Source organism: Streptomyces neyagawaensis, from assembly GCF_023516595.1.
GTDB classification, from domain to species: Bacteria; Actinomycetota; Actinomycetes; order Streptomycetales; family Streptomycetaceae; genus Streptomyces; species Streptomyces neyagawaensis.
Genome location: NZ_JAMGBG010000050.1, coordinates 1 through 56,425, shown reverse-complemented (window position 1 = coordinate 56,425; position 56,425 = coordinate 1). Strand labels below are relative to the sequence as shown.

Below are 56,425 nucleotides of genomic sequence, written 5' to 3'. Positions count from 1 at the left end.
TGCGGGCGAGTTCACCGGTGAGGCGGACCGGGCCGAGCGCGGTCTCCGCGTCGGCGACCTCGACGAGCTGGTCCTTGGCCGCCTGGAGCTGGTCGGCCGCCGTGCGCAGGAACGCCGAGCGGACGGTGCGGTCGGCGAGAGCGCCGCGGGCCGCGTGGGCCGCGCGGACGGCGGCGTCCACCTCCTGGGCTGTGGCCTCCACCGCAACCTGCTCGCGCTGCTTCCCGGTTCGGGGGTCGACACTCCAGACTGGTGCTGCTGCCACCGCGGTCCCTCCACGTATTTCTGGGTCATTCCCAGGGGTATTGTCTGGGTCATTCACCAGGGTCGTTCGATATGCTGAACGCCGTCTTCAATGATGAATATGGTGTTGGAGACTATTTCCCGTTGAACGAAGGGGTCAAGGGCGATGTCGGCAGTCGAGACGGGCGGCGGAGCGCAGGTCAAGTCGGCGGTTCGGACCGTTGAACTGCTCGAATACTTCGCCGGGCGCCCCGGAATGCACTCCCTCGCGGCAGTGCAGGAGGCCGTCGGCTATCCCAAGTCCAGCCTTTATATGTTGCTCCGCACCCTGGTGGAGCTCGGCTGGGTCGAGACGGACGCGACGGGCACGCGGTACGGCATCGGCGTACGGGCCCTGCTCGTCGGCACCTCGTACATCGACGGGGACGAGGTGGTGGCGCTGGCCCGCCCCACGCTCGACCGCCTCTCGGACGACACCACGGAGACCATCCACCTGGCCCGCCTCGACGGCACCAATGTGGTCTACCTGGCCACCCGGCAGTCGCAGCACTATCTGCGGCCCTTCACCCGGGTCGGCCGGCGGCTGCCCGCCCACTCCACCTCGCTCGGCAAGGCGCTGCTCGCCACCCACACCGACGAGCAGGTCCGCAAGATGCTCCCGGAGACCCTCCCGGCACTGACCGAGCACACGATCACCGACCGGGAGCAGCTCATCGAGGAGCTCCACCAGGTCCGTGAGCAGGGCTTCGCCGTCGACCGCGAGGAGAACACCCTCGGTCTGCGCTGCTTCGGCGTGGCGATCCCGTACCGCACCCCGGCCCGTGACGCGATCAGCTGCTCCGTGCCGGTGGCCCGGCTCACCCCGGCGCACGAGCAGCTGGTCAAGGACGCCCTGTTCGACGCCCGCGACCGGCTGACGCTGGCGACCCGCAGGCTCTGACCGGCACGCACGGGCACCTCGGCAGACGACGGACGGACCCCCTCCGGGCACATGAAGACCTCATGAGAACCGGGGCGGAAAGGAACGACCGACCGTGTTCCGCTCGTCTGTCCGGGTGCGATGAACAAGACGATCAGGCGCAGCGCCGTCTTCACCCTGCTCCTCGTGCTCGCCCTGCTGGTGCGGGCGACCTGGGTGCAGTTCTACGAGGGCACGGCGCTCGCGGAGGACAAGAACAACCGGCGGAACGCGATCGAGACGTACGCGGCGCCGCTCGGGAACATCATCGTGGGCGGTGACGCGGTCACCGGCTCCGCGCGGACGAAGGGCGGTGACCTCGCCTACATGCGCACCTACAAGGACGGTGAGCTGTACGCGGCGGTGACGGGGTACGCCTCGCAGAGTTACGCGCCCACGCAGCTGGAGGGCATCTACCAGGACCTGCTCAACGGCACGGACCCCCGGCTGAAGACCGTGCTGGACACCCTGACCCGCGAGCGGTCCGACCCGGGCGACGTGATCACGACGATCGACCCGTCCGTGCAGAAGGCGGGGTACGAGGCGCTCGGCGACAAGAAGGGCGCGGCCGTCGCGATCGACCCGGCGACCGGGAAGATCCTGGCGGTGGTGTCGACGCCGTCGTACGACCCCTCGTCGCTCACGGACGCGAACACGGCGGGCACGGCCTGGAAGAAGCTCACCGCGGACCCGGACAAGCCGCTGACCAACCGGGCGCTGCGGCAGCCGCTGCCGCCGGGGTCGACGTTCAAGCTGGTCGTTGCGGCGGCCGCGCTGGAGGACGGGCTGTACCCGTCGGTGGACGTGAAGACGGACAGCCCCGACCCGTACACCCTGCCGGGCACGACGACCGAGTTGAGCAACGAGAACCCGAACGCGCCCTGCGAGAACGCCTCCATCCGTACGGCGCTGCAGTACTCGTGCAACAACGTGTTCGCGCGGATGGCCGTCAAGCTGGGCCAGGACAAGGTCAGGGCGATGGCGGAGAAGTTCGGCTTCGACGACACGGAGCAGGACGTGCCGGTGCGGGCGTACACCAGCGTGTACCCGTCCGACATGGACGAGTCGTCCACCGCGCTGACCGGGATCGGGCAGTACGACGTCACCGCGACGCCGCTGCAGATGGCCATGGTGTCGGCGGCCATCGCCAACGACGGCAAGCTGGTGGCGCCGCACATGGTGTCGCAGATCACCGACGGCGGCGGCGACGTGCTGAAGGACTACGACTCCGAGGCCGGCACCGAGCAGGTGGTGAGCGCCTCCACCGCGAAGCAGCTGCGCTCGGCGATGGAGACGGTCGTCGAGGACGGCACGGGCACGAACGCACGGATCGGCGGGGCGACCGTGGGCGGCAAGACGGGTACCGCCCAGCACGGCGAGAAGAACAGCAAGACGCCGTACGCCTGGTTCACGTCGTATGCGAAGGCCGGCGGCAAGGAGGTCGCCGTCGCGGTGGTCGTGGAGCAGTCGAACGCGGCCCGCTCCGAAGTCAGCGGCAACGGGCTGGCGGCGCCGGTCGCGAAGGCCGTGATGCGGGCGGCGCTGAAGGACTGAGGGCACCGGTCGAGGACCGTCCGCAGACGAAGGGCCGCCCCTTTCCCCCGGGGGGCGGCCCTTCCCTCATGGCGTCCAGGGCCTGTCGCCCTAGCGCACGCCGAACAGCTGCTGGATCGGGTTGATCGCGAAGTACACCAGGAACAGCGCCGAGGTGCCCCACAGCAGCCAGTGGATCTCCTTGGCCCTGCCGAGGACCGTCCTGATGAGGACGTAGGCGAGGAAGCCGGCGCCGATGCCGTTGGTGATGGAGTAGGTGAACGGCATCACGGCGATCGTGAGGAACGCGGGGATGGCGATGTCGTACCTGTCCCAGTCGATGTTCTTGACCTGGGTCATCATCAGGAAACCCACGGCGACCAGTGCGGGGGCGGCGGCCTGCATCGGGACGATGGTCAGTAGCGGGGTGAGGAAGAGGGCGACCGCGAAGAGGCCGCCGGTGATCAGGTTGGAGAAGCCGGTGCGGGCGCCCTCGCCGACACCCGCCGCGGACTCGATGTAGGAGGTCGCGGAGGACGAGGAGGAGGCGCCGCCGGCGACCGCCGCGGCGCCGTCGATGAGCAGGACCCGGCCGAGGTTCGGGACCTTGCCCTCCTCGTCGAGCAGACCCGCCTCGGCGCTGACGCCGACGACGGTGCCCATGGTGTCGAAGAAGTCCGAGAGCAGCAGGGTGAAGACCAGCAGGACGACCGTGATGACGGTGGTCTCGCCGAACGAGCCGAAGAAGCTGAAGTCGCCGATCAGTCCGAACTCGGGGGCGGCCACGACGTCGTCGGGGACCTTCGGGGTGGTCAGGCCCCAGCTCTTGATGTCGGCCACCGAGTTGATCACGATCGCAACGACCGTCATCGTCAGGATGCTGATCAGGATCGCGCCCTTCACCTTGCGGGCGAGCAGGCCGATGGTCAGCAGGACACCGAGGCAGAAGACCAGGATGGGCCAGCCGGACAGCGAACCGGTCGCGCCGAGCTGCACCGGAACCGTGGTGTTCGCGACATCCGGGATGCGGCTGACGAACCCGGCGTCGACGAAGCCGATGAAGGCGATGAACAGGCCTATGCCGACGCTGATCGCCTGCTTGAGCGGCTGCGGTATGGCGTGCATGACGGCCTCGCGCAGGCCCGTGACCACCAGGACGCAGATCAGCAGACCTTCGAGGACGACCAGGCCCATCGCGTCGGGCCAGCTCATCAGCGGGGCTATCTGGAAGGCGACGACCGCGTTGAGTCCGAGGCCCGCGGCGAGCGCGAGCGGCAGGTTGCCTCCGACACCCATGATGATCGTCATCACGGCCGCCACGAGGGCGGTGGCGGTGACGAGTTCGGCGCCGTCGAGGGTGTGGCCGTACTTGTCCTTGGCGCTGCCCAGGATGATGGGATTCAGGACAAGGATGTATGCCATCGTGAAGAACGTGGCGAGGCCGCCGCGGATCTCACGAGCGAAAGTGGATCCCCGGGCGGTGATGGCGAAGAAGCGATCGACGCTGTTCACCCCCTGTGGCGGGGTGCTCGGCCGGTCGGCCACCTTCTGTGCCTCGGACATGGGCGGTGCTCCTAGTGACGTGTGCGTACTACGCGCGGGTGCTGGCTGGATTGTTCCTTCGTTGAACCCGGTTCAGGTTTTCGCCGTGTTACGGAATCGACGTTCGCCCCGTAAGACCGCGTTCGAAGGCTCGTACGAAGTTCGTTCACGATCACTGCTACTCTTCCGGATCTCGTCGGGGGAATCCCCGGACGATCACGTGTCGTTCACGCGACGCGCACAGGCATCCGGTCCCGGTGCCTCCAGCCGAAGCGAGGAGAGAGGTCGCCCGTGGGCACGGTCGTCGACGACGCAGCCTCCGTGGAGTTCCACGACTTCTTCGAACGGCATTACGCCGAACTGTCCCGTCTGGCCCATCTGTTGACCGGCGAGGCGGACGCGGCGGACGATCTGGCCGCGGACGCGCTGCTCGCGATGTGGCACCGCTGGGACCGGGTCCGCGCGGCGGATCACCCGGTGGCGTACGCCCGCGGTGTGGTCGCCAACCTGGCCCGTACCCGGATCCGCAGCGCGGTGCGGGAGCGCCGCCGGATCACGCTGTTCTGGTCGCAGCGCGAGGAGAAGACCGAGAATCCCGATGTGGCCGGGGTGGTCGACGTGCAGTCGGCGCTGCGCCGGCTGCCGTTCCGCAAGCGGGCGTGCGTGGTGCTGCGGCATGCTTTCGACCTCTCGGAGAAGGACACGGCGCTCGCCCTCGGCGTCTCGGTCGGTACGGTGAAGAGCCAGACGTCCAAGGGGATGGCCGAGCTGCAGAAGCTGCTCGGCACCGGGGACGCCCCGAAGCGGATGCCCGCCGGCATCACGGGCGCGGGTGTCAGGGGTGCGAGGGTGACCGGCGCGGGTGCGCCGGGCAGCGGAAGAAGGGACCGATGAGGGACGTGCACAAGGAGCTGCGTGCCCGGCTGCGCGAGTCGGCCGAGGCACACGAGCCCGACCGCGCCCGCATCCTGGCCCGGATCGAGCGCGGGATGGCGGCCCCCGAGGAGCGGCGCCCCAGCCGGAAGGCCACTCGGCCGCCGCTGTGGGGCTGGGTGCGTGTGGTCAGCGCGACCGCCGGTGTCGCGGGGGTGCTCGCGGTGGGCGGTTACGCCGTCGCGTCGGCGGTGAAGGGCGAGGAACGGCCGAACGACCAGAGCGTCGTGGTGTCGCCGACGCCGGTGGAGTCCCCGGCCGCGACGAGCCGGGCCCCGATCCCGCCGGACCCGCAGCCGACCCGCGGCGGGTCGAAGCAGGAGAGCAGGCCCAGCTCCGAGCCGTCGAGCACGCCGTCGGCCAAGAACTCCCCCGTCCCGAAGCTGCCCTCCTCGGGGGACGGGCAGGACGGTCCGCTCTGGTCGGGCGGTTCGGTCGACCCGCACAGCAACGAGTTCTGGGCGCAGAGCAATCTGACCCTGAGGACGAGCGAGCAGCTCACCGGGCTCACCGTCCAGCTGCGGATCGCCGAGACCGGCGGGGTCTCCTCGACCGGCGCCTGGCGCTCACTGCCGGCACAGGACTTCGACCTGACGGTCGCGGAGGACGACGGCTTCCTGGTCTACACCTGGGTGCTCAAGGACGGCCGTACGGTCCCGAAGGGCGAGTCCGTCTTCGCCGGGCAGTACAACCGCGGGCGCGATGACCGGGACGCGAGCGGCGACCGCTACGCGGTGACCGCGACGGCGGGCGGCGAGGAGTTCTCGGTGGCGGGCGGCTTCGAGAGCCCCGACAAGGGCGGCTCGTCGGACGACGGCGACTCGTAGAGAATCCCGCGGAAAAATCTCGCGGGGGCGGCAACCCTTTGGCCGCCGGTGGCGACCGGAAGACGTGAGAGCGGGAAGGGAACCGGCTGCCGGTTCCCGTCATCTGCTCTCACGTACGAGCGATACGGAATCCACCATTCCCGGAGCACGCCCCTTGAGCACGCACAAGAGACGACGCCTGTCCCGCAGACGGCTGCTCGGCGCCACCGCGGTCGGTGTGGCCGCCACCGGCGCCGCCGTCGCGGGTGGCACCGGCCTCCTCTCCACGGCGTCGGCCGCCGGTTTCGGACACTCCGACGACGGCCGCAACCTCGTCGTCGACACGGGCGCCGGCCTGGTCTTCAAGGTCTCCAAGTCCACCGGCGACCTCACCTCCCTGCGCTACCGGGGCAAGGAGTACGAGGGCTACGGCGGCAGGCACTCGCATGTCGAGTCCGGGTTCGGCAGCGCCACCGTCACGCTCCGGCAGTCGGGGCAGACGATCCTGGTGAAGGCCGTGCACGGCGCGATCACCCAGTGGTACGCGGCCCGCAGCGGCCAGAGCACCATCCACCTGTGGACGCACAAGGCGGACGCCTCCTTCACCGCGACCCGCTTCCTGGTCCGCCTCAAGCCGGGCGTGTTCCCGAACGAGGGCCCGGACTCCTGGATCGAGAGCTCCGACCAGGTCATCGAGGCCGGTGACGTGTGGCGGCGCGCGGACGGCACCACCCACTCCAAGCACTACTCGGGCAAGCGGGTCATCGACTACGACCACATCGGGTTCACCACCGGCGAGGTCGGCCTGTGGCTCGTCCGCTCCAACCACGAGAAGGCGTCCGGCGGCCCGTTCTACCGCTCGCTGCTGCGCCACTCCAACGACAAGGGCGCCGGGCTCTACGAGATCCTGCACTACAACCAGGCCCAGACCGAGCCGGAACGTTTCGGCCTCCAGGGCCCGTACGTCCTCGCGTTCACCGACGGCGGCGCCCCCTCCGCCGCCCTGGCCCACGACCGGCTGGACACCTCCTGGGTGGACGGCCTCGGCATCACCGGCTGGGTCGGCAGGGCGGGACGCGGCAAGGTGGCCGGGGTCGGGCTGAAGGGCATGGACCCGAAGCACGCCTACACGGTCGGCTTCGCCAACGCCGACGCGCAGTACTGGACCAAGGCCGCGGCCGGCACCGGCGCCTTCTCCTGCAAGGGCATGCTGCCGGGCACGTACACCCTGACCGTCTACAAGGGCGAGCTGGCCGTGCACACCCGGCAGGTGACGGTGACGGCGGGCGGCTCCACCGCGCTCAACACCCTGACCATCACCGGGGATCCGTCCGCGGCGCGGACCCTGTGGCGGCTCGGCGACTGGGACGGCACGCCGCGCGGGTTCAAGAACGCCGAGCTGATGACGTACGCGCACCCCTCCGACGGCCGTGCCGCGAAGTGGACGGGCGACGTCACCCTCGGCGGCGGCGACCAGACGGCGACGTTCCCGGCGTATGTGTGGCAGGACGTGAACAACGGGGTCCGCGTCCACTTCAAGCTGACCGCCGCGCAGGCCGCCGCCGCGCGCACCCTGAGGATCGGGGTCACGGACGCGTTCTCGAACGGCCGGCCGCGGGTGACGGTCAACGAGTGGGTGTCGCCGGTCCCGGCGCCGCCCGAGCAGCCCTCGACGCGTTCCCTGACCACGGGTTCGTACCGGGGGAACAACCACATGTTCACCTTCCAGGTCCCCGCCCTTGCTTGGAAGTCGAACACCCGTGGGTACAACGTACTGAAGATCGATGTCGTCAGTGGATCGAGCGGCAGGGCCTTCCTGAGCCCGGGCACCTCGTTCGACTGTGTGGACCTGCTGGCCTGAGCCCCCCCTCGGCCGGCAGTGGTGCCGACTTGAGCCCCCCTCGGTCGGCACGACAAGCGCCCCCCGCCGGTGACGACCGGCGGGGGGCGCCCTTCTCGTGGATCAGCGCATCGTCGAGCCGATGGCCGTGGAGCCGGTCGTCAGGAACGCCGTGACCGGCAGCGCACCGCCCCTGCCACGCGGCCCGTCCATCGCGCGGGCGTCCGTGGACCGGAACGGCGGTGTGGCCACCCCGCTGTTCCAGTTGTCGTCCGCCGACACCGTGCGCGGACCCAGCCGGGCCTTCCCCGTGCCGTTGCCCACCGCGAGGTTCCGCGTCAGCCGGGCCTTGCCCGTGGCGAAGTAGAAGCCGTCCGCCCGGTTGGCGTAGGCGGTGTTGCGGTGCAGCCGGATCGCCCCGGTGTTGGAGTTCTCGGTGAAGCCGTGCAGCGTGTTGGCCCAGGCCGCGCTGTCGTGGACGGAGTGGGCGACGGAGGCACCGCCGCCACCCAGCTTGAACCCGTTGCCGTTGCCCTGGAACGCGCTGTCGTTCCAGCGGTTCCTGCCGTTGCCGAAGGCCCAGGAGTGCTCGACGGTGACGGGCGAGGAGAACTGCCAGAGGTCGAGCCCGTCGTCCGCGTTGTCGTAGAGGCGGGCGCCGGTGATCCGGTTGCCGGTGCCGGAGCCGAACTTCACGGCGATGCCGTCGGCGTTCCGGCCGTGGTTCGCGGCGTCGTAGTTGCCGTGGCTGTCCAGGTTCCGCACGAGGTTGCCGGTGGTGCCGTCGCCGCGCAGGGTGAAGCCGGAGTCGCCGTTGTTCGCGGTGACGAGGTTGTCGAAGATCCCGCCGACGGACGACGTGGCGACGAAGCCCTGCGCCGGGGAGTTCTGGAAGGTGATGCCGGAGACGGTCCAGTGGTCGCCGTGGATCGCGGCGAGCCAGGACCCGGCGGGCAGCGCGGAGCCGTCGATCCTGACCTTCCCGTCCCCGTACGCGGTGAGCGTGATCCGGGCGGAGGGGGTGCCGTCGGCCGTGGACTTCAGGGTCCGGGTGGGCTGGTAGGTGCCGGCGCGGACCTTGATGGTCGTACCGGCGGTGGCCCGGGCGAAGGCGGACTCCAGCGACGCGGTGCTGGAGACGGTGACCGTGGTCCCGGCGGCTCTGGCGCCGTCGTTCGAGAGGCCGAGAAGGACGCCGCCCGCCCCCGAGGCGACGGCCACGGCGGCCGCGATCGACAGGGTGCCGGTTCTGCGATGGCGCCCGATGCTCTGACGCACGGGGGTTCCTTTCTCGGGGGACGAGGAGCGAAGCGGGCCGGGGGGCCCGCCCCGGCCCGCTTCTGTCACTGGTCGTCGCCCCGCGGCGAAAGGTTGCCGCGCGATCCCGAAAGATCTCGGGAGTCCGGCTCAGTCCATCGTCGCCCCGATCGTCGTACTCCCCGTGGTCAGGAACGTGGTCGCGGGCAGCGCGCCGTTCGACCGGCGGGCGTTGTACGTCGTCGAGGCGTTGGTGGAGCGGAACGCGGGCGTGGACACGCCGGAGTCCCAGGTGTTGCCGGACGAGACGACCGACGAGCCCTTGGTGACCGAGCCGCCGCCGTTGCCGACGGCCAGGTTCCTGCCGAGGCGGGCCGCGCCGGTCGCGAAGTAGTAGCCCCACTTGGCGTTGGCGTAGGCGGTGGTGCGGTTGATGACGATGGCGCCCTTGTTGCTGTTCTCGGTGAAGCCGTTACCGGCGTTGTCCCAGGCCGCCGAGTTGTTGACGACATGGGCCACGGTCTCGCCGTCGCCGCCCAGCTTGTAGCCGTTGCCGTCACCCGCGAACGCGGAGTCGCCCCAGCGGTTCCTGCCGTTGCCCATCGCCCAGGTGTGCTCGACGGTGACGGGCGAGGAGAACGACCAGAGGTCCAGGCCGTCGTCCGCGTTGTTGTAGAGACGGGCCCCGGTGATGAGGTTGCCGCCACCGGAGCCGAACTTCACGGCGATGCCGTCGGCGTTCTCCCCGTGGTTGGCCCGGTCGTAGTGGCCGTAGGAGTCGATGTTGCGGACGGTGTTGTTGGTGGTGCCGTCGCCGGTGAGCGTGAAGCCGGAGTCACCGCCGTTGATGGTCTTGATGGTGTCCCAGACCGTGGAGGCACAGGACTGGCAGACGACCGCGCTGTCCGGGGAGTTCTGGAAGGTGATCCCGGAGACGGTCCAGTGGTCCGCGGTCAACTTGAAGATCCAGTCGCCGTCGGGGAGGTTCGAACCGTCGATCTTCACCGTCTCCGAGCCGTACGGCTGGAGGTGTATGCGGCTGGAGGAGGTGCCGTTCGCCGTGGACTGGAGGGTGGCCGTCGGATAGTACGTGCCGCCGCGCACCTGGATGACCGTGCCCGGGGTGGCGTTCCTGAGGGCGTTGGACAGGGCGGTCGTGGTGTTGACGACGACGGTCGCGGCGTGCGCCTGGGTGGGCAGCACGGCCGGCCCGGCGCCGAGGGCGAGGACGGTGCCCAGGGCGAGAGTGGTACGACGAGACATGGAGAGCGGTTCCTTTCTCGTGCGGGTGGGGTGGGCGAGGGTCAGGTCGCGCACGGTCAGTCGGCGCACGTCAACGCCCCTTCCAGGGAGCCCAGTCACCGAGGTACGCCTCGCGGGTGTGCTCGGCGGCCTCCTCCGTGGTGAGCTGGGGCCGGTTCTCCGGGACGGTGATCCGGGCGCCGGGGCCGGTGTTGCGGTACTCCGCGAACCGCTGGTCCTGCCAGGGGAAGCCGGCGGACATGGTGGTGTAGGGGGCCACCGCGTCGATGCCCGCCCCGAGCCGGGTCTCGCGGACGGTCAGCATGGGCTTGGCGGTGGTGTCGGAGCTGGGCACCCACGGCCGGGCCAGTTTGTAGTGGGCCTCCGGGGCCCCACTGGTGATCCGGCTCCGGGTCACCAGACAGCCGCGCGGGTTGGCGCCCGCGGTGGACGGCGCGAACACGAACCCGTACGGGGCGGAGGCGGGGTCGGTCCGGGTCAGGGTGTGGAAGCGGCAGCGTTCGAACACCGCGGTGGCCCGGCCGAAGACGAAGTCCACGTCCCCTTCGGCGTAGCAGTCCCGGAAGTACTGGCGGGCGAAGGTGCCGAGCGCCATCGTGTCGGCGTACAGCGTGTCCTGGTGTCCGAGGAACCGGCACCGCACGAACGCCGATCGGTCGCCCTGCACCTTGAGGGCGACGGCCTGGGTGCCGCTGATCTCGGGGTGGTCGGCGCGCAGCCAGTCGTTGGCGAAGGTGATGTCCCGCGCGGTGAACCCGTCGCCCTGGACGAGGGTGGTCGCCGATCCTGTCGTGCCGTAGGTGCCGCCGCCGGGCTTGGGGGTGCCGGCCGCGTTGTCGTGGACGACCGTGACGTCGCGGGCGTCGCCGGAGGCACCGATCCAGGTCATGTCCGTGCGGGCGGTGCTCACGGCGACGGTCTCGCGGTAGACGCCGGGTGCGACGACCAGCGTGTAGCCGGTGCCGGTCGCCGCGTCGACGGCGGCCTGCACGGTGGTGAAGTCCCCGGCGCCCCCGGCGTGCACGTACAGCGTCCGCTCGTCGAGCCGGGCGGCCGGTGAGCCGTACCGTCCGAAGGGCGACCGGCCGCGCGATGCGTGGGCCGGTGCCGCCGTCCCGAGCGCGAGCGTGGCCCCGGCACCCGCGACGACGAACGACCGTCTGCTCAGGGCATTTCCGCGGTCGGTCATCAGCAGACCTTTCCCGCGCCCGCCCCGGCCTTGAGGATCGCGGGCACGGCGCGAGGCGAGTCGACCTTCCCCCGCAGGGCCGGCGTCCAGCCGGCGCCGGACTGGAGGGTCTCGGCCGGGATCTCGGCGTTGTGGACGGCGATGAGGTCGGTGAGCCTGCCGTTGACGTAGTTGTTCTCGGCGGTCAGCGGGGACTCGTTCCACTTCTTCAGGACCTTGCCGGCCATGGCCCCGGCGGGCAGCGTGAGGGCGTTGTCGCTGGCGTGGAGCTGCGAGGAGACGCCGACACCGAAGACGTAGTAGTCGTCCTTCTGCTCCTCGTTCACCACGTAGTGGTTGTTGTAGACGTCGACCTGCCCGAACCGCACACGCGGGGAGCGCTGGAGGATCCCCTCGAAGCGGTTGTGGTGCAGGGTGACCTTGAGCTTTCCGGCGTCCTGGGAGGCGGAGCCGTCGCTGTTGCCGATCAGCATGTTCTTGTCGTGGTTCTCGAAGCGGTTCCAGGACACGGTCACGTGGTTGGCGCCGCGCACGATGTCGGTGAGACCGTCGTGCTGCTGGAAGACCTTGCCGAAGTGGACCGGGCGCTCGCTGTCGGGGTGGCGCCCGTCAGTGAACGTGTTGTGGTCGAGCCACACATGGTGGGTGCCGTGGACCACCACGGCGTCGTACTCGGAGTTCCAGTTGCCGGTGCGGTTGTCGTCGGTGGGGTCCCACTTGGGGAAGCAGTCCAGCGGCGCCTCGATGGTGAGGTTGCGCATGATGACGTTCTGGACGCCCTTGATCTGGAGGCTGCCGCCGAGGATGCCGGAGTTGCTGCCGACGCCGACGATGGTGGTGTTGCTGGGGATGTTGGCCTTGATCTCCGCGTCCTGCCGGGCGGCGGAGGCGACCCGGGCGTCCTCCTGCGGGCCCATGGCGACCTTGTCGTTGCCGTACACGGCCGGGTCGTAGTCCTTCAGGTACTGCTGGAGGTCGTATCCGCCGGTGACGAAGGCGTCGCAGCCCTGGAAGACGGCGTCGATCATCCCCTTGATCTTGATGATCTTCGGCGCGTCACCGCCGTCCCTGAGCGCGGCCTTGAACTCCGCCCAGGTGGTGACGGTGTGGACGTGCTCGGCGTCGGCCGCCGAGCCGCCGGTGGTCCCGCCGTCGGCCGAGCCCCAGCCGTCACCGGAGGGAAGGGTTTGCCGGCCGAGGTCACGCTCGCCCGCCTGGGCGACGCCGGTCCCGGTGACCCCGAGGACGAGGGCGGTGCAGCCGACGAAGGTAGCAATGACATGGGCATGCCAGGCATGAGCACGCATAAGTGCGGGTTCCTTTCACAAGGACAGGTGGAGAAGGGGGCGTCCCCGAGGGGCGCGGAGCGGGCGCTACCCCTGGGGCCGATCACCGGCGATGTACACCGTGGGCTCATGGCGGACCCGACCCGAGGAGACGGCGGCGGAGGCGGGCCCGGTGGTGGCGACGGCGAGCGCAACGGCGGCGAGCGCCGCGGTGGTGACCTGTCTACTGGTGAGGGACACGTGCGGGTGCCTTTCTCAACAGGCTTGCGGGATACGAGCGATGTGCGGTGCCTTTCCTGTGAGGTGGGGTGCCCCCGCGCCCCCTTCTTCCAAGGGCGCGGGGAACCGGAGGCGGCCTGTCAGCCCTGCTGCTCGTTCCATTCGGCCTGCGCCTTGTTCAGCTGGTGGGCCAGCGCGTCGAGGAACTCCTTCGCGCTGGTCTGCCCGTCCATCACCTTCTGGAAGGCCGGCTCGTTGTCGGCCTTCGAGATCGTGTTCCAGTCCGGCAGGTAGTACGGCAGCTGCACGATCGAGGTCGACCCGTCGGTCAGCGCGGCGGCGGCCAGCTTCGTCGGCTCGGCCTGCTGGATCCACTCGTCCTTCGCCGCCTCGTTGTTCGCCGGCACCTGGCCCGCCGACTCGTTGAACTTGGAGTTCTCCTCGTGCGACAGGGCGAACTCGATGAACTTCCAGGTGGCCTCCTTGTTCTTCGAGCTCCTGAACATGCCGAGCCCGTCGACCGGGTTGGAGACCTGGACCCGCTTGCCGCCGGGGCCGGTCGGCTGCGGGATGCCCCGGAACTTGTCGCCGAACGCCTTCACATGGTCCTGGTAGGAGCCCAGGTTGTGGTTGAGCATGCCGATCGTGCCTGAGTCGAACTGCGCGACCATCTTGGTGAAGTCGTTGTTGAGGCCGGCCGCGGGCGTGACCTTCTTGTAGAGGCCGACATACTTCTCCAGCGCCGCCACGTTCTTCGGGTCGTTCACGGTGGTCTTCTCACCGCTGGAGTCCCAGAACGAGGTGATGCCCGACTGCCCGTACATGGCGTCCAGCGCCTGGGCGATGGAACCGGCACCCCCGCGGATGGTGTAGCCGAACTTGTTCTTGTCCTTGTCCGTGAGCTTCTCGGCGGCCTTGTAGAACGTGTCCCAGGTGGTCGGCTCGTCGAGGCCGGCCGCCTTGAACAGGTCGGTGCGGTAGTAGAGGACGCCGTTGTTGGCGGAGGTCGGGATCGAGTACAGGGCCTCGCCGCCGCCCGCCGACTTCAGCGACTCGACCATCGCCTCGTTGAGCTTGCCGTTCAGGGAGGACTTGGAGAGCCGGCCGTCCAGCGGTTCCAGCGCGCCCTGCGCGGCGAACCCGGCGGCCATGGCCGCGCCGACACCGCCGACGTCCGGCAGACCGCCGCCCTGGATGGCGGTGTCGACCTTCGACTGGTACTCGGTGGCCGCGATACCGACGTACTCGACCTCGATGTCCGGGTTGGCCTTCTGGAAGTCGGCGATGATCTCCTTCCAGATGTCGGTGCGGACACCGCCGTTGTTGTCCCAGAAGACGATCTCGCCCTTGCCGCTGCCCTCGGAGCCCTTGTCTCCGCCGGTCCCGCTGCCGTCGTCACCGCAGGCGGTGGCGGTCAGGGCGAGGACAAATCCGAGGGCGACAGCCAGGGCGGCGCGCCTGCTTCTGTGATTGCTGATCTTCTTGTTGCGGAGGTGCGTCATTGCGGCTCCCAACAGGCGTAAGAGTTACGAGGAGGGGGTGATCCGGAAGGTGGTGAAGGTGGCCGCCCCGGCGTGTCCCCCGCCGGTGGGCGCGACCGCGAAGAGGCCGAGCAGAGCGCCGACCCAGCGCCAGGGCGTGGCGGCGAAGACCATGCCGCAGGAGTGCCACCCTTCCCCCACCTCGTAGGAGAAGCGGCAGCGTGCCCCGGCGCGCGTCTCGATGCGCAGCCGGGCCCGCCCGTCGGGCGCCGGGCTCGGAGGTGCCGCGTCCCGCTCCCTCCCCCACTGCCCTGAAGGCGTGGGAGGTGCCCCCACGGCGACGGTCTCGGCGAACCGGTGGACGAGATGCACGCTCCCGTCGGCGTCCCGCTGGAGCCCGGTCCAGCGCAAGGCGTCCCCGAGCACGGCGAGCCCGGCGCGGCGCCCTGGGCGTGCGTGGGTGACGGGGCTGCCGATCGAGACGGGTGCGCCGGTGGTGTTGGTGAGCGAGAAGGTGAAGTCCAACGCCCAGGCGCTGTCGGTCAGTTCGGTGGCCGCGACGGTACGGCGCTCGCGCAGCAGCTCGGTGCCGGACGCCACCCAGCGCAGTTCCTCGACGAAGCCGTCCGGGTCGCGCAGCTGGAAGGCGATGTGACGCTGGGAGCCGTGGTTGTCGAGGTCGGTCGGGCCCCGGTCGCGGACGTAGGTCCGCCCGCCCCAGAAGTTGTGCCCCTCGGCGTCGGGAACGGCGACACCGACGCCGAGGTGGTGGAGGTGGTCGGCGGGGCTCAGCTCGGTGACCGCCGTACCGGAGAGAGTGGTGACGGGGTGGAGGCAGGGGCGGGGCGCGAGGCGGGCCGGCACCTCGGACCGGGCGTGGTACCGGCCCACCGGGCGCCCCGCCACCCGCAGGACGAGGGACTCGTCGGTCGTCATCAGGTACTCACCTCGTTCGCCGGTGGCTCGGGGAGCGCCCAGGGGGCGCCCAGTTCGGAGTAGAGGGCGAGGTCGTCGGCGGCGGCCGTGACCAGGGCGTCGATGCCGTCGACGACCCTGCGGTCCTCCTCGGGCAGCAGGTGCCAGGCGCCGGCCGGGAGCGCACGGGGGTCGGGGGCGGTGCGGATGGCCTCGACGACCTTCATGAACGCGCCGGTGGTGTCCGGCGGGACCAACAGGTCGGCCCCGTCGACGAGATGGTCGACCAGGTTCTCCAGCAGGTCGGTGTGGCCGTACTCGATCTCCTCGGGGCCGTGTCCGGCCCGCTGGACGAGCACGCGGTCCTGCTTGTACCAGAAGGTGATCCGCCCGCTGGTGCCGTGGACCACGTTGTACGGCTCGTCGGGGTGTTCCGCGCACAGCGTGGCCGCGACGGTGATCCGGCCGCCGCGGGCGGTGGTGATCCGCACACAGGAGGTGTCGTCGGACTCGATGTCGTTGGCCCGCAGCAGCTCGGTCTCGATGGCGGCGACGTCCTCGGCGCGGCCCGCGTCACCGAGGGCGAGGCCGGTGGCGACGGCGTGTGCGAGGGGGTTGGTGAGCGCCCCGTCGATCACGTCGACACCGTTCAGGCGGCGCTTGCCCGCCCAGGGCGCCCGCCGGTAGTACGCCTCGGCGCGGGCCCAGGCGCCGGCGCCGCCGATGCCGGTGACCTCGCCGATCAGTCCGTCCGCGATCATCTGGCGGATCGCGGGCACCGCGTGCGAGCCCAGCGACTGGAAGCCGATCTGGCAGACGACTCCGGCGGCGGCCACCCCGTCCGCCATCCTGCGGAACTCGGCGTACGACGGGGCCGGGGGCTTCTCCAGCAGGATGTGCACGCCCCGCTCGGCCGCCGCCAGCGCCAGGTCGGTGTGGGTCGGGATCGGGGTGCAGATCACGGCGATCGCGGCGCCGGTGGAGTCGAGGAGCGCGCCGAAGTCGGCGGACTGCTCGGGGGTGCCGAGGCCGTCCGGGATCTCGTCCGCGGCGAGCGGGGTCAGCTCGCAGACGCCGACGAGGCGGACGATCCCCTTGTCCGCCAGGCGGCGGATGTTCTCCAGGTGCCAGCGTCCGTGGCCGCGGGCGCCCGCGAGGACGAGCGGGATCGGGGTGTCGTAAGCGGTGGTGTGGTTCATGGGATCCTCCCTGCGCCCGCGCCGCGCGCCACCTTTCGGTCGGCCCGCCCGGCGCTGTCGATCTTCTGGTGCAGGGTAGGCGCCCGGCCGACGTCGGCCGTGAGATCGCGCTCGCTGCCGGAGTTGTGCGCGTTGCGCACGGTGAGGACATGGGCGGCGTCGGCGGTGGAACCCCGCATCCCGGCGAGCGCGACGAGGCAGGGACCTCTCCTTCGGTTGCTCATCCCTTCACCGCCCCCGCGCTGAAGCCGGTGATCAGCCACTTCTGGATGAAGGCGAAGACGATGACGACCGGGACCGCGGCGATGATGCCGCCCGCGGCGAGCGCGCCCAGGTCGACGCTGTCGGCGCTGAGCAGGGTGTTCAGGCCGACCGGGATGGTCTGCTTCTCCTGGTTGCTGAGGAACATCAGCGCGAACAGGAAGTGGTTCCAGGAGTGCACGAAGGCGAAGGAGCCGACGGCGATCAGACCGGGCCGCAGCAGCGGCAGCACGACCACCCGGAACGCGGTGAACCGGTCGCAGCCGTCGACCCAGGCCGCCTCCTCCAGCGCATACGGCACGTTCTTGATGAAGGTGCTGATCAGGATGATCGACAGCGGCAGCTGGAACACCGTCTCGGCGAGGATGACACTGCCGAGCGAGTTGATCATCCGCAGCTCGGCGAAGATCTGGAACAGCGGTACGAGGAGCAGTGCGCCCGGGACGAACTGGGAGCACAGCAGCGCCAGCATGAAGCCGCGCTTGATCCTGAAGTCGAAGCGGGCGAGGGCGTAGCCGCCGGCGAGGGCGACGAGCGTGGTCATCAGCAGGGTGACGACCCCGACGAGCACGCTGTTCTGGAAGTAGGTGCCGAAGCTGCGCTCGTTCCACACCTTCTCGAAGTGCTCGAAGGTGAGGGGCCACGGCACGAGCGAGGTCGAGCCGGGCCTGCGGAGCGCGAACAGCAGGATCCAGTAGAACGGGACGAGGGTGAAGACGAGGTAGACCGACAGGGGCAGATAGATCTGCCAGCGGGGCACCTCGTCCCAGGCGCGGTGCTGCCTGCGGGGCCGCCGCGGGGGCACCTCGGCCACCGGCGCGGGTGTCACCGGAGCGACCTTCTCGGCGTCCTTGGTGATCACTTGGACTCGCCTCCGAACTTGCTCAGCCGCAGATGGACCATCGAGCAGAAGAGCAGGATCACGAACGCGACCGTGGTCAGGGCGGACGCGTAGCCGAAGTTGTGGGCGTCGACCGAGGTGTTGGCGATGTACAGCGGGAGGGTGGTGGTCTCCCCCGCAGGGCCGCCGCCGGTCAGGGTGTAGAGGAGGTCGACGTTGTTGAACTCCCACACCGCGCGCAGCAGCGTGGAGAGGATGATCGCGTCCTTCAGGTGCGGCAGCGTGATGTGGAAGAACTGCCGGACGCGGCTCGCGCCGTCGACCTCGGCGGCCTCGTAGAGGTCCTTCGGGATGGACTGGAGGTCGGCGAGGATGAGGATCGCGAAGAAGGGGACACCGCGCCACAGGTCGGCGACGACCGCCGCCGAGAAGACGGTGGAGGTGTCGGAGAGCCAGCTGGTGCCGTACTCGCCGATGCCGATGTCAGCGAGGTAACGGGTGATGCCCGTCTGGGAGTTGTAGAGGAGCACCCAGATCGCGGAGGTGAGGACGCCGGAGACGGCCCACGGCGAGAAGACGAGGGCGCGGCCGAGGGCCCGGCCGACGAACGTCTGGTTGACGATCAGAGCCAGCGCGAGGCCGAACAGCAGCTGGAGCCCGACCTCGACGACGACCCATTGGGCGCTGAAGACGAGGGTGTCCCAGAACAGCGGGTCCTCGGTGAAGGCGTGGACGAAGTTGTCGATGCCGGCGAAGCCGTTCCGCCAGGGCTTGGTGGGGTTGTAGTGCTGGAGGCTGTAGGAGAAGACGCTGACGACCGGGTAGGCGATGAAGCCCAGCATGAGCAGGGCGGCCGGGGTGATCAGCAGGTAGGGCAGCGAGGCACGGCTCCGCCGGGGTGGCGCGGGCGGTTTCGCCACGGCTGCGGCTTGGGCCATGACTGGGGCTCCGTTTCTGGGTGGCGTCGTGGTGCGTTGTCGTACAGGAAGCGCTTTCTCGCTGGCCAGAGGGGGTGGTGCGCGGAACGGGGTGTGCGGCTTGCTGTGGAGTGGCGTCTGCGGGTGCGTGGGGGCTTGTCGCGCAGTTCCCCGCGCCCCTTGCGAAGGCACCCGGCGTCGGAGCGGTCAGCCCGCGTAGGGGTCCGGGACCTTGCCCGGTCTGGCCAGGAACTCGAAGTCGCAGCCGGTGTCGGCCTGGGTGATCTGGTCGTTGTAGAGGGCGCCGTAGCCGCGTTCGTAGCGCGTGGGCGGCTCGGTCCACTCCGCTCGGCGGCGCTCCAACTCCTCGTCGTCCACGTGGAGATGGAGGGTGCGCGCCTCGACGTCGAGGGTGATCGGGTCGCCGGTGCGGACCAGGGCGAGCGGGCCCCCGATGTACGACTCCGGCGCGACGTGCAGCACGCAGGCGCCGTAACTCGTGCCGCTCATCCGGGCGTCGGATATCCGCACCATGTCCCGTACGCCCTGCTTCAGCAGGTGGTCGGGGATGGGCAGCATCCCGTACTCGGGCATGCCGGGGCCGCCCTTGGGGCCGGAGTTGCGCAGGACGAGGACGCTGTCGGCGGTGATGCCTAGCGACGGGTCGTTGATGGTGCGCTGCATGGTCCGGTAGTCGTCGAAGACGACCGCGGGACCGGTGTGCTTGAGCAGGTGCCGCTCGGCGGCGATGTGCTTGATGACCGCGCCGTCGGGGCAGAGGTTGCCGCGCAGGACGGCGACCCCGCCCTCGGCGGCGACCGGGTTGTCGCGGGTGCGGATCACGGCGTCGTTGTGGACGAGCGCGCCGTCGAGCTGCTCGCGCAGCGTGTCGTGGGAGACGGTCGGCCGGTCCAGGTGCAGCAGGTCGGTGATCCGGGAGAGGAACCCGGGCAGACCTCCCGCGAAGTGGAAGTCCTCCATCAGGTACGTCCGACCGCCGGGACGGACATCGGCCAGCACCGGGACCGTGCGGGCGATGCGGTCGAAGTCGTCCAGGGTGAGCCTGACGCCCGCGCGGCCTGCCATGGCGATGAGGTGGATGACCGCGTTGGTGGAGCCGCCGAGCCCGAGGACGGTGGTGACGGCGTCCTCGAAGGCGTCGGCGGTGAGGATGTCGCTCAGCTTGCGGTCCTGGTGGACCAGTTCGACGATCCGCAGGCCGGACTTGGCCGCCATCCGGTCGTGCCCGGAGTCGACGGCCGGGATGCTCGACGCTCCGGGCACCGTGACCCCGAGGGCCTCGGCGGCGGCGGTGAGCGTGGAGGCCGTGCCCATCGTCATGCAGTGACCGGGCGAACGGGCGAGACCGGACTCCAGTTCGATCATCTCGCAGTCGCCGATGAGCCCGGCGCGCCGGTCGTCCCAGTACTTCCACATGTCGGTGCCGGAGCCGAGGACCTCGGTGCGCCAGTGCCCCGGCAGCATGGGCCCGGCGGGCACGAACACCGTCGGCAGGTCGACGCTGGCGGCGCCCATCAGGAGGGCGGGTGTGGACTTGTCGCAGCCGCCCATCAGCACGGCCCCGTCGACCGGGTACGAGCGGAGTAATTCCTCGGTCTCCATCGCGAGCATGTTGCGGTAGAGCATCGGGGTCGGCTTCTGGAAGGTCTCCGAGAGAGTGGAGACCGGGAACTCCAGCGGGAAGCCACCCGCCTGCCACACGCCCCGCTTGACCGCCTGCGCGCGGTCCCGCAGGTGGACGTGGCAGGGGTTGATGTCCGACCAGGTGTTCAGGATCGCGATGACCGGCTTGCCCAGGTGCTCCTCGGGCAGATAGCCGAGCTGGCGGGTGCGGGCGCGGTGGCTGAAGGCGCGCAGCCCCGACGAGACGCCGCTGCCGTACCACTGGTGGCTGCGGAGTTCAGCCGGCTTCCTCGTGTCGGCCGGCTTCGTCATGTCGGCCGGCTTCGTCATATCGGCCGGCTTCGTCATATCGATCGGCTTCGTCATATCGACCACCCGGCGGCGATGGAGGCGACCTCGGCCCGCTCGTCCTCGGGCAGGAGCTTGCTGGGCGCCCGGACGTCCCGGCGGCACAGGCCGAGCGAGGCGAGGGCCTCCTTGACCACGGCCACGTTGTCGGCGGAGCCGTTCGCGGAACGCAGTTCCTCGAAGCGGCGGATCTGCTCCCAGACCTTCATGGCGGCCGGGTAGTCGCCCGATCGAAGCGCTTCCCTCATGTTCAGCGAGACGGCCGGGGCGACGTTGACGAGCCCCGAGGTGAAGCCGGTGGCGCCCGCCGAGAAGTACGAGGGCGCGTACGGTTCGGCGAGTCCGGCCACCCAGACGAAGCGGTCCAGGCCGGCGTCGCGGGCGAAGGCGGCGAAGCGCGCCGCGTCCGGGACGGCGTACTTCACGCCGATCACGTTCGGGCAGTCGTCGGCGAGTTCGGCGAGCCGGGCGCCGGACAGCCGCGCGTTGCGGATGTAGGGCACGACACCCAGCTCCGGCACGGCCTCGGCGATGGCCCGGTGGTAGTCGACCCAGCCGCCCTGCGAGACGTACGGGTGGACCGGCTGGTGGACCATCACCATCCGGGCGCCGACCGCGCGGGCGTGCTCGGCGGAGGCGACCGCGGTCGGGATGTCGTGTCCGACGCCGACCAGGACCACGGCGCGGTCGCCGGCCTCGTCCAGGGTCAGCTCGGTGACCAGGCGCCGCTCCTCGGGGGTGAGGGCGTAGAACTCGCCGGTGTTGCCGTTGGGCGTGAGGGTGGTGATGCCTCCGTCGAGCAGCCGACGCAGCAGGGCCCGATGGGCGCCCCGGTCGACGGTGCCGTCCTCGGCGAACGGAGTCACCGGGATCGCCACCACGTCGGCCAGAGCCGTCCGTTGGGTCTCGAACGTCACGCTGCTCATGGATGACCTTCCTCTGCGAGGACCGCGGAGGCCGCCGCCCGGCGCGACCGCGGCCTCGTGGAATCCGGGGCTTACGGGGCGGTGCGGGGCCGGGTGCCCTGATCGTTCCGGGTCCGGCCGACGGGCGGGCCCTCGTCGCCGTCGTGGGCGGCCGGGAAGGCCCGCTCGACGAACGAGGCGATGTGCGCGCGCAGGGCGGCCGCCGCGCCGTCGGCGTCGCCGTCGAGGGCGAGCCGCAGAATTTCCCGGTGCTCGGCGGCCTCCCGCTCCCACGAGGGGTCGGCGGCCCAGGCGACGGCGGAGACCAGGGCGGCCTGGTCGCGCACCTCGTCGAGCATCCGGCCGAGCAGCGGATTGCCGCAGGGCACGTAGAGCGCGCGGTGGAACTCCCGGTTCGCAAGGGACCGCTCCGCGGTGTCCGTGGCCTCGTCGGCCCGGGTCAGCGCGTCGCTCGCCGCGTCCCACGAGGCGCCGCGCCGCACCGAGCGGCGCAGGGCCTCCGGCTCCAGGAGCAGCCGTACGTCGTAGACCTCGCGCGCCATGTCCGCGTCCACCATGCGCACCGTGACGCCCTTGTACTGGCTCATCACGACGAGCCCGGTGCCGGCCAGCGTCTTCAGCGCCTCACGCACGGGAGTCTTGGACACCCCGAACTGCGCGGCCAACTCGGTCTCGACCAGGGCCTGACCCGGCGTCAACTGCCCGGTGAGGATGCGGTGTTTGATCCCCTCCAGCACGAACTGCGTGCGGGACGGGATCGGCGTGGGCACAGAGGTCATGCGCGGCCTCTCGATGTCACGGAGACCCTCCGCGAGCCGCCGGACAAGAAACCGGCATCTCACGTATCCGATCTCGCGTATCGCGTCTCATATATGACGTACGAAGTACGACGCGTTGAAGGTAGGAGGGGGGTCGGGTTTCGTCAATGCTTCCGGCAAAGAATCCGTGGCGCCTGTCACACGATGCTGGTGGCGCCTTCACGCGCGCTCTCGGTGGGCCCGCCGAACGCCACAGCCGCGCGTCCGGCGGCTTCCTCCCTGGTCAGCGTGGGTCCCACATGAGTGACGAGCAGCCGGCTCGCTCCCTTGGCGTACGTTCCGGCCTCCTCCGGCGTGAGATGCACCCGGGGTTCGCCTTCACGATGCGCGGTGACGTCCGCCTCGCACAGGAAGAGGTCGGCGCTGCCCGCGAGGTGAGTGAGCGCGGCACACGGCCCGCTGTCCCCGGAGTACGCGAACACCCGCCCCTGGCACTCGGCGCGCAGCCCGTACGCCTCCGCGTCGTGGACGACGGCACGCGCGGTGAGGGTGAGGTTCCAGTGCCGGGCGGTGTGCCCGTCGTACAGCGGGCGGAACTCGAACACGCTGTTCAGGAAGGCGGTGTCCGGCCGGCCGAAGAAGCCCGCGACCCGCTGCGCGCAGCCGTCGGGCGCGTAGACGGGGATCGGGGCGGGCAGGGTGAGGCCGCCGTACGCGAAGCCGTACGCGGCGGCGAGCAGATCGGCGCAGTGGTCGGCGTGCAGATGGGACAGCCAGATCGCCGTGAGCCTCGTGGGGTCCGTGTGCCGCTGCAACTCGGCGAAGGTACCGAACCCGGCGTCCACCCATATCTCCGCGCCCCCGCCCCGCAGCAGATACCCGGAGGCGGGCCGGCCAGGTCGGGGATGCGGAGAGGCGGTGCCGAGGACGGTGAGACTCAGGGGCATGTGGGGGAGCGTACGGACGCGGGCGGGGGCCCGCGCCGGATTTCGCGTGTTCTGTCTGGGGAGCGCCTACCCCTTCCAGTTCGGGTCGCGTCCGCTCAGGCCGATGGCGCGGTCGAGGAGGGGCGCGTCGTCCGGGACGGCCACGACGGGGCCGAAAATGCTGTCCCGGCTCGGGTCGCCGACCGACGCGGCGAGGAAGTCGTGGGAGGCGGCCAGGGCGTCCGGGTCCGGCTCGTACTCCTGTCCGGTGGCGCGGGCGAGGTCCCAGCCGTGCACGACGAGTTCGTTCACGGCGACGGCACCGGCGACGGACCCCGGCAGCGGCACGCCGCCCGCCCGGGTGTCACCCGTCCAGGCGGCCGGGTCGTGCCAGGCCTCCGCGAGTTCGCCGAGCGTCCGGGGCAGGGCCTCGCGCCAGTCGGGGCCGATGTCGGGGAGGGAGGCGCCGGGGTCGGTGTCTGTCGTGGGCCCCAGGTCCTTGCGGGCCGCGTCCCGGAAGGCGACGGAGAGGCCGAGCAGATGCCCGAGGAGGTGCCGCACGGCGTAGGCGGGGCAGGGGGTCGCGCCGGAGAGCCGCTCGTCGCCCACGGCGAGGACGAGACGGGCCACGACGCGGGTCTGCGCGGTGAGATCGAGGGGCGTGAGGAGGGGGCCGCTGTCTTCGACGGTCATCCGGGGCTCCTTGGGGTCGGTCGGGGGTGAGTGCCTTTCTCGGTAGACCGACTCGGTGGGGAGAACTCATCGCCGATTCGAGGGGGAGGTGGGGGTGCGTCGGCGGGTGCGGGTGGTTCGTGGCTGATCGCGCAGTTCCCCGCGCCCCTGGAGGGACGGGCCTTCGGCCCGCCCTCCCCCTGAAAAGCACGGGGCGCAGCCCCGGTCGCTTTTCAGGGGCGCGGGGAACTGCGCGAGAAACACGAATCACCCGCACCCGCCGAACAACAGCGGCCCCCGAGCTACCAGGCGCCCGGCACCGCAGTCAGCCCCTCCCTCACCGCCGTCAGGTCCTGGTCCGACGCCAGGCCCGCGTGGTAGAGCCGGATCTCCGTCGCCCCGAGTTCGGCCGCCCGCCGGGCATCCGCGCCCAGGGTTCCGGGGCTGCCGCCCATCCCGGACACGACGCCGAAGTTCGCGGCCAGCACCGCCCCCTCCACGCCCGCCTCGGCGAACGCGGGAAGCAGCCCCGGCCCGCCCGCGCACGGCACGACGACCCCGTCGGCCACGCCCAGGATGTGCGCGGGGTCGACCCCGGCGTTCGCCCCGCAGTGGTACGTCACGGGGTCCGCGTGCAGCAACACCTGGAACCCCTCGGGCGCGGCGGCCCGTACCGCCGCCACGGCGGCCTCCTGGAGGGAGCGGGCGACGGCGTCGCGCCACACCCGGGTCCCGGCCGCCCACTCCGCGCCGAGGAGCTTCTCGACCGCCGGCCACCCCTCGTCGACCGGCTCGCCCCGCCACAGCGGTTCCAGCGCGTCCCGGACGGCCGCCGCCAGCGCGTCCGGGTCCAGCCCGGCGTCGGCGTACCCGTCCCGGCAGGTCGGGCAGAAGCAGAGCGCCATCAGGTACTGCCCGGCGTCCCCGAGCGCGACCCCGCCCGTCTTGTCGTGGGCGTTCAGGTGCTGGAAGCCGTACCAGCCGAGGGACTCCAGTTCGGTGCCGCGCGCGCCCGGCCGTACCGCGGCCTCCGCGGCCAGGTCGACGAGGTACTCACGGGTGCCCGGCTGGGCGATGCACGGCGCCCACGGGTAGCGGTCGCCGTAGGCGTTGACCACGGAGGTCGACGGGTGTTCCGCGCCGAGCCGGGAGTTGTGGGCGAGGACCACCCAGGTGTGCACCTCCAGACCGGCGGCGTCCAGGGCCCCGGCTGCCTCCCCGAACGCGTCGCCGGGCGCCCACTCCCCCGCCGGGTACGGCTTCAGGGTCCGCCCCCGCCAGCGCTCGTCCGGCGGGTACAGCACGGCCGCGTGCTCGGCGGTGACGACCCGGTGCCGGGGGTGGCGGGGGGTGAGGGCGCGGGTGGAGTGGTAGGCGGAGGCGAGCGTCACCTGCCGCACACCGAGTTCCGCGATGCGCTCCGCGGCAGCCGGATCCCCGTTGACGTCCCACGGGTAGACGAACGTAGACGCCTTCACTTGCCCTCCTGGCACTCCTCCAGCAGCGCGTATCCGCGCTCGATCAACCGGCCCAGCTGTTTGACGTGTTCCTCGGTCGGCTCGTGCAGCGGCGGCCGCACCTCTCCCACATCCAGCCCCCGTAGCCGTACCCCGGCCTTCACCAGTGACACGGCATAGCCGCGTCCTTTGGACCGCAGGTCGACGAAGGGGCGGTAGAAACCGTCGAGGAGCCGTCGCACGGTCGGGTCGTCGCCCGCGTCGAGCGCCCGGTGGAACACCAGGGCGATCTCCGGGGCGAAGCAGAAGACGGCCGACGAGTACAGGGTGACGCCGACACCGCGGTAGGCGGGCTGGGTCAGTTCGGCGGTCGGGAGGCCGTTGAAGTAGAGGAAGTCGCCCGGTGCCTCGCCGCGCACGGTGCTCACGATGCGCTGCATCAGGTCGAGGTCGCCGACGCCGTCCTTGAGGCCGACGACGCCTTCGGTGCGGGCCAGTTCGACGACCGTGGCGGGGGTGAGGACGGCGTTGTCGCGCTGGTAGACGATCAGGGGGAGCGGGGTCGCGGCGGCCAGCCGGCGGTAGTGCCGCAGGAGTCCCTCCTGGGCGGCGACGACGAGGTAGGGCGGCAGGGCGAGCAGCCCGTCGGCACCGGCGTCGGCGGCGAGCCGCGCGTAGCGCTCGGCGAGCGCGGTCCCGTAGCCGGTGCCGGCGACGACGGGCACCCGCCCGGCGGTCTCGGTCACCGCCGCCCGGACGCACTCCTGGAACTCCTCGGGGGTGAGCGCGTGGAACTCCCCGGTCCCGCAGCAGGCGAAGACGGCGGCGGCCCCTGCCTCGACGCCCCGGCGCACATGCGCGCGACAGGCGTCGAGGTCGATCCGGCCGTCCGGGCCGTACGCCGTGACGGGGAAGAACAGCGGCCCGGTGGGGACACGGAGTCGAGCGGCGAGCGAGGCTGACGTCACGGGCTCTCCCAAGTCCATGCCACTGATCAGTGTCTACATTTCTGAACCATGTCACGCTAGGGCGCCCCCGTCGGACCGGTCAAGGTCGCCAACACGCGCCGCACCAGCCGATTCACCCGTCCGGCACACGCCGACGGCACACTTGACGCACCGGACCGGCACTCCCTAGCGTGTCCACGAATGTGAATGCCGGACGCCCATATGCACGAATGGCGAGGCAAGGAGATCCGAGGATGCCCGCTCCCCGCACCGTTCTGCTCACCGGCGCCGCCGGTGGTCTCGGCACCCTGATGCGGGAGCTCCTCCCGGCGTACGGCTACGAGCTGCGCCTGCTCGATCTGCTCCCCGTCGAGGGCGAGCCGGACGCGATCGCCGCGGACCTCGCCGACAAGGAGGCCCTGCGAGAGGCCGTACGGGGCGTCGACGCGATCATCCACCTCGCGGGCATCTCCCTGGAAGCCCCCTTCGAGAAGATCCTCAGGGCCAACATCGAGGGCACCTACAACCTGTACGAGGCCGCCCGCCAGGAGGGCGTCCCGCGCATCGTCTTCGCCTCCTCCAACCACGCCGTCGGCTTCACGCCCCGCCCGCGCGGCGACGCGCCCCTCGATCCGGGCGCGCTGATCCCCATCGACACCCCGCGCCGCCCCGACACCTTCTACGGCCTCTCCAAGTCCTTCGGCGAGGACCTCGCCCAGCTCTACTGGGACAAGTACGGCCTGGAGACGGTGTCCGTGCGGATCGGCTCCTGCTTCCGCGAGCCGACCAGCGTACGCATGCTCTCGGTGTGGATGAGCCCGGCCGACGGCGCCCGCCTCTTCCACGCGTCCCTGACCGCCGAGGACGTCGGCCACACCGTGGTCTACGGCTCCTCCACCAACACCCGCCTGTGGTGGGACCTCGCCACCGCCCGCGCGCTGGGCTACGAACCACGGGACGACTCCGAGCCGTACGCCGAGAAGCTCATCGCCGAGCAGGGCGAACTCCAGGAGGGCAACAAGGCACACGCCTACCTGGGCGGCCACTTCGTGACGGACCCGCCGATCTGGCCGCACTGACACCCCCGACAGCGGCGGGCGGGCACGGAACGGGCCCGCCCGCACCCGCATCCGGGCCCGGACAGCGGCTCCGGGGGGAGGCGCGAAGCGCCACCCTCAGGGGCGCGGGGAACTGCGCGACCAGCCACGACAGACCCGCGGCCGCCATACGACCGCACATCCCGGGCCAGTGGGCGCGCCCCGCCCGAACGGGCACACACGGACAGGATCCCTCCCGCAACAGACCTGGTCACCGCCCCCCACCCGCTGTACAACTTCCTGCAGACGGCCCGAACGGGCACCGCACGACAGGAAGGCGGGTGACCGAATGACCAGTACCGCGGAAGAACGCCAGCGGGAAATCGTCCGCGCCGCCCGCACCGCAGGCGCCGTCGACGTCAACACCCTCGCCGCCCGCCTCGGCGTCGCCAAGGAAACCGTACGAAGGGACCTCCGCGCCCTGGAGGACCACGGCCTGGTCCGCCGCACCCACGGCGGTGCCTACCCCGTGGAGAGCGCCGGTTTCGAGACCACCCTCGCCTTCCGCGCCACCAGCCACGTCCCCGAGAAGCGCCGGATCGCCGCCGCGGCGGCCGAGTTGCTGGGGGACGCGGAGACGGTCTTCGTCGACGAGGGCTTCACCCCGCAGCTCATCGCCGAGGCCCTCCCCCGCGACCGGCCGCTGACCGTGGTCACCGCCTCCCTCGCCACCGCGGGCGCGCTCGCCGAGGCCGGCAACACGACCGTGCTGCTGCTCGGCGGCCGGGTGCGGCCCGGCACCCTCGCCACCGTCGACCACTGGACGACGAAGATGCTGGCCGGCTTCGTCATCGACCTGGCGTTCATCGGCGCCAACGGCATCACCCGCGACCACGGGCTCACCACCCCCGACCCGGCCGTCAGCGAGGTCAAGGCCCAGGCCGTGCGCGCCTCCCGGCGCACCGTCTTCACGGGCGTCCACACCAAGTTCGGCGCGGTCAGCTTCTGCCGGTTCGCCGAGGTGGGCGACCTGGACGCGATCGTCACGAGCACCTCCCTGCCCACGGCGGAGGCCCACCGCTACGCCCTGCTGGGCCCCCAGGTCATCCGCGTCTGACCTCCCCCCGACCGATTCCCCGGCCCTCCCCTGCCTCCATCCATCCCTTATCTACCGATATGCCCCTCCGTCTCTCCCCTACGTCCAGGAGCGATCACATGCGAACCCCGAGCCGACGGAGGCCGCGCGCAGCACTCGCCGCGGTCGCCGCAGGGACGCTGCTCGCCCCGCTTCTCTCCGGTTGCTGGACCGGAGCGGGCGGGGCGGGATCCGGCGGCGACGCGATCAACGTGCTGATGGTCAACAACCCGCAGATGCAGGAGCTGCGGAAGCTCACGGCCGCGCACTTCACGAAACGGACCGGCATCGAGGTGAACTTCACCGTCCTGCCGGAGAACGACGTCCGCGACAAGATCAGCCAGGACTTCGCCAACCAGGCCGGCCAGTACGACGTGGCGACCCTCAGCAACTACGAGATACCGATCTACGCCAGGAACGGCTGGCTGGAGGAGATGGACCGGTACGTCGCCAAGGACCGCGCGTTCGACCAGGAGGACATCCTCAAGCCGATGCGCCAGTCCCTGACGGGCGACGACGGAAAGCTCTACGGGCAGCCCTTCTACGGCGAGTCGTCGTTCCTGATGTACCGCAAGGACGTGTTCGCCGAGCGGGGGCTCACCATGCCGGAGCGCCCCACCTGGCGGCAGGTCGCCGACCTCGCCGCGAAGGCGGACGGCGCCGAACCCGGTATGAAGGGCATCTGTCTGCGCGGCCTGCCCGGCTGGGGCGAGGTCATGGCCCCCCTGACCACGGTCGTGAACACCTTCGGCGGCACCTGGTTCGACAAGGACTGGAAGGCACGCCTGGACTCCCCCGAGTTCGAGCGGGCCACCCGGTTCTACGTCGACCTCGTCCGCGAGCACGGCGAGTCCGGCGCCGCCCAGTCCGGCTTCGCGGAGTGCCTGAACAACATGACCCAGGGCAAGGTCGCCATGTGGTACGACGCCACCTCCGCCGCCGGTTCCCTGGAGGCGGACGACTCCCCCGTGAAGGGGGACATCGGCTACGTACCGGCGCCGGTCGAGCGGACCGAGTCCTCCGGCTGGCTCTACACCTGGGCCTGGGGCATCCAGAAGGCCTCCCGCAACCCCGACAAGGCGTGGAAGTTCGTCTCCTGGGCGTCCGGCAAGGAGTACGAGGAACTCGTCGGCGACGAGATCGGCTGGTCCAACGTGCCCGCCGGGAAACGGGAGTCGACGTACGCGAACCCCGACTACCGCGCGGAGGCCGCCGCCTTCCAGGAGATGACCCGCGAGGCCATCGAGGGCGCCCGGCCCACCGATCCGGGGGTGCAGCCGCGGCCCGCGCCCGGCATCCAGTTCGTCGGCATCCCCGAGTTCACCGACCTCGGTACCAAGGTCTCCCTGGAGATCAGCGCGGCCATCGCCGGACGCCAGTCCGTGGAGTCGGCCCTGAGGAAGGCACAGGCGCTCGCCGAGCAGATCTCCGAGGAGTACGAGGGACGATGACCGCGACCACGACCGCGCCGAGGGCGGCGACACCCGTACGCACCACCGAGGACAGGCCGCACGCCCGGCTGCGGGCCTGGGCGACCCGCGCCCCACTCCTGCCCGCCCTCGTCTTCATGATCACCGTGACCCAGCTGCCGTTCGTGGCGACCCTGGTGATCTCCTTCTTCGACTGGAACTCCCTCTACCCCGACGCCCGGAGCTTCGCCGGCCTCGCCAACTACGGCGAGGTCCTCACCGACCCCGACCTGCGCCGCTCCGTGTGGACGACGGTTCTGCTGACGGTCGCCGTGGTCCTGGCCAGCCTGGTCCTGGGGCTGCTGCTGGCGCTGCTGCTGGACCGGAGGTTCCGCGGCCGGGGCCTGGTCCGCACCCTGCTCATCGCCCCGTTCCTGGTGGTCCCGGTGGCGGCGGCCCTGCTGTGGAAGCACGTCCTCTACAACCCGGAGTACGGCCTGTTCAACGGCCTGTTGCACTACGTGGGCGGCCCGCAGCCCGACTGGATCTCCGAGACGCCGCTGCTCGCGGTGGAGGCGTCCCTGGTGTGGCAGTGGACGCCGTTCATGATGCTGATCCTGCTGGCGGGTCTGCAGTCCCGGGACCACCAGCAGATCGAGGCGGCCCGCGTCGACGGCGCGAGCGACTGGCAGATCTTCCGTCATCTGACGCTGCCACACCTGCGCCGCTACCTCGAACTGGGCGCCCTGCTGGGCTCCATCTACATCGTCCAGAACTTCGACGCCGTCTTCACGATCACCTCCGGCGGCCTGGGCACGGCGAACCTCCCGTACACCGTCTACCAGACCTTCTACCAGGCCCATGAGAACGGCCTCGCCTCGGCGGCCGGCGTCCTGGTCGTCATCGGCTCGATCATCATCGCGACGTTCGCCCTGCGCGTGGTCTCGTCGCTGTTCCGCGAGGAGGCGGGGCGCTCATGAATGTGCTGCGACGCAAGGCTCCCGGTCTGCTGGCCTGGTTCGCCGGGATCGTGTTCTTCCTGCCCATCGCCTGGATGGCGCTGACGTCCTTCCACTCGGAGTCGGACGCGGCGACCAACCCGCCGTCCTTCGCGGCGGCGCTGACCCTGGACGGCTACCGCGAGTTCTTCGGCGTGGACGGCGGGGCGAGCCCCTGGCCCGCGCTGATCAACTCCACGGTGGCGTCCCTCGCCTCGACCCTGCTCGTCCTGCTGCTGGCCTTCCCGGCGGCGTACGCCCTGTCGATCCGCCCGGTGCGCAAGTGGACGGACGTCCTGTTCTTCTTCCTCTCCACCAAGATGCTGCCGGTGGTGGCGGGCCTGCTCCCGATCTACCTCTTCGCGAAGAACGCGGGCCTCCTCGACAACATCTGGCTGCTGGTCGTCCTGTACACCTCCATGAACCTGCCGATCGCCGTGTGGATGATGCAGTCCTTCCTCGCGGAGGTGCCGGTCGCGGTGATCGAGGCCGCGCAACTGGACGGTGCCCGACTCCCCACGGTGCTGGCCCGGGTGGTGGCGCCGATAGCCGCCCCCGGCATCGCCGCGACCGCCCTGATCTGCTTCATCTTCAGCTGGAACGAGCTGCTGTTCGCGCGGGTGCTGACGGGCGTCGTGGCCGAGACCGCGCCCGTGTTCCTGACCGGCTTCATCACCAGCCAGGGCCTGTTCCTGGCGAAGGTGTGCGCCGCGTCGCTCGTCATCTCCCTGCCGGTGCTCGCCGCGGGGTTCGCCGCCCAGGACAAACTGGTCCAGGGCCTGTCCTTGGGAGCCGTCAAATGAAGGCCGCCGTCATCGAGTCCGTGGGCAAGGCCGTCGTCACCGAGGTCCCGGACCCGGCACCGGGCCCCCGTGACGTCGTCGTCCGGGTCGCCGCGTGCGGCCTGTGCGGCACCGATCTGCACATCCTCCAGGGCGAGTTCGCCCCGAAGCTGCCGATCGTGCCGGGCCACGAGTTCGCGGGCGAGGTCGTGGCCGTGGGCAGCCGTGTCACCGAACTGGCCGCCGGCGACCGGGTGGCGGTGGATCCGTCCCTGTACTGCCACGAGTGCCGCTACTGCCGTACCGGCCACAACAACCTCTGCGAACGGTGGGCCGCGATCGGCGTCACCACGGCGGGCGGCGCCGCGGAGTACGCGGTGGCGCCCGTGGCGAACTGCGTGAAGCTGCCGGACCATGTGCGCACCCAGGACGCCGCGCTGGTGGAGCCGCTGTCGTGCGCTGTACGCGGCTACGACGTGCTCAGGTCGCGCCTCGGCGCCCATGTGCTGATCTACGGCTCGGGGACCATGGGCCTGATGATGCTGGAGCTGGCCAAGCGGACCGGGGCTGCGAGCGTGGACGTCGTGGACGTGAACCCCGCGCGGCTGGAGACGGCGCGCCGCCTGGGGGTCTCGGGGGCGGCCGCGAACCCCGACGAGCTGGAGCGGCCGCGCGGCTGGGACCTGGTGGTGGACGCCACCGGCAACGCCGCCGCGATCCAGGACGGCCTGGACCGGGTCGCGAAGGCGGGCACCTTCCTCCAGTTCGGCGTGGCCGACTACGCGACCCGGGTCACGATCGACCCGTACCGGATCTACAACCAGGAGATCACCATCACCGGCTCGATGGCGGTCCTCCACAGCTTCGAACGCGCGGCGGAACTCTTCGCGAACGGGGTGCTCGACCCGGACGTCTTCATCAGCGACCGGATGCCCCTGGACCGGTACCCCGAGGCCCTGGACCAGTTCGCGTCGGGCGTGGGCCGGAAGATCGTCGTGGTGCCGTAGCACGACGCGGGCCCCACCTCACCCGTTCGGCTGATCGACCACCCGATGCCCCGCCTGCACAGGGACGCCCGTCAAGACTGGCGGCCATGGAACTCTGGCTGCTCAACAGCTTCGGCGCGCTCGCCCTGACGGTGCTCATGGCCGGGAGCGTCATCGCCTTCGCGGCCCTGGGCAGCCTGGTGGTCCGCCGCCGGATCCCCCGGCTCCTCGACGGCACGCAGAACGACATGGTGGGCGTGCTGCTCGGGATGTACGGCGCGATCTACGGCATCTTCCTGGCGTTCGTGGTGGTCGCGGAGTGGGAGGGCATCGGGGTCGCGGAGACCGTGGTCGCCTCCGAGGCCACCCACTGCGCCGAGATCGTGCGCGACGCGGACGCCTTCCCGGAACCGGTCCGCGAGGAGGTGACCGCGGCCGTCGGCCTGTACGTCCGGGCCGTGGTGGACGACCAGTGGCCCCGGATGCGGGCCGGCGAACCCTCCTCCGAGGCCACCGAGCCGGCCATCCGCGCCGTGTACCGGGCCCTGCAGTCCTACGAGCCGGTCACCGAGTCCGAGAAGACGTACTACGCCCAGGCCGTGGCCCACCTCGACGGGGTGGTCGCGGAGCGCCGCGCACGGCTGACCCTCGCCCAGTCGTCGCTGCCGACCCTGCTGAAGCTCCTGGTCTACGGCGGGGCGCTGGTGATGGTCCCGATGTCCCTGCTGTACGGCATCAAGAGCTTCAAGGCCCATCTGACGTTCGTGACGCTCATCGCCCTGCTGATCGGGTTGAGCCTGCTGCTCACGATGAGCCTGGACCGTCCGTTCTCCGGCGAGCTGAGCGTCTCGCCGGCGCCGTACAAGGAGGGGGCGCTGGCGCGCTTCTGGCAGTGAGCGATATTCGCTGGGGGCGCGATCCCCTTCGCCCCTACCATCCTGGACATGCCACGCCCCCAGGGATTCACCTACACCGAGCACGCCGACCGCACGGTGACCATCGAGCATCACGGCCGGGCGGCCACCACGCTGCGCGGCCCGCGCGCCGACCGCTTCCTCGCCGAGGTCGCGGCGGGCGACCCGCAGCTGGTCATGGCCCGCTGGACCGGGAACTACCGGCGGGGCAACGAGCGCACCGCCCGGGAACACCCCCGCAACCGCCGGTGACCCGAACGGCCGCCCGGCCCGCTGGGTAAGGGAACGGTAAAGCGGCTTGATTCGTTCACCACGCATGACAGCTATGACCCCCGGCTCGAACATCCCGCTGCCCGTTCCCCGAGTCGCGGTGGACGTCTCCGCCCCCGTGCGGCTCGACGTATCGGGCCTGCTGCTCACCGCCGACGGCAAGGTGCGCTCGGACGACGACTTCATCTTCTACAACCAGCCGAGCGGCCCGGGAGTGACGTACCGCTCGGGCGGCGGCGCGACCCCCGACTCGATCACGGTCGACACGGCGGCCCTCCCGCCGGGCATCGAGAAGATCGTCGTCACGGCCAGCCCGGACGCGGCCGGCCAGACCTTCCAGGGCATCGAACCGACGGCGACGATCCGCGACGCGGCGACCGGCTCGGTGATCGCCACCTTCACCCCGCCGCAGCTCGGCACGGAGACCGCCCTGGTGATCGTGGAGATCTACCTGCGCAACGGCGCCTGGAAGGCCCGCGCCGTCGGCCAGGGGTACGCCAACGGCCTGGCCGGCATCGCGACGGACTTCGGCGTCACGGTGGAGGAGCCCGCCCCGGCCCAGCCCACGGCCCCCGCCCAGCCCGTCGCTCCCCCCACCCCCATGCCGCACACCCCCGTGACCCCGCCGCCGGCACCGCCCGCCATGGCTCCGGCCGCGCCCCCGGCACCGCCCGCCCCGCCGGCTCCCCCCGCGCCCGGCGCCGGGAAGATCAACCTGGACAAGGGCCGGGTCAGCCTCCAGAAGAACCAGACGGTGTCCCTGGTCAAGGGCGGCCGCCCCCTGCTGTCCCAGGTCAAGATGGGCCTCGGCTGGGAGCCCGCGTACCGGGGCAAGGACATCGACCTGGACGCCTCGGTGATCGCGTACGGCCCGCAGCGCAACCACATCGACAGCTGCTACTTCGGCAAGCTCTCGATCGTGAACGGAGCGATCAAGCACTCCGGCGACAACCTCACGGGTGAGGGCGGTGGCGACGACGAGGTGATCGTGGTCGACCTCGGCCGGCTCCCCCAGGAGGTCACCGGCCTGGTCTTCACGGTGAACTCCTTCTCCGGCCAGAAGTTCACCGAGGTCGCCAAGGCCTACTGCCGTCTCCTGGACGCCGCCACCGGCGAGGAGCTCGTCCGCTTCGACCTCACCAACGCCGAGGCCCAGACCGGCGTGATGATGGCCAAGCTGATCCGCCAGTTCACCGGCGAGTGGGAGATGACGGCCATGGGCGACTTCGTGAAGTCCCGCACGGTCCGGGGCATGGTGAAGCCGGCGGCCCAGGCGCTCTGACCCACCGGCGACGAGGCCGCGAACGAGAACGGGAAGGGGCGGATCCGGGCCGACCGGACCCGCCCCTCGTCTCGTCACGTCGCCGTCTCGTCACACCGTCATCTCATCACCACGGCATCTCATCACCACAGCATCTCGTCACCATGTCATCTCGTCAGATCGTCACTGGATGACGCCGCTGTACGCGTTCAGCGCGGGCTGGCCGCCGAGGTGGGCGTAGAGGACGGTCGAGTCCTTCGCGATCTCGCCGCGTTCGACGAGGTCGATCATCCCGGCCATCGACTTCCCCTCGTAGACGGGGTCGGTGATCATGCCCTCGGTGCGCGCCGCGAGCTGCATGGCGACGAGGGTGGCGTCGTCGGGGACGCCGTAGATCCCCCCGTGGTACCGCTCGTCCAGCTCCACGTCCGCCTCGGTCAACTCGCGCTTGACGCCGATGAGTTGTCCGGTGTTGTGGGCGATGCGCGCGATCTGGGCCCGGGTGCTGTCGGGCTTGGCGGAGGCGTCGATGCCGAGGACCCGGCGGGGCCGTCCGCCGGCCTCCTCCAGGGCTGCGAACCCGGCGACCATGCCGGCCTGGGTGGAGCCGGTGACCGAGCAGACGATGACGGTGTCGAAGAAGACTCCCAGCTCCCGCTCCTGCTCGGCGACCTCGTACGCCCAGGAGGCGAAGCCGAGGCCGCCGAGGCGGTGGTCGGAGGCGCCGGCCGGGATGGCGTACGGCTTGCCGCCCGACTCCTCGACCTCCCTGAGGGCCCGCTCCCAGCTCTCCTTGAACCCGATGCCGAACCCGGCCTGGACGAGCCGTACGTCGGCGCCGGCGAGCCGGCTGATCAGGATGTTGCCGACCTTGTCGTACACGGCGTCGGGCCACTCCACCCAGCTCTCCTGCACGAGGACGCACTTGAGTCCGGCGCGGGCGGCGACGGCGGCGACCTGGCGGGTGTGGTTGGACTGCACCCCGCCGATGGAGACCAGGGTGTCGCAGCCCTGGGCGAGCGCGTCGGCGACGAGGTACTCCAGCTTGCGGGTCTTGTTGCCGCCGTAGGCGATACCGGAGTTGCAGTCCTCCCGCTTGGCCCACAGGGAGGCGCCGTCGAGATGGGCGGTCAGGCGTTCCAGCCGGTGCACCGGCGAGGGCCCGAAGAGGAGCGGGTAGCGCTCGAAGGAAGCAAGGGACACGGGTCCTCCCGGGGTCAGTGGTCCACGCCGGCGGCGGGCTCTGCGTCGTCGACGGCGGCATCGGCGGGAAGCCCGCCTTCGGATTCGGTGGCGGGCGGGGCCTCGGAGCTGTCCGGTTCGTCGGCGAGGGCCGCCAGGCCGCGCCAGATCTCCGCGGTGACGGTGACCGCCTCGTCCGTGTCACCGGCGGCGCAGGCGTCGATCAGCCGGTCGTGCAGTCCGGCCGAGCGGCAGTTGCCGCCCTCGCCGAAACGGTGTCGCTCCAGTCGGCGGATGAGCGGGGTGTAGCGGGCGATGGTGGCGGCGGCCGCGCGGTTGCCGCTCACCCGGACGAGGACGTCGTGGAGTTCGTCGTCGGCGTCCAGGGCGGCGTCGACGTCGCCCGCGTGGACGGCCGCCGCGAACCGTTCGTTGGCGGAGCGCATCGTCTCCACGTCCGCCGCGAACAGCCGGGGTACGGCGACCCGCGTGGCCAGCTCGTGCATCGCGCCGACCACGGCGGCGGCGTCCCGCACATCGGCGGCCACGACCGGCGTCACCCGTGTGTAGCTCTGCGGTTTGCTCTCCAGCAGGCCCTCGTCCACGAGCCGCGAGAACGCCTCCCGCACCGGCGCGCGGGACAGGCCCAGCAGCTCCGCGAACTCGGCGTCCCGCACCACCGCACCGGGTTCGATCTCCCCGGCCACGATGGCGTCCCGGATGGCGAGGTAGGCGCGGTCCCTCAGCAGGGTGCGGCTCACCGGTCGTATGGCCTCCATGAACTGAAATGTTAGATGTCAGTCCCGGACGCGGACAAGAGTGTGGCCCGTGTCCTTGCTGGAACACGGGCCACACTCAGGGCGTCCTCACGCCCTCTCCCCCGTTGTCTCCCCCGTCGTCATCGGCTCCACGGCCAGTCGGCGTCCCGTGCCGCCTCCAGCAGCGGAACCATCCGGAACGCCGCGTCGGAGAGGCCGCCGAAGGTGTGGCGGTTCGCCGTGCCGGAGGGGCCGTGGCCCGCCCGGTGACCGGCGAGGTTCCAGGTGTACACCGGCACATGGGCCGGGACCTGGGCGGTCGGGTCGCCGTAGTGGCTGTAGGTGGCCTGCTCGTCGGTGACGATCAGCACCCGGTCGTGCTTGCGGTAGTGCGTGCGCACCGCCTCGGTGGTGTTGGTGCCGCCGAGGTCGCCGAAGCGCTCCAGGATCTTCAGCACCGACTCGCCCTTGCGGTACGACACCGGCCGGCTCGTGGTGCCGAACTCGACGAGGTCCGCGTCCGACGCCCGCAGCGCGAGCGCCGCACCGAAGATCGCCGCCGCGTCCGCGTAGGTGAGGGACGAGCGGTCGGTCAGCCGCGAGTGGAACATCGAGCCCGAGCGGTCGACCAGCACCAGGGTGCGGCCGGGCAGCGCGGGCACGTTGGCCAGCGAGTGACCGAGCGCCTGCTCCAGCGGGTACGCCCAGCGCAGCGACGGGGCGTGCCGGTACGCGGCGAGGTAGCGGAACGGGAACTGCCGGGACCGCGCGACCTCGGCCGGGTCACTGATCCTCGCGGCGACCCGGGCCGCGACCTCGTCGGAGACGCCCGCCTCGTCGAAGTTACGCAGGTTCCGCACGAGCGCCATGGCGCCCATGGACGGGATGACGGCCTCCCAGGCCGCCTTGTCCATCGGACCCTGGAGCCAGCCCGCCAGTGCCTCCCAGGTGATGCCCGCGTCCGCGAGCCGCTGGGCGCCGCCCGCGCCGGTCACGACCTTGCGGCGCTTGGCGGGCCGCAGGGCCATGAGGTCACGGTGGGCCCCGAGCACGGGCAGCGACTTGGGCACGACCGCCGTGTCCGGGTGGTGCCGCCGGTCGAGGGCGTACTGGAACAGGTCGCCCTGCCACGGCTTGGCCGGGTCGGGCGCCGCGTGCACCAGGTTGAGGATGTCGCCGAAGCGGTAGCCCTTGGACGCGGTGTCGTACTTCAGCAGCGACTTGGGGTGGTAGAGCCGTCGTACGGCGTCGGCGACGCCCCGCTTCACGGGCTTGGGGAGGGCGCGGCCGTAACGGGAGGTCCAGTACGCGAGCAGCTCGCCGGGCTCGTCCGGGCGCCGGAGCACCGAGTCGATGACCTGGCGGTTGGTCGGGCCGTGGGTGACGCCCGCGTCGAGCCGTGCCTTCACGTACTCGGCGGCGCCCACGAGGGAGGCCGTACGGAGGTTGCCCTCGCCGCGCAGCCAGCCGAGCAGGCCGGCCGTCCACTCCGGGTCGGTGACGGCGAGACGGCGGACGAGCGCGGCGAACCGGTCGTCCCGGTCCTCGGCGGACTCGTAGGACGTCTTCTGCGCGACGAAGTTGGCGATCGAGAGCAGGAACAGCTCCGACCGCTCGTCGCGCTCCTGGCCGCGACCGCCCTGGTGGGTGCGGAGCACGCGTCCCGTCGAGGTGACGCGCGACGTGGGCCGCGCCCGGGTGCTCTTGCTGTTGAACCGCGCCATGGTGAATTCCCCCGAATTCCTCCGCACGTTGTGCGTGACTTTTTTCGGAGGGAGGCGCGACAGAAGGAAGGTGCCCGAGGTCGAGGTCGGCGGCGGCCCTATAAACAGGCGCGTCTGCCATTCCGCCACATCGGCCGGGGCCGATGGCGGGATTCGAACCCGCACGAGGAAATTCCCCACCAGTTCCCGAAGTATCCGCTGCCTGCGCACCGGGCACCCACCTTGTGCCGCGCCTCCCGAGATCAAGGTGGCGGCGGCGTGGATTCTTTTTACAGAAGAAGGAGCCGCAGCCGGCGCACCGGGAGGTGCATGAAGTTTTGGGTGTCCAGAGATCGAATTCGGCGGAACCGACGTAGGTGCTCTGCCATCTGAGCTACACCGGCGTGTTGGTGCCGGCGACGGGACTCGAACCCGCGACCGCCCCATTATCAGTGGAAGTAGGTCCTGCCTTCGCACCTGGACGTGCATCACTCTAGGAGGACGGTCGCGGGAGGGGCGAGCGAATTAATTACCGCTTCTGCCGCTTCCAGGGGCCGGTGATGGCGAGCAGGATGCCCGGCGTCTGGATGTTGGCGTACAGGGTCTTTCCGTCGGGCGAGAAGGTGACGCCGGCGAACTCGCTGTACTCCGGCTCCTCCTCGGTGCCGATGTTCAGGTCGTTGCGGGCGATCGGATAGGTGCGGCCACTGTCGGTGGCGCCGAACAGGTGCTGGACGCCTTCGCCGTCCTCGGCGAGGACGATGCCGCCGTAGGGGGAGACGGTGATGTTGTCGGGGCCGTCGAGGGCGCCGTCGGCGGACGGGTCCGGATTGACGCCGAGCAGGACCTTCAGGGTGAGGGTGCGGCGCTTGGGGTCGTAGAACCAGACCTGGCCGTCGTGCGCGGCGCCGGGGCTCTCCGCGCGGGCGTAGGAGGAGACGATGTAGGCGCCGCCGTCGCCCCACCACATGCCTTCGAGCTTGCGGGCGCGGGTGATCTCGTCGAACTGCTTGCGCACGGCGACGGTCCGCGCGTCCCGGTCGGGGACGTCGACCCAGTCGACGCCGTAGACGGTGCCGATCCTGGTGGCGCGGGAGAGGTCGTCGACGAAACGGCCGCCGGAGTCATAGCACTTGGGTGCTTGGAGGACACCGGCGTCGTCGGCGAGGGTCCGGAATCTGCGGGGGCCGTAGGTGAAGCCCTTCGGCGGGGTCCAGCGGTAGAAGAGGCCGTTGGGGCCGGAGGCGTCCTCGGTGAGGTAGGCGTGGCCGCGCTTGGGGTCGATGACGACGGCCTCGTGGTCGTACCGGCCGAAGAACTTCAGGGGCTTCGGGTCGCGGTTGGCGCGCCGGTCGCAGGGGTCGACCTCGAAGACGTAGCCGTGGTCCTTGGTCATGCCGTTGACACCGGCCCGGTCGGAGTTCTCCTCGCAGGTGAGCCAGGTGCCCCACGGGGTGCTGCCGCCCGCGCAGTTGGTGGAGGTGCCCGCGATGCCGACCCACTCGGCGACCCGGCCGTCGGGGCGGACCTCCACGACCGTGCAGCCGCCGGACGCGGCCGGGTCGTAGACGAGCCCCTCGGTGAGGGGCACCGGATGCGGCCAGTTGGCGCGGGGGCCCTTCAGTTCGTGGTTGTTGACGAGGAGGGTGGTGCCCCGGGGGCCGGGGAACGCGGCGGTGCCGTCGTGCTTGCCCGGGGTGAACTCACCGGACTCCAGTCTGGTGCGCCCGCTGTAGGTGAGGATCGTGTAGGTGAACCCGGCCGGCAGCGCGAGGATCCCCTCGGGGTCGGGGACGAGCGGCCCGTAACCGACCCCGCCGTGCCGGTGCGCCCCCGCGCCGTCCGAGCCGTCGAGGTCGGCGCCGTCCGTGTCGTCCGCGGCGGCGTCCGACGCCGCGAGCGCGTTCGGCGCGGTGGCGAGGGCGCCCACGGTGCCGGCCAGCGCGACACCGGCGCCGGTGACCGCGGATCGACTGGCGAAGTCCCTGCGGGTGAGCGACATGCTGTCTCCTGCGTGCGGTGGGAGGACCGTGAAGGGTGGCGGACCCAAGCTTCGCGCCGCACTGTCCCGCCCCCGCCTGAACGCGGGTTGAACACCACGGGAGAACTCGGGGGACCGGGGTTGTCGGGCGAGTGCGGGTGGGTGTGGGCGGCCGTTCGCGGAGGGCGGGCCGCAGACCAGACCCTCCAGGGGCGCGGGGAACTGCGCGATCAGCCCCCACTCACCCGCACCCGCACCCGCACCCGCACCCGCCAACGAACCCCGCGCCCCCCGACCCCCAAGGCGCCCGGCAGCCGTCATTCCCCCTTCTGCGACCGCGCCTTGAACGCCGCCTTCCTGGCCTCCTTCGCCACCCGCTTGTCCGGATGGATCCGCCCCATCGCCTCCAGCACATCCGCCGTGGCCGGATGCCCCACCCGCCACGCCGCGTCGAAGAACCCCCGGTGCTGCTGCGCGAGCCCCTCCACCAGCCCCCGCAGCTCCGCCGAGTTCCCCTCGGCCGCCAGCTGCGCGGCCACCGTGTCGATGGTCAGCCAGAACACCATCTCCTCGGACGGCGCCGGCACCTCCTCGGCCCCCCGCTCGGTGAGCCACACCCGGGCGAGCCCGCCCAGTTCCGCGTCGTCGAGCACCTCCCGCAGCGCGGGCTCCGCGGCGGCGCCCACCAGGGACAGCGCCTGCTGGCAGCGCAGCCGCCGGAGCGGCGCCCCCTGGTCGGCCCCCCGTGCGGCGGCGAGCAACTCGCGTGCGGCGGCCAGCGGTTCATGCCGGGCCAGCCACTGCTCGGTCTCGGCGAGGGCCGCCCCCGGCGGATACTCGGCGGTGCCGTCGAGCAGCACGTCGGCGCCCTTGTCGGCGAGGTCCCCGACCGCGGGGGCCACGAGGCCCGCCTCCTGGAGGCGCGCCCGCATCCCGTACAGCCCGAGCGGGGTGAGCCGCACCATGCCGTACCGGGTGACATCGGTGTCGTCGACGACCGGACCGCTCCCGGCGCCCTCGGCGGTCCCGGTGTCCCCGGCGGCGGCGTTCTCCTCCGCGTCCGTCATGAGGCCCTCGTCCACGGGCTGGTACTCCACCAGCCCGACCGGCTCCAGCACCCGGAACTGGTCGTCGAGCCGCATCATCGCGTCCGACACCTGCTCCAGGACGTCGTTGGTGGGCTCCCCCATGTCGTCCGGCACGATCATCGACGCGGCGAGGGCGGGCAGCGGCACCGGCCCGTCGCCGGGTCCGTCCTCGCTGACGGTGAGGAGGTAGAGGTTGCCGAGCACCCCGTCGAGGAACTCCGCCTCGGCGTCGGGGTCCCAGTCCAGCTCGGAGAAGTCGATCTCGCCGCCGGACTCCATGGCGTCGACGAGGCCGTCGAGTTCGGGCACGCTCGCGTCGGCCAGCGCGGCCTCCAGCGCGGCGAGCCACACGCCGAGGACATCGCGGGGCCCGCCGGAGGTGAGGAGCGCGAGCGCCTCGCCGGTGGTGACCGCGCTCCCCTCCTCCTCGTCGGGGTCCACGATCTCGACGAGCCCGGTGTCCACGGCCACCCGCCACGCCTCGCTCGCCAGGGCCGCCGCGTCCTCGGGGGTGGTGCCACCGTCCGCGGTCCTGGTGGTGCCCGCGGTGGTGGCGCCCTCGCCGGTGAGCCCGAGCGCCTCGGCCGCGGCGGGCAGTTGCTCCTCGACGAGTTCGCCCCCGGCGCCCACCCGCGTCTCCGGCCCGGCCCAGCGGGCGAGTCGCGCGGCGCGCGAGAGGAGCGGGGTGGCGAGCGCGTCCCGCGCCAGTTCCGCCTCGGAGCGGAGCCGCACCGGCGGCAGTGGCGAGCTGTCTGACATCGGCGGGGTTCTCCTCGGGGACGAACGACGGCGAGCGGTGTGCGGAACAAGCATCATCGATCGCGAGGCGGGGCCGGTCCGCGCACCACCTCGGCAACCGCTCAGCCTAGACGGATTTCCACCCATGCCACCCGGTTCATGTACCTGCCAGGAGTCGGACATGGCCGAAACCTTGACAAGTGGCCTGACCAGGCTGGAGATTGACGCGCGTAGAAACTCACGGGTAGCTACGGGGGTCGACCCCCGGCCTCCCTGGACGCCCCTCTCGGGCGTTCCGGCGTTCTACGCGCGTCACACCGCCCCACCGGTATCTGGCCACCCCCCGTCCACTCTCGTCCCGGCGCCCACGTACGTCCCCGGAGGGATCCCCTTGCCGAGCAAGAGAACCGCGCGCATCGGCGCGCTGACCGTCGCCGCCATCTGCTCCACCGTCTCCGCCGTGGCCCTGACCTCGCCCGCCGCGGCTGACTCCATACGCATCCACGACATCCAGGGCACCACGCGCACCTCGCCGCTCGTCGGCCAGCAGGTCACCGGTGTCGAGGGCATCGTCACCGGCGTACGGACCTACGGTTCGTCACGCGGCTTCTGGATGCAGGACACCCGGGCGGACGACAGCCCGGCCACGAGTGAGGGCATCTTCGTCTTCACGAGCTCCACGCCGAAGGTTTCCGTGGGCGACGCGGTCACCGTGTCGGGCACGGTCGGCGAGTTCGTGCCGGGCGGCACTTCGTCCGGAAACCAGTCGGTCACCCAGCTCTCCCGTCCCACCGTCACCGTGGTCTCCAGTGGCAACGCCGTCCCGGCCGCGACCGTCGTCGACGCCGCGTCCGTGCCGAAGGCGTACGCCCCGGCCGGCGACGCCGCCGCGAACGGCTCGGTCAACGGGCTCACCCTCGACCCCGCCACCTACGCCCTGGACTACTACGAGTCCCTGGAGGGCATGAACGTCCAGGTCGCCGACGCCCGTGTGGTCACCGCGACCGACGCGTTCACCGAGCTGTGGGTCACGGTGAAGCCGCGGGAGAACGCCAGCCGCCGGGGCGGCACGGTCTACGGCTCCTACACCTCGCAGAACACCGGCCGGCTCCAGATCCAGTCGCTCGGCGCGGCCGCCGACTTCCCGAAGGCGAACGTCGGTGACGTCCTGACGGGCACCACCGAGGGCCCCCTGGACTACAGCCAGTTCGGCGGTTACACGCTGGTCGCGAGCAAGCTCGGCACCCTGAAGCAGGGCGGCCTGGAGCGCGAGACGACCCGTAAGCAGGCGCGCGGCGAGCTCGCGGTGGCGACGTACAACGTCGAGAACCTCGACCCCTCCGACACGACGTTCGACGCCCACGCGGCCGCGATCGTGAACAACCTGAAGTCGCCCGACATCGTGGCCCTGGAGGAGATCCAGGACAACAACGGCGCGACGAAGGACGGTACGGTCGCCGCCGACCAGACGGTGAAGAAGCTGATCGACGCCATCGTGGCGGCCGGCGGCCCGGCATACGACTGGCGCTCCATCGACCCGGTCGACCTCGCGGACGGCGGCGAGCCCGGCGGCAACATCCGTCAGGTGTTCCTGTTCAACCCGGAGCGGGTGTCCTTCACCGACCGCGCGGGCGGCGACGCCACCACCGCGGTCGGTGTGACGAAGGCGTACGGCAAGGCCCGGCTGACCCTCTCGCCCGGTCGTATCGACCCGGCGAACGCCGCCTGGTCCAACAGCCGCAAGCCGCTCGTCGGCGAGTTCTCCTTCCGTGGCGAGTCCGTGTTCGTCATCGCGAACCACTTCTCGTCCAAGGGCGGGGACCAGTCGTTGCACTCGCAGTTCCAGCCGCCGAAGCGCAGCTCGGAGACGCAGCGCCACCTCCAGGCGACCGCCGTGAACACGTTCGTCAAGGACATCCTGGCGAAGCAGAAGAACGCGAACGTGATCGCCCTCGGCGACATCAACGACTTCGAGTTCTCCGACACCGCGAAGCTGCTGGAGGACGGCGGCGCGCTGTGGTCGTCGGTCAAGTCGCTGCCGAAGAACGAGCGTTATTCGTACGTCTACCAGGGCAACGCGCAGGTCCTCGACCAGATCCTGGTCAGCCCGTCGATCCGCCGCTCGTGCGAGTTCACGTACGACAGCGTGCACATCAACGCGGAGTTCCACGACCAGATCAGCGACCACGACCCGTCGGTGCTGCGGTTCCGCCCGTGACCTGCTGAGGGTTCACCCGTGACCCGCTGAGGGTTCCGGGTCTTTCAGGGCTGGCTGAACACGCCGTTCAGCCAGCCCTTCCATGCCGCCTCGTCGGCCGCGGCGTCGGCACCCGACGCGAAGTCGTGGACGCTGACGCCGACGGGGTGGCCCCAGTGGCCGCGGCCGAAGAAGCGGATGAGGGCATCGTCGGTGCGCAGCCCGATGAAGTAGGGGTTGCGGTAGTCGACCACCGCGTCCAGGGGCTTCCCCTCGGGCCCCTCCGCCCGGACGCGCGCGCCCTCGGCGGTGTCGTCGGCGAGGCCGAGCGCCCGCGCGACGGCGGTGAACGCGTCGGGGGCCGAGGACGCCTCGGGCCCCTCGAAGGTGGCGAAGGCGGTGACCGGGCGGCCCGCGAAGCGCGTCAGGTACTGGCGCAGGGTGTGCAGATAGAAGTCGGTGTGCCGGCCGGCGGCGTCGTACTGGTTGTCCCAGTCGTCGACGAAGATCCCGCTGTGCACGTACCGCACCCAGGCGCGGCGGCCCTCGTCACGGGGCTCGATCGTGTAGTCGAGCTGGTTGAGGGTCTGCTCGGAGATGCCCTCGACGTCCTCCACCCGGTTGGTGTAACGGTGCGGCGGCTCCCAGGCGGTGACCTCGGAACCGAAGGGCCCCTTGCCGCCGACCCGCGGCTCGGGCGCCTCCATCGGCCACAGCCAGCCACCGGTACCGCTGGTGACGGCGTCCCACACCTGCTCGGGCGTGGCATCGACCTCGAACTCGCGGGCGATCTCGAATTCCTTGGACATGGTGGCTCCTGAGTACTACGGGTGCGATGGGGATTCGGGGGCGGGGTTACCGGCCGGCAATTCGGTCGTGGATCCGGCGGGGTTACCGGCCGGCAATTCGGTCGTGGATCCGGCCAACGATCCGGTCGGGGATCCGGTCGGGGATCCGGTCGGGGATCCGGTCGGGGGGTGCGCGGCGGGTTCGGTCGGGATTTCGGCCGAGGGGCGAGCTGGGCCTTCCGCCGAACGGTCGGCTTTCGCTATGCGTGCGGCCGTGGCCGTGGCCGTGGCCTCGGCGCCGGGCTCGACGGTGGCCGCGCCCTCGTCCGCCGTCCCTGCCGGACGCGTGATCGTGGGATGGACAGCGACGATGATGCGGTGGGCCCGGCCGCCCTCGGCGTCGGGGGCGTCGTACTTGCGGATGAGGGCGCTCACCCCGGCCGTCAGCTCCCGAACGAACGCGGCGCGGTCGGCGGCCGAGGCGAAGGTGACCTCGCCGTCGAGCGCGTAGGTCGCGAGCCGTTGGCGTGCCCTGGTCGCGCCGGTGATCAGCGACCCGACGTCACGGACGAGCCGGGCGCCGAGCGCGAGCAGCCAGCGCGCCGAGAGCTGGTCCCGGAAGCGGTCCGGGTCCGGTTGCACGGCGGCGAGCGCGAGCGGCGAGATCACATACGACGCGGCGGTCGCCCGCATCAGCCGCTCGGTGACGTTGCCCTTGCGGCGCTCCTCCGCCAGTTCGACCAGGCCGTGCTGCTCCAGCGCCTTGAGGTGGTAGTTCACCTTCTGGCGGGGCAGCCCGACCTTTCCGGCCAGCATCGCGGCGCTCGCCGGGCCGGCCGCCAGCTCCGCCAGCAGCCGGGCCCGTACGGGGTCCAGCGACACGGCGGCGGCCTCCGGGTCCTCGATCACGGTGACGTCCCACATGACTCCACCGTCCCACCGAAAACTTTTTTTGTCCAGACGGTTTCGATGTTCGGCGAGCCGCGTCCCGCCTCCGTGCTCCGCGCCCCTCGTCCCTCGCCCGTCCCCCGCCCCCGGTCCGGGAGTTGAGGAACATCCGTGTCAGATCGTGCGCTAAGCCGTCCCTGGGCTAATTGTGCCTTTGACCTGGGGTGATTGAGCGTCGGAGCCTTCGTGGGTCGTTGTTGTCGATCTTCGGAGAGCTGTTGTGGCGGTCGGTGGTGCAGGCCAAGCGCCGGCCCCACAACCGGCTCGGGTTCGCGGTCCAGCTGACGAGCGTGCGGTTCCTGGGCCGGTTCATGCCGGACCCGCGGCAGGTGCCGGCGGAGGTGGCCGAGTACCTGGCCGAGCAGTTGGAGATCGCGGACGCCTCGTGTCTGAAGCTGTATGGCGAGCGGGACGGTACTGCCCGGACGCATGCCGGGGAGATCCAGGAGTCCGGGGGCTGCCGGGACTTCGCCGAGGTCCGCGAGGAGCTGGTGGTCTGGCTGGACGCGCGGGCGCGGACGACTGGGGACGGGCCGAAGGCGTTGTTCGACTCGGCGGCGGGCTGGCTGCGCGAGGAGCGGGTGTTGCTGCCGGGGGTGAGCCGTTTGGCTCGGTTGGTGGGCACGGTGCGGGAGGCGGCGAACCAGCGGCTGTGGGACACGCTGTTCGGGCTGCTGAACACCGGGCAGCGGGCGGTGCTGGACTCGCTGCTGACGGTGCCGCCCGGCGAGCGGGTCTCGGAGCTGGACCGGCTGCGGCGCGGTCCGGTGCGAGTGTCCGGGCCGCAGATGAAGTGGGCGCTTCAGCGCGCCGAGGAGATCGCCGGCCGCGGGATGGGGAACCTGGACGTGGCGCCGTCCGCGCCTACGACGTGATCCGGATGCTGTCGCGCGACGGCCGGCCCACCCCGCTGGGCGACGCCATCGCCCACTAGGGGCGGATCGCGAAGACCCTGCACATCCTGCGCCTGGCCGACGAGCCCGGCTACCGAAGGCAGATCAAGGTGCGGGCCAACCTCCAGGAAGGCCGCCACGCACTCGCCCAGAAGATCTTCCACGGCCGCGCCGGACAGCTCTACCAGCGCTACCAGGACGGCATGGAGGACCAGATCGGCGCGCTCGGCCTGGTCCTCAACGCGCTCGTGCTGTTCAACACCCGCTACATGGACGCAGCCGTCACCCAGATGCGTGCCGACGGCTTCGACGTCCGCGACGAGGACGTCGCCCGCCTTTCCCCGTTCGTCCGCCACCACGTCAACATGCTCGGCCGGTACTCCTTTCAGCTTCCCGAACTGCCCGGCGGCCTGCGCCCCCTGCGCGATCTGGGCTCCACCGAGGTGGAGTGACGGCGCAGAGCGCCGTACTGGGCTCTGCCCCAAGGTGCGAGCCCAGTACGACGGGATTGCTCAGCCGCTGCAGCCGGGGACGGCGTTCGGCGGGGCGCAGTTGTTCGGGGTGTTCGCCCTGACCGCGGTGTTGTTCAGGGTGACCGTGCCTGCGGCTTCGAAGATGCCTCCGCCGTCGCCGGCGCGGTTGGTGGTGACGGCACTCTGGTTCAGATTCGTCGTGCCGGCGTTGTAGAGGCCGCCGCCCTGGGCGGTGCCGCCGGGAGCAGTAGCAGTGTTGTTGCCGATGTTCACCTGGTTGGCTGTCAGGGTGCCGCCGGCGTTGCCGATCCCGCCGCCCTGGGCGGTGCCGCCGCCGGTGGCGCTGGCGGTGTTGCCGCGCACGGTGGTGCTGCCGAGGGTGAGTGTGCCGGAGGCGGCGATGTGGATGCCGCCAGACAGCGCGGTACCGCCGTCCGGGGCAGAGGCGGTGTTGCCGGTGATGACGCTGCTGGTCATGGTCATCGGGAAGTTGGTCGCGGCTCCGGCGCCAGCCGCGAGGCCGCCGGGAGCGCTGACGGTGTTGTTGCGGACGATGGTCGCGCTCACGGTCATGGTGGAGGCGTCCGCGAGAGTGCCCCGCGCGATACCGCCCTTCGCGGTGGTTTGGTTGTCGCTGATGGTGCTGTTCCTGACCGTGGTCTGGGCGAAGCCGACGAGGGCGGCGCCGAACGCGACGCTGTCGGTGTCATCGGTGACGGTGACGGTGTTGTGGTGCAGTCGGCTGTTGTTCACGGTCAGCGGCCCGTCGTTGGCTACGCCACCGCCTGCGGCGGCGCTCGGGTCGGCACCGGTGTAGCTGGCGGTGTTGCCGCTGAGTTCGACGTTGTTCAGGGTGCCGGTGCCGGCGCTGTCGATGCCGCCGCCCTGGGCGAAGACATCGGACGTGGCGGTGTTGTCGCGCACCCGGCTGTTGTTCACCGTCAGGGTGCCGAGGCTGGCGATACCGCCGCCGCACGAGATCCCCTGGAAGTTTTGGCAGTCGCTCTCCGCCCGGCCGCCGCTGATGGTGGCGTTGTTGAGCGTCAAGGTGCCCGTACCGGCGACGAACAGGATGCGGAAGGCCGGGGCGGACGCGGCGCGTGTGATCGTCGCACCGTTGCCGCTGATCGTGATGTTGCTGCTGATGACCGGCAGGCCGTTGGCGGCGTTGTCGGCGGCCGTCAGGGTGTAGGTGCACCCGCCCGCCAGGCTGAGCGTGTCGGCGCCCGGCTGGCTGTTGGCCGTGTTGATCGCCGCCACGAGCGCCGGGACCGAGCAGGTCACCGGCAAGGTGGCCGCGTGGGCGAGCGGGACAGGCAACGCCACCACAGCGCCCGCCGCCAGGCCGGCCACGGCCAGCCACCGCTCCGGACGCGCTCGTTGGACACGGGTGATCGGCCCCGTCGCCCGGGAGTTCTGCCAAGCCATCAGGGGCTCTCCTTCTCGATGCGGGAGGCCCCCATTGGGCGCGCTCCGACCAGGGGCCCGGACCGCGAGGGAGCACGGACCTTCGACGTGGTTGCTGTAGCCAGCCGACCACGCTTTGCTGCCGCTAGCTCTCCGACCTGGCCCGTTCGGGACGCCGCCGTAGTGTTCCCGGGCGCGTGTGGAGGCACGCAGGGTGATCCGCGCCCTTCACGTCAGCGCCGCGATCCGTGCTCGCCACGGACACAATGCGTCGGTCACCGCCTCGTGCTGCCCCGGGCGAGCAGGCTGGTGAGCTCGGCGATTGCCTCCGGGGAGGGCTTGAAGCAGCGGCGGACGTTCTCCGGCTTCTTGTGCCGGGACTTCGCCATCAGCATCAGCAGCGACGCGCCCTGCTCGCCGAGGTGGGTCAGGGAGGAGTGGCGGTACTCGTGCAGGTCCCAGCCGGTGCCTGGCCCGCGTACGGCGGTGTGCTCGTCCAGCAGGGCCCTGGCCTGCCCGTACGACAGCCGGGCGAACCCGGTGTCCGGGCAGACGTCGCGCGGGCTGACGACCTTCCCCGGCCCCGGGCGGCGGTGTGTGACGAACACAGGCCCGCGGATGCGGCCCTTCAGGAGCCGGGGCAGGAGCCGGGCGGTGCCCGCGTCCCAGTACACGGTCTCCAGCACGTAGTCCTCGCGGACCTGACCCCGTCGGCGGGCCTTGGTACGGGCGCCCTTGGCTTTCACCGGGCATCGGCGCCCGGCCAGGTCCAGGTCCTCCATGTTCACACCGAGGATCTCCTCCGCCCGCCCGGACGTCTCGTACAGCATCCACCACAGCGTCTTCTCTCTCAGGTGCACCTCGCGCCGGGCGATCAGCCGGTCGATGGCCACCTTCGAGCGTGCCGGGGTCTCGGAGTCCGGCACCGCCAGCCGCTTCGCCCAGGCTGGCACCGCAGGACCCTCGTAGCCGCGCTCGCGGCACCAACTGAGCCAGGACAGCACTCCGGCCCGGCGGGAGTTCCAGGTGTTGACCGCCGCGGTGCCCCAGAGCAGTTCGAGTGCTTCGCCGATCTCGTCGTCCGCGACCGACGCCAGCGGCCGGCCCTCGCCGATCCGCTCGGCGGTCTTGCCGACCCCGATCCCGTAGTTCCGGACCGTGTTCGGGTTGCCAAGCGAGTCGAGGAACACATCCGCCGCCGTCCGGACGGTCAACGCCTTCCCGGCTGGCAGCTGTACGACGGTGGACACCACTTCCCCCTTGGCGCAGACAACAGGGCCGCTTCACGTAGCCGCCGGAGAACGTCGGGTGTTATCCGGGGGACGACTTCAGCCCCGTCCCGCCGCCGGCGGCCCGTCAGCTGCCCACCAGCGGCGAAGGAGGCTTAGAGCTCCGAACAAAAGGGGAGCCCGGCTCGCGACGCCCCTTCTGTTCGGAGCTCTTAGCGCACGATCTGACACCGATGTTCCTCAGACCCCGGTCCCCCGTCGCCTCAGTCGGGAACGAGACCGAGGGCATACTGGTACCGGCTGACCGTGCTGCCCTTCAGCCCCGGCCAGGTCTGGACGCGGTGCCACAGTTCGGTGAGTGAGCCGACGCCGTCACCGGCCGCGGTGAGCGCGTCGATGTGGGCCTGGGCGCTCTCCCATTCGGCGTAGTTCAGGACGCGGGTCCCGTCGGTGCCGAGATGGAAGTGGGCGGCGATACCGCCGGGGTGCTGGTTCGGCTCGGTGGCCAGCGCCTCCTCCACGGCGTCCACCCAGGCCCGCTGCCGGTCCGGGTCCGGGCCGTCGAACTCGACGTCGACGATGGCCACGCACCCCGGCACCCGCCTGTCGTGATCGCTGCCGGTGAGGCTGCGGTAGTGGCGGTAGCGCCCGAGCCGGACCCGCTCGATGTCCGGGACGGCGGTGTCGATCGCGTCGTTGCGCTCCTGCCGACGGGTCCGCACGAAGGCCTCGTAGGCCTGCTCGTCGGCCCACTGCGAGTAGTGCAGCAGGGTGGAGCCGTCCTCGCCGAGGTAGAGGAAGTAGCCCAGCAGCCCTTCGGCGGGCCAGGGCCGCCCCAGCCAGGTGTCGGCCACGGCTTCGACGACCTGGCGTTGCCGCTGAGGCGTGCCGACCCGCCAGGTGCTGAAGAAGGGCGCCCCGACGCCGGGGCGGTCGAGGACGGGATGGACATCGGTACGACGGGTCATGACGCTCTCCGGGGTCGGTGCTAAATGGACGGGCACCCCCACCCTTCAACCTCAACCAGGATTCAGGTCAACTCCGCGATTCGAGGCCCGAATTCGGGAGACCCGCCTGGTCATGGACGAGAAGCGGTCCGACGCCGCGCAGGCGAACACGGGGGCGGGAACGGGGGAAGGTGCCGGAACCGGCACTGGCCCCGGCCCCACTGGCACGGGCACCGGCGCCCAAGCCGGGGCCGGAGACAGGCCCGAAGTGGCGGGCAGCCCCATCCGGCTGCCGAGGAGTTCCTGGTGGGCGGTGGTGCGGCGCACCGCCAAGGAGGTCCTGGACGACGATCTCGCGGACCGGGCGGCGGCGTTGACGTACTACGGCGTGCTGTCGCTGTTCCCCGCGCTGCTGCTCACCGTGTCGCTGCTCGGTGTCGCGGGGCGGCGCACCATCGACGGACTCCTGGACAACATCGGCGACTTGGCGCCGGGCCCCGCGCGGGACGTGCTGCGGGACGCCGTCGTACAGCTGAGCGACAGCGGCGGGGGCACCGGCGGGCTGCTGGCCGTCGTCGGCCTGCTGACGGCGGTGTGGTCGTCGTCCGGTTACGTGGCCGCGTTCATCCGCGCCTCCAACGCGGTGTACGACCTGCCGGAGGGGCGCCCGGTGTGGAAGCTGACGCCGCTGCGGATCGCGCTGACCCTGGTGCTGATGCTGATGATCGCCGTGAGCGCGGTGATCGTGGTGTTCACGGGGCCGCTGGCCGAGCGGGCGGGCACGATGGTCGGGCTCGGCGACGCCGCCATCGCGGTGTGGGGCGTCGCCAAGTGGCCTGTGCTGCTGGTGCTGGTGACCCTGATGATCGCGCTGCTGTACTGGGCGGCGCCCAACGTCCGCGGCCGGGGCCTGCGCTGGGTCAGCCCCGGCGGGGTCGTCGCCACCCTGATCTGGCTCGTCGTGTCGGCCGGGTTCGCCGTCTACGCGGCCAACTTCGGCTCGTACAACAAGACGTACGGCACCCTGGCCGGCGCCGTCGTCTTCCTGGTCTGGCTCTGGCTCACCAACATGGCGATCCTCCTCGGCCTGGAGTTCGACGCCGAGCTGTCCCGCGAACGCGGCATCGTCCAGGGCCGTCCGCCCTCGGAGGAGCCGTACGTCGAGCCCCGCGACACCCGCGCCTGGCCACCGCGGCTACGGGCCCTGCGGGAGGCGAGGGCCCGGACGACGACATCGCAGGACGTCGAGCCGATCAACTGAGGGCGACGCGGCGGGCCGGGGCGTGGCCGGCCGCCTTCGGCCGGGGGCAGCCGGGGGTGCCGCGGCCAGACGGGTGGGGCCGCGGTCGGCCGGGGGAGCAACCGGGGGCCACCAGCCGAAGGCGCCCCGCGCACGCGAGCTCGAAGGCGCGCACGCGAAGCAGCGCACCCTCACCCTCCCGCGATCACAGGCAACCCGAGAGCGCGAACCGGGCGCATCCCTGCTCGCGCGTCCGCGCCTCCCGGTCCACCGGAGACCGGGCCGGCCTCTCGGCAGACCAGGCTGGCCCCCTGGCCGAGACGCAGTCCGAGCTAGTGGGAGTAGTGCCGCCACACGAAGACGCCCGTGGCCACGACGGCCACGCCCGCCCCGCCCACAATGACCGCTTCCCGGGGCACCCGCTCCCGTACGGAGTCCATGCGCGCGCGGGCGCGCGCCTTCACATCGGCCTTGGCGGCGAGTTCCTCAACCGTGTCGCCGAGTCGGGACCGGGTCAGCTCGATCTGTCGGCGGAGTTCGTCGGGGCCCTTCGCCCCGATGCTCTCCTTGGCTTCCACCCGCCCCTTCGCACCACCGGACGCACCCATGGCCATCATCATCGCCGTGCCCTTCCCTTGATCTCGTCGACGTCCGCCTTGACGCTGTCGAGCGCCTGTTCCGGCTTGGCCGGGGTCGCCCGCCTGAGCTGGGCGCGTCCGACGGCGGCCAGTACGGCCGCGATCACGAACAGCACGCCCATCACGATGAGCGCGGCGGCCCACACGTCCACGACCAGGGAGAACGCCGCGACGGCGGCACCGGCCATCGTCATGAACCCGACGTAGGCGACGGCTCCGGCCGCTCCCAGCAGCCCTCCGCCGCGCCCCGCGCGCCGCCCCTTCTCGGCCAGCTCCTCCTTCGCGAGGGCCATCTCCTGGCGCACGAGCAGGGAGAGCTGTTCGGTGGCCTGTCCCACCAGCTCCCCCACGGAGTGGTGATCCTGCGCGCGCGCCCCGGAACGCGCGGCTCGGTCCGGCCTGGTTTCGAGGGTCCCGGTCACAGTTCCGCCTCCTCACATCTCGGGAGACCCCGAGTACCCGGACCGACGGACGCTAGGCAGCCGACCTCCACGACATTGTGAGGCCGCCGAAACGGCCAAGCCGAGGCCGCGCGGGCCCTGCCCCGCCGCTCGCCCGACCTCCGGACCCGCGCAGTCGGCCCCTGGCCGAGCCCCCGGTCCCGCGCGGCCAGTCACTCGCCCCTCCCCGGTCCCGCGCGGCCAGCCACTCGCCCGCCCCCGGTCCCGCGCAGCCCGACGCCCTCCGGCCCGCGAGCTCCCGCCCGCCCGCGCCTATACCCGGCCCGTCTCCGTCCCTCCCGGCCCCCGCTCCCCCAGACGGGCGAGCTGGGTCTGGAACCAGTCGAGGCGGGCCTGGAGGAGCGCCGCCTCGGCAACCAGTTCGGGAACCCCGGGTTCACCGAGGCCGCCGGACTCCTCACCCCCGACCTGCCCCTCACCGCCACCGGCACCGTCAACACCACCGGCACCGGCCCCCACCCCGGTCCTGATCCCGGCCCCGGCGGTCACCGTCACCTTCAGCCCCTCCCCCGCGAGCCGGGCGAAGGTCTCGGACGGCACCGGCGTACGCCCGCGCAGGCACCCCGCGCAGGACGGGGCCAGCGCGCGCCAGCCCGGCCGCCCCCAGCCCGCGTCGGCCAGCGCCACGGACACGGCGCCGCACACGCAGGGGCCGACGGTGGCGGTTCGGACGCGCTGCCGCGCGTAACGGAATCCGCGCTCGAAGCGGATGTAGGCGCCGAGGACGGAGACCTCCAGCAGCAGGGCGGCCCGGTGCTCGGCGGTGCACAGCAGCGCCTCGGCCGCCGTACGGTCGTGGACGCAGTGGAAGCCGCAGTCGCAGCGGCGGGCCGGCGCCCGATGTCTGCGCCCGTAGACGCAGCGGGCCTCGTCGAGGACCCCGTAGGGCAGCGCGCCGCCCAGCGACACACCGGTGAACCCTGCCCGGGTGCCGTCCTGGGACAGCACCGGGTGGGCGATCTTGTATCCGGTCGGCGGCTCCGTCGGGTGTTCCTCGGGGAGCCGCAGCCTCATCGGACGGCCGACACCTCGGCGACCGGGGCCTCCGCGACCGGCACATCGGCGACCGACGTCTCCGGGGCCGGGGCCGCGGCCGGGCTCGTCCGGCGGGCCTCGTCGGCGGGGCGCCGTCGCCCTGCTGCGCGGTCCGTCGCCTCGACAGTTTTGTACGACTGGGGCCGTTCCTCGGCCACCCCCGTGGCCAGTGCCTTGCCGAGCCTCATGACGCCTCCCGACTGCCGTGGATCCGCCGTGCGTGCTGACCGTTCTCGCCATGGTGGCCCATGAGGGGGCGGGTAGGCACCAGTGCCTCGGCACCCGCAGGGCGACCGCCCACCCTTCCTCGTAGCAAAGCTCACCAATACATCGTAGAAGAATTAAGTGGAGCTTCACATTGCCGCGCGCCGAGACTACGCCCATGACCACCACCACGCACCGCCCCGCCCCCTTCGGCCGCGCCCTCTGCGCGATGATCACCCCGTTCACCGCGAACGGGGCGCTCGACCTCGACGGGGCGCAGCGGCTCGCCGACCGGCTGGTGGCGGAGGGCTGCGAGGGGCTGGTCCTGTCCGGCACGACGGGCGAGGCGCCGACGACGACGGACGCGGAGAAGGCGGAGCTGATCCGTGCGGTCCGGGCGGCGGTCGGGGGCCGGGCCACGATCGTGGCGGGCGTCGGCACGTACGACACCCGGCACACGGTGGAACTGGCCCTGGCCGCCGAGAAGGCGGGTGCGGACGGCCTGTTGGCGGTCACCCCGTACTACAGCAGGCCCCCGCAGGACGCCGTCGAGGCGCACTTCCGTGAACTGGCCGACCGCTGCGGCCTCCCACTCGCCCTGTACGACATCCCCGGCCGCACCGGCACCCGCATCGAACCGGCGACCATGATCCGGCTCGCGGCCCACCCCCGGATCGTGGCGGTGAAGGACTGCGCGTACGACCTCCTCGGCACCCAGAAGGTGCTGGGGGAGACAGACCTGGCGTACTACACGGGCTGCGACGAGTACGTCCTGGCGCTGTACGCGCTCGGCGGCGCGGGCTACATCGGCACCGTCGCCAACGCGGTGCCCCGTCATTTCCGGTCGGTCGTCGACGCGTTCGACGCGGGCGACACCGCGGAGGCGGCACGGTTGCAGCGGGCGGCGATCCCGCTCACGGAGGCGATGATGGCCTCGGGTCTGCCCGGCACCGTCACGGCGAAGGCCCTCCTCGGGCGGCTCGGCCTGCCGGCGGGCCCGGTCCGGGCACCGCTGCGGCCCGCCGACCGAGAGGTGGCCGACGGGCTGCTGGAGGCGTACGAAGCTCTGGTCGCCGTCTGAGGACGCACGCCCCCGCGGTCGGTGGGGGCCGACGCACGTCCCGGCAGTCGGCGAAGGCGGCGCGGCCCCCGGTCGTCAGCGGGTGGCGAAGACGGGGTTCCAGCGTCCGGCGGCGCCGTCACTGCCCTTGCGGGCGCCGCTGAGCGGGAGCGTCTTGTCGCTGCCGATGGTGACGAGCACCAGGGCGTTGTGGAACTCGTTGGCCCCGGGCGTGATGTCCCAGGCGATGAGCCGCTTGTTGTCGACCCAGGCGAGGAGTTGCTGTCCGCGCACCTTGTGGA

At 71.3% G+C, this 56,425-nt stretch carries 50 protein-coding genes and 4 pseudogenes (1 of these 54 cut by a window edge); 19 read left to right on the top strand and 35 right to left on the bottom strand.

What is annotated here, in order from left to right:
- Positions 1-265 carry the 5' portion of an aldehyde dehydrogenase (NADP(+)) gene (locus tag M8J73_RS22340; protein ID WP_079054984.1) on the bottom strand. The gene continues 1,265 nt to the left of window position 1, outside the view, so the window shows 265 of its 1,530 coding nt (coding positions 1-265); its start codon is at positions 263-265; its stop codon lies off the left edge, out of view.
- A gap of 144 nt (positions 266-409) precedes the next feature.
- Between M8J73_RS22340 and M8J73_RS22335 the strand changes: the two genes are divergently transcribed.
- The gene (locus tag M8J73_RS22335; protein ID WP_055540107.1) at positions 410-1,183 is read left to right on the top strand and encodes an IclR family transcriptional regulator; all 774 of its coding nucleotides are present in this window, start codon (positions 410-412) and stop codon (positions 1,181-1,183) included.
- 120 nt (positions 1,184-1,303) lie between these two features.
- Positions 1,304-2,755: a peptidoglycan D,D-transpeptidase FtsI family protein gene (locus tag M8J73_RS22330; RefSeq protein WP_055540108.1), complete on the top strand. Its 1,452-nt coding sequence runs from the start codon at positions 1,304-1,306 to the stop codon at positions 2,753-2,755.
- Positions 2,756-2,845: 90 nt separating this feature from the next.
- On the opposite strand, the gene M8J73_RS22325 is transcribed toward M8J73_RS22330, so the two are convergent.
- Positions 2,846-4,297 (bottom strand): NCS2 family permease, encoded by a 1,452-nt coding sequence (locus M8J73_RS22325; RefSeq protein WP_055540109.1) that lies wholly within the window; start codon positions 4,295-4,297, stop codon positions 2,846-2,848.
- Between the two features lie 270 nt (positions 4,298-4,567).
- Between M8J73_RS22325 and M8J73_RS22320 the strand changes: the two genes are divergently transcribed.
- The 3 genes from M8J73_RS22320 to M8J73_RS22310 all read left to right on the top strand — a co-directional run bounded on the left by M8J73_RS22320 (position 4,568) and on the right by M8J73_RS22310 (position 7,876).
- Complete coding sequence (locus M8J73_RS22320) at positions 4,568-5,170, top strand: SigE family RNA polymerase sigma factor (RefSeq protein ID WP_055540110.1); 603 nt, start codon at positions 4,568-4,570, stop codon at positions 5,168-5,170.
- Complete coding sequence (locus tag M8J73_RS22315; protein ID WP_055540111.1) at positions 5,167-6,036, top strand: hypothetical protein; 870 nt, start codon at positions 5,167-5,169, stop codon at positions 6,034-6,036. The genes M8J73_RS22320 and M8J73_RS22315 overlap by 4 nt, the downstream gene beginning before the upstream one ends.
- A gap of 154 nt (positions 6,037-6,190) precedes the next feature.
- The gene (locus M8J73_RS22310) at positions 6,191-7,876 is read left to right on the top strand and encodes a rhamnogalacturonan lyase B N-terminal domain-containing protein (protein WP_055540112.1); all 1,686 of its coding nucleotides are present in this window, start codon (positions 6,191-6,193) and stop codon (positions 7,874-7,876) included.
- A 102-nt stretch (positions 7,877-7,978) separates the two neighbouring features.
- Here M8J73_RS22310 and M8J73_RS22305 read toward each other — a convergent pair whose 3' ends face one another.
- The 18 genes and pseudogenes from M8J73_RS22305 to M8J73_RS22220 all read right to left on the bottom strand — a co-directional run bounded on the left by M8J73_RS22305 (position 7,979) and on the right by M8J73_RS22220 (position 26,400).
- The gene (locus M8J73_RS22305; RefSeq protein ID WP_055540113.1) at positions 7,979-9,133 is read right to left on the bottom strand and encodes a right-handed parallel beta-helix repeat-containing protein; all 1,155 of its coding nucleotides are present in this window, start codon (positions 9,131-9,133) and stop codon (positions 7,979-7,981) included.
- Between the two features lie 129 nt (positions 9,134-9,262).
- Entirely contained in the window at positions 9,263-10,375 is a 1,113-nt protein-coding gene (locus M8J73_RS22300) for a right-handed parallel beta-helix repeat-containing protein (protein ID WP_055540126.1), read from the bottom strand.
- 70 nt (positions 10,376-10,445) lie between these two features.
- Positions 10,446-11,564 (bottom strand): pectinesterase family protein, encoded by a 1,119-nt coding sequence (locus M8J73_RS22295; RefSeq protein ID WP_055540114.1) that lies wholly within the window; start codon positions 11,562-11,564, stop codon positions 10,446-10,448.
- On the bottom strand, positions 11,564-12,871 hold the full coding sequence (locus M8J73_RS22290; protein WP_055540115.1) for a pectate lyase family protein: 1,308 nt from the start codon (positions 12,869-12,871) through the stop codon (positions 11,564-11,566). Before M8J73_RS22290 ends, M8J73_RS22295 begins: the two co-directional genes overlap by 1 nt.
- A 66-nt stretch (positions 12,872-12,937) precedes the next feature.
- A complete protein-coding gene (locus M8J73_RS22285) occupies positions 12,938-13,090 on the bottom strand; it encodes a hypothetical protein (protein WP_240501453.1) in 153 nt (50 codons plus the stop codon).
- A gap of 119 nt (positions 13,091-13,209) precedes the next feature.
- Complete coding sequence (locus M8J73_RS22280) at positions 13,210-14,571, bottom strand: ABC transporter substrate-binding protein (RefSeq protein ID WP_055540116.1); 1,362 nt, start codon at positions 14,569-14,571, stop codon at positions 13,210-13,212.
- Positions 14,572-14,595: 24 nt separating this feature from the next.
- Positions 14,596-15,486 (bottom strand): DUF6807 family protein, encoded by an 891-nt coding sequence (locus M8J73_RS22275; protein WP_079054985.1) that lies wholly within the window; start codon positions 15,484-15,486, stop codon positions 14,596-14,598.
- On the bottom strand, positions 15,486-16,664 hold the full coding sequence (locus M8J73_RS22270; protein ID WP_055540117.1) for a Gfo/Idh/MocA family protein: 1,179 nt from the start codon (positions 16,662-16,664) through the stop codon (positions 15,486-15,488). The genes M8J73_RS22275 and M8J73_RS22270 overlap by 1 nt, the downstream gene beginning before the upstream one ends.
- A pseudogene (locus M8J73_RS22265) lies at positions 16,661-16,813 on the bottom strand (pectate lyase); the annotation flags it as partial. The pseudogene M8J73_RS22265 and the gene M8J73_RS22270, both read right to left, overlap by 4 nt.
- Before the next feature lie 71 nt (positions 16,814-16,884).
- Positions 16,885-17,787 (bottom strand): carbohydrate ABC transporter permease, encoded by a 903-nt coding sequence (locus M8J73_RS22260; RefSeq protein ID WP_055540119.1) that lies wholly within the window; start codon positions 17,785-17,787, stop codon positions 16,885-16,887.
- On the bottom strand, positions 17,784-18,704 hold the full coding sequence (locus M8J73_RS22255) for a carbohydrate ABC transporter permease (protein ID WP_055540120.1): 921 nt from the start codon (positions 18,702-18,704) through the stop codon (positions 17,784-17,786). The genes M8J73_RS22260 and M8J73_RS22255 overlap by 4 nt, the downstream gene beginning before the upstream one ends.
- Before the next feature lie 186 nt (positions 18,705-18,890).
- Positions 18,891-20,639: an L-arabinonate dehydratase gene (araD, locus tag M8J73_RS22250; protein ID WP_055540127.1), complete on the bottom strand. Its 1,749-nt coding sequence runs from the start codon at positions 20,637-20,639 to the stop codon at positions 18,891-18,893.
- Positions 20,640-20,689: 50 nt separating this feature from the next.
- Positions 20,690-21,601 carry a dihydrodipicolinate synthase family protein gene (locus M8J73_RS22245; protein ID WP_055540121.1) on the bottom strand — a complete coding sequence of 304 codons (912 nt, stop codon included), beginning with the start codon at positions 21,599-21,601 and terminating at the stop codon, positions 20,690-20,692.
- A gap of 71 nt (positions 21,602-21,672) precedes the next feature.
- A complete protein-coding gene (locus tag M8J73_RS22240) occupies positions 21,673-22,380 on the bottom strand; it encodes a GntR family transcriptional regulator (RefSeq protein WP_055540122.1) in 708 nt (235 codons plus the stop codon).
- A gap of 176 nt (positions 22,381-22,556) precedes the next feature.
- The gene (locus M8J73_RS22235; protein ID WP_055540123.1) at positions 22,557-23,306 is read right to left on the bottom strand and encodes an MBL fold metallo-hydrolase; all 750 of its coding nucleotides are present in this window, start codon (positions 23,304-23,306) and stop codon (positions 22,557-22,559) included.
- A gap of 66 nt (positions 23,307-23,372) precedes the next feature.
- The gene (locus tag M8J73_RS22230; RefSeq protein WP_055540124.1) at positions 23,373-23,978 is read right to left on the bottom strand and encodes a TIGR03086 family metal-binding protein; all 606 of its coding nucleotides are present in this window, start codon (positions 23,976-23,978) and stop codon (positions 23,373-23,375) included.
- A gap of 281 nt (positions 23,979-24,259) precedes the next feature.
- Complete coding sequence (locus tag M8J73_RS22225; RefSeq protein ID WP_055542738.1) at positions 24,260-25,435, bottom strand: hypothetical protein; 1,176 nt, start codon at positions 25,433-25,435, stop codon at positions 24,260-24,262.
- Positions 25,432-26,400: a 5-dehydro-4-deoxyglucarate dehydratase gene (locus M8J73_RS22220; protein ID WP_055542737.1), complete on the bottom strand. Its 969-nt coding sequence runs from the start codon at positions 26,398-26,400 to the stop codon at positions 25,432-25,434. The genes M8J73_RS22225 and M8J73_RS22220 overlap by 4 nt, the downstream gene beginning before the upstream one ends.
- A 215-nt stretch (positions 26,401-26,615) precedes the next feature.
- On the opposite strand from M8J73_RS22220, the gene M8J73_RS22215 reads away from it, so the two are divergent.
- The 9 genes from M8J73_RS22215 (at position 26,616) to M8J73_RS22175 (ending at position 35,174) form a co-directional block, all read left to right on the top strand.
- Positions 26,616-27,440 carry an NAD-dependent epimerase/dehydratase family protein gene (locus tag M8J73_RS22215; protein WP_055542736.1) on the top strand — a complete coding sequence of 275 codons (825 nt, stop codon included), beginning with the start codon at positions 26,616-26,618 and terminating at the stop codon, positions 27,438-27,440.
- 307 nt (positions 27,441-27,747) lie between these two features.
- The gene (locus M8J73_RS22210; protein ID WP_249828972.1) at positions 27,748-28,515 is read left to right on the top strand and encodes a DeoR/GlpR family DNA-binding transcription regulator; all 768 of its coding nucleotides are present in this window, start codon (positions 27,748-27,750) and stop codon (positions 28,513-28,515) included.
- A 98-nt stretch (positions 28,516-28,613) separates the two neighbouring features.
- Positions 28,614-29,984, top strand: a complete 1,371-nt coding sequence (locus M8J73_RS22205; RefSeq protein ID WP_055539506.1) for an ABC transporter substrate-binding protein — start codon at positions 28,614-28,616, stop codon at positions 29,982-29,984.
- A complete protein-coding gene (locus M8J73_RS22200) occupies positions 29,981-30,922 on the top strand; it encodes a carbohydrate ABC transporter permease (RefSeq protein WP_055539507.1) in 942 nt (313 codons plus the stop codon). Before M8J73_RS22205 ends, M8J73_RS22200 begins: the two co-directional genes overlap by 4 nt.
- Complete coding sequence (locus M8J73_RS22195) at positions 30,919-31,743, top strand: carbohydrate ABC transporter permease (protein WP_055539508.1); 825 nt, start codon at positions 30,919-30,921, stop codon at positions 31,741-31,743. The genes M8J73_RS22200 and M8J73_RS22195 overlap by 4 nt, the downstream gene beginning before the upstream one ends.
- Positions 31,740-32,729, top strand: coding sequence for a zinc-dependent alcohol dehydrogenase family protein (locus M8J73_RS22190; RefSeq protein WP_055539509.1), 990 nt, complete (start codon positions 31,740-31,742; stop codon positions 32,727-32,729). The genes M8J73_RS22195 and M8J73_RS22190 overlap by 4 nt, the downstream gene beginning before the upstream one ends.
- Before the next feature lie 86 nt (positions 32,730-32,815).
- Positions 32,816-33,604 carry a bestrophin-like domain gene (locus tag M8J73_RS22185; RefSeq protein ID WP_055539510.1) on the top strand — a complete coding sequence of 263 codons (789 nt, stop codon included), beginning with the start codon at positions 32,816-32,818 and terminating at the stop codon, positions 33,602-33,604.
- 48 nt (positions 33,605-33,652) lie between these two features.
- On the top strand, positions 33,653-33,874 hold the full coding sequence (locus M8J73_RS22180) for a hypothetical protein (RefSeq protein WP_055519840.1): 222 nt from the start codon (positions 33,653-33,655) through the stop codon (positions 33,872-33,874).
- A 73-nt stretch (positions 33,875-33,947) separates the two neighbouring features.
- The gene (locus M8J73_RS22175) at positions 33,948-35,174 is read left to right on the top strand and encodes a TerD family protein (RefSeq protein ID WP_249828982.1); all 1,227 of its coding nucleotides are present in this window, start codon (positions 33,948-33,950) and stop codon (positions 35,172-35,174) included.
- 162 nt (positions 35,175-35,336) lie between these two features.
- Here the strand turns inward: M8J73_RS22175 and M8J73_RS22170 are convergent, their stop codons facing one another.
- The 5 genes from M8J73_RS22170 to M8J73_RS22150 form a co-directional block, all read right to left on the bottom strand.
- Positions 35,337-36,356 (bottom strand): 1-aminocyclopropane-1-carboxylate deaminase, encoded by a 1,020-nt coding sequence (locus M8J73_RS22170; protein ID WP_249828971.1) that lies wholly within the window; start codon positions 36,354-36,356, stop codon positions 35,337-35,339.
- Positions 36,357-36,370: 14 nt separating this feature from the next.
- A complete protein-coding gene (locus M8J73_RS22165) occupies positions 36,371-37,114 on the bottom strand; it encodes a GntR family transcriptional regulator (RefSeq protein WP_079055011.1) in 744 nt (247 codons plus the stop codon).
- A gap of 119 nt (positions 37,115-37,233) precedes the next feature.
- Complete coding sequence (locus tag M8J73_RS22160) at positions 37,234-38,817, bottom strand: TROVE domain-containing protein (RefSeq protein WP_055540411.1); 1,584 nt, start codon at positions 38,815-38,817, stop codon at positions 37,234-37,236.
- Between the two features lie 508 nt (positions 38,818-39,325).
- Positions 39,326-40,798 (bottom strand): alkaline phosphatase PhoX, encoded by a 1,473-nt coding sequence (locus tag M8J73_RS22155; protein WP_055540412.1) that lies wholly within the window; start codon positions 40,796-40,798, stop codon positions 39,326-39,328.
- 296 nt (positions 40,799-41,094) lie between these two features.
- Positions 41,095-42,624 (bottom strand): hypothetical protein, encoded by a 1,530-nt coding sequence (locus M8J73_RS22150; protein ID WP_249828970.1) that lies wholly within the window; start codon positions 42,622-42,624, stop codon positions 41,095-41,097.
- A gap of 370 nt (positions 42,625-42,994) precedes the next feature.
- Here M8J73_RS22150 and M8J73_RS22145 point away from each other — a divergent pair, with 370 nt between their 5' ends.
- Positions 42,995-44,821, top strand: coding sequence for a DUF8508 domain-containing protein (locus M8J73_RS22145; RefSeq protein WP_055538804.1), 1,827 nt, complete (start codon positions 42,995-42,997; stop codon positions 44,819-44,821).
- A 44-nt stretch (positions 44,822-44,865) separates the two neighbouring features.
- On the opposite strand, the gene M8J73_RS22140 is transcribed toward M8J73_RS22145, so the two are convergent.
- On the bottom strand, positions 44,866-45,609 hold the full coding sequence (locus M8J73_RS22140) for an SRPBCC family protein (RefSeq protein WP_055538805.1): 744 nt from the start codon (positions 45,607-45,609) through the stop codon (positions 44,866-44,868).
- 318 nt (positions 45,610-45,927) lie between these two features.
- A pseudogene (locus M8J73_RS22135) lies at positions 45,928-46,512 on the bottom strand (ArsR/SmtB family transcription factor); the annotation flags it as partial.
- 188 nt (positions 46,513-46,700) lie between these two features.
- Between M8J73_RS22135 and M8J73_RS22130 the strand changes: the two are divergent.
- Positions 46,701-47,411: a DUF4158 domain-containing protein gene (locus M8J73_RS22130; protein WP_308408359.1), complete on the top strand. Its 711-nt coding sequence runs from the start codon at positions 46,701-46,703 to the stop codon at positions 47,409-47,411.
- Positions 47,387-47,881 (top strand): annotated as a pseudogene (locus tag M8J73_RS22125) (Tn3 family transposase); the annotation flags it as partial. The gene M8J73_RS22130 and the pseudogene M8J73_RS22125, both read left to right, overlap by 25 nt.
- Positions 47,882-47,941: 60 nt before the next feature.
- Here the strand turns inward: M8J73_RS22125 and M8J73_RS22120 are convergent.
- The 3 genes from M8J73_RS22120 to M8J73_RS22110 all read right to left on the bottom strand — a co-directional run bounded on the left by M8J73_RS22120 (position 47,942) and on the right by M8J73_RS22110 (position 51,506).
- Positions 47,942-49,330 carry a hypothetical protein gene (locus M8J73_RS22120; RefSeq protein ID WP_055538700.1) on the bottom strand — a complete coding sequence of 463 codons (1,389 nt, stop codon included), beginning with the start codon at positions 49,328-49,330 and terminating at the stop codon, positions 47,942-47,944.
- A 254-nt stretch (positions 49,331-49,584) separates the two neighbouring features.
- Positions 49,585-50,559 carry a site-specific integrase gene (locus M8J73_RS22115; RefSeq protein WP_055538701.1) on the bottom strand — a complete coding sequence of 325 codons (975 nt, stop codon included), beginning with the start codon at positions 50,557-50,559 and terminating at the stop codon, positions 49,585-49,587.
- Between the two features lie 242 nt (positions 50,560-50,801).
- On the bottom strand, positions 50,802-51,506 hold the full coding sequence (locus tag M8J73_RS22110) for an antibiotic biosynthesis monooxygenase (protein ID WP_055538702.1): 705 nt from the start codon (positions 51,504-51,506) through the stop codon (positions 50,802-50,804).
- A 112-nt stretch (positions 51,507-51,618) separates the two neighbouring features.
- Between M8J73_RS22110 and M8J73_RS22105 the strand changes: the two genes are divergently transcribed.
- Positions 51,619-52,746, top strand: a complete 1,128-nt coding sequence (locus tag M8J73_RS22105; protein ID WP_372503992.1) for a YihY/virulence factor BrkB family protein — start codon at positions 51,619-51,621, stop codon at positions 52,744-52,746.
- A 311-nt stretch (positions 52,747-53,057) separates the two neighbouring features.
- Here the strand turns inward: M8J73_RS22105 and M8J73_RS22100 are convergent, their stop codons facing one another.
- The 4 genes from M8J73_RS22100 to M8J73_RS22080 form a co-directional block, all read right to left on the bottom strand.
- Positions 53,058-53,333, bottom strand: coding sequence for a DUF3618 domain-containing protein (locus M8J73_RS22100; RefSeq protein ID WP_055543388.1), 276 nt, complete (start codon positions 53,331-53,333; stop codon positions 53,058-53,060).
- Positions 53,334-53,341: 8 nt separating this feature from the next.
- Positions 53,342-53,785 (bottom strand): phage holin family protein, encoded by a 444-nt coding sequence (locus tag M8J73_RS22095; protein ID WP_055543387.1) that lies wholly within the window; start codon positions 53,783-53,785, stop codon positions 53,342-53,344.
- A 291-nt stretch (positions 53,786-54,076) separates the two neighbouring features.
- A complete protein-coding gene (locus M8J73_RS22085; protein WP_249828968.1) occupies positions 54,077-54,838 on the bottom strand; it encodes a hypothetical protein in 762 nt (253 codons plus the stop codon).
- On the bottom strand, positions 54,835-55,047 hold the full coding sequence (locus M8J73_RS22080) for a hypothetical protein (protein WP_055537488.1): 213 nt from the start codon (positions 55,045-55,047) through the stop codon (positions 54,835-54,837). The genes M8J73_RS22085 and M8J73_RS22080 overlap by 4 nt, the downstream gene beginning before the upstream one ends.
- Before the next feature lie 194 nt (positions 55,048-55,241).
- On the opposite strand from M8J73_RS22080, the gene dapA reads away from it, so the two are divergent.
- Positions 55,242-56,144: a 4-hydroxy-tetrahydrodipicolinate synthase gene (gene dapA / locus M8J73_RS22075; protein ID WP_055537489.1), complete on the top strand. Its 903-nt coding sequence runs from the start codon at positions 55,242-55,244 to the stop codon at positions 56,142-56,144.
- Positions 56,145-56,219: 75 nt separating this feature from the next.
- Here the strand turns inward: dapA and M8J73_RS22070 are convergent.
- Positions 56,220-56,425 (bottom strand): annotated as a pseudogene (locus tag M8J73_RS22070) (WD40 repeat domain-containing protein); the annotation flags it as partial.

Coding starts and splice junctions, on each gene's coding strand:
- M8J73_RS22210 (WP_249828972.1), top strand. CDS start 27,748: ATGACCAGTACCGCGGAAGAACGCCAGCGGGAAATCGTCCGCGCCGCC.
- M8J73_RS22100 (WP_055543388.1), bottom strand. CDS start 53,333: ATGGGTGCGTCCGGTGGTGCGAAGGGGCGGGTGGAAGCCAAGGAGAGC.
- dapA (WP_055537489.1), top strand. CDS start 55,242: ATGACCACCACCACGCACCGCCCCGCCCCCTTCGGCCGCGCCCTCTGC.
- M8J73_RS22160 (WP_055540411.1), bottom strand. CDS start 38,817: ATGGCGCGGTTCAACAGCAAGAGCACCCGGGCGCGGCCCACGTCGCGC.
- M8J73_RS22180 (WP_055519840.1), top strand. CDS start 33,653: ATGCCACGCCCCCAGGGATTCACCTACACCGAGCACGCCGACCGCACG.
- M8J73_RS22205 (WP_055539506.1), top strand. CDS start 28,614: ATGCGAACCCCGAGCCGACGGAGGCCGCGCGCAGCACTCGCCGCGGTC.
- M8J73_RS22140 (WP_055538805.1), bottom strand. CDS start 45,609: ATGTCCAAGGAATTCGAGATCGCCCGCGAGTTCGAGGTCGATGCCACG.
- M8J73_RS22245 (WP_055540121.1), bottom strand. CDS start 21,601: ATGAGCAGCGTGACGTTCGAGACCCAACGGACGGCTCTGGCCGACGTG.
- M8J73_RS22185 (WP_055539510.1), top strand. CDS start 32,816: ATGGAACTCTGGCTGCTCAACAGCTTCGGCGCGCTCGCCCTGACGGTG.
- M8J73_RS22155 (WP_055540412.1), bottom strand. CDS start 40,798: ATGTCGCTCACCCGCAGGGACTTCGCCAGTCGATCCGCGGTCACCGGC.
- M8J73_RS22150 (WP_249828970.1), bottom strand. CDS start 42,624: ATGTCAGACAGCTCGCCACTGCCGCCGGTGCGGCTCCGCTCCGAGGCG.
- M8J73_RS22315 (WP_055540111.1), top strand. CDS start 5,167: ATGAGGGACGTGCACAAGGAGCTGCGTGCCCGGCTGCGCGAGTCGGCC.
- M8J73_RS22175 (WP_249828982.1), top strand. CDS start 33,948: ATGACCCCCGGCTCGAACATCCCGCTGCCCGTTCCCCGAGTCGCGGTG.
- M8J73_RS22230 (WP_055540124.1), bottom strand. CDS start 23,978: ATGACCGTCGAAGACAGCGGCCCCCTCCTCACGCCCCTCGATCTCACC.
- M8J73_RS22110 (WP_055538702.1), bottom strand. CDS start 51,506: ATGACCCGTCGTACCGATGTCCATCCCGTCCTCGACCGCCCCGGCGTC.
- M8J73_RS22290 (WP_055540115.1), bottom strand. CDS start 12,871: ATGCGTGCTCATGCCTGGCATGCCCATGTCATTGCTACCTTCGTCGGC.
- M8J73_RS22220 (WP_055542737.1), bottom strand. CDS start 26,400: ATGGACTTGGGAGAGCCCGTGACGTCAGCCTCGCTCGCCGCTCGACTC.
- M8J73_RS22085 (WP_249828968.1), bottom strand. CDS start 54,838: ATGAGGCTGCGGCTCCCCGAGGAACACCCGACGGAGCCGCCGACCGGA.
- M8J73_RS22080 (WP_055537488.1), bottom strand. CDS start 55,047: ATGAGGCTCGGCAAGGCACTGGCCACGGGGGTGGCCGAGGAACGGCCC.
- M8J73_RS22330 (WP_055540108.1), top strand. CDS start 1,304: ATGAACAAGACGATCAGGCGCAGCGCCGTCTTCACCCTGCTCCTCGTG.
- M8J73_RS22270 (WP_055540117.1), bottom strand. CDS start 16,664: ATGAACCACACCACCGCTTACGACACCCCGATCCCGCTCGTCCTCGCG.
- M8J73_RS22200 (WP_055539507.1), top strand. CDS start 29,981: ATGACCGCGACCACGACCGCGCCGAGGGCGGCGACACCCGTACGCACC.
- M8J73_RS22275 (WP_079054985.1), bottom strand. CDS start 15,486: ATGACGACCGACGAGTCCCTCGTCCTGCGGGTGGCGGGGCGCCCGGTG.
- M8J73_RS22105 (WP_372503992.1), top strand. CDS start 51,619: ATGGACGAGAAGCGGTCCGACGCCGCGCAGGCGAACACGGGGGCGGGA.
- M8J73_RS22300 (WP_055540126.1), bottom strand. CDS start 10,375: ATGTCTCGTCGTACCACTCTCGCCCTGGGCACCGTCCTCGCCCTCGGC.
- M8J73_RS22190 (WP_055539509.1), top strand. CDS start 31,740: ATGAAGGCCGCCGTCATCGAGTCCGTGGGCAAGGCCGTCGTCACCGAG.
- M8J73_RS22240 (WP_055540122.1), bottom strand. CDS start 22,380: ATGACCTCTGTGCCCACGCCGATCCCGTCCCGCACGCAGTTCGTGCTG.
- M8J73_RS22255 (WP_055540120.1), bottom strand. CDS start 18,704: ATGGCCCAAGCCGCAGCCGTGGCGAAACCGCCCGCGCCACCCCGGCGG.
- araD (WP_055540127.1), bottom strand. CDS start 20,639: ATGACGAAGCCGGCCGACACGAGGAAGCCGGCTGAACTCCGCAGCCAC.
- M8J73_RS22235 (WP_055540123.1), bottom strand. CDS start 23,306: ATGCCCCTGAGTCTCACCGTCCTCGGCACCGCCTCTCCGCATCCCCGA.
- M8J73_RS22325 (WP_055540109.1), bottom strand. CDS start 4,297: ATGTCCGAGGCACAGAAGGTGGCCGACCGGCCGAGCACCCCGCCACAG.
- M8J73_RS22215 (WP_055542736.1), top strand. CDS start 26,616: ATGCCCGCTCCCCGCACCGTTCTGCTCACCGGCGCCGCCGGTGGTCTC.
- M8J73_RS22335 (WP_055540107.1), top strand. CDS start 410: ATGTCGGCAGTCGAGACGGGCGGCGGAGCGCAGGTCAAGTCGGCGGTT.
- M8J73_RS22120 (WP_055538700.1), bottom strand. CDS start 49,330: ATGGCTTGGCAGAACTCCCGGGCGACGGGGCCGATCACCCGTGTCCAA.
- M8J73_RS22165 (WP_079055011.1), bottom strand. CDS start 37,114: ATGGAGGCCATACGACCGGTGAGCCGCACCCTGCTGAGGGACCGCGCC.
- M8J73_RS22280 (WP_055540116.1), bottom strand. CDS start 14,571: ATGACGCACCTCCGCAACAAGAAGATCAGCAATCACAGAAGCAGGCGC.
- M8J73_RS22195 (WP_055539508.1), top strand. CDS start 30,919: ATGAATGTGCTGCGACGCAAGGCTCCCGGTCTGCTGGCCTGGTTCGCC.
- M8J73_RS22295 (WP_055540114.1), bottom strand. CDS start 11,564: ATGACCGACCGCGGAAATGCCCTGAGCAGACGGTCGTTCGTCGTCGCG.